50 protein-coding genes and 1 pseudogene (2 of these 51 running past the window's edge) are annotated in these 57,671 nt (G+C 70.9%); 25 read left to right on the top strand and 26 right to left on the bottom strand.

Translation table 11 applies throughout. The features are described from left to right. The 4 genes from SACTE_RS21570 to SACTE_RS21555 all read right to left on the bottom strand — a co-directional run. A protein-coding gene (locus tag SACTE_RS21570) for an ABC transporter family substrate-binding protein (protein WP_014048134.1) crosses the window boundary here: on the bottom strand, positions 1–1,065 show its 5' end (the start). The gene continues 1,281 nt to the left of window position 1, outside the view; the window shows 1,065 of its 2,346 coding nt (coding positions 1–1,065); the start codon lies at positions 1,063–1,065; its stop codon lies beyond the left edge, outside the window. A gap of 229 nt (positions 1,066–1,294) precedes the next feature. Then, positions 1,295–1,852, bottom strand: coding sequence for an isochorismatase family protein (locus SACTE_RS21565; RefSeq protein ID WP_014048133.1), 558 nt, complete (start codon positions 1,850–1,852; stop codon positions 1,295–1,297). Between the two features lie 26 nt (positions 1,853–1,878). Continuing rightward, positions 1,879–3,312 carry an MFS transporter gene (locus SACTE_RS21560; protein WP_014048132.1) on the bottom strand — a complete coding sequence of 478 codons (1,434 nt, stop codon included), beginning with the start codon at positions 3,310–3,312 and terminating at the stop codon, positions 1,879–1,881. Further along, on the bottom strand, positions 3,309–3,785 hold the full coding sequence (locus tag SACTE_RS21555) for a MarR family transcriptional regulator (protein WP_014048131.1): 477 nt from the start codon (positions 3,783–3,785) through the stop codon (positions 3,309–3,311). Before SACTE_RS21555 ends, SACTE_RS21560 begins: the two co-directional genes overlap by 4 nt. Before the next feature lie 227 nt (positions 3,786–4,012). Here SACTE_RS21555 and SACTE_RS21550 point away from each other — a divergent pair, with 227 nt between their 5' ends. After that, positions 4,013–5,068 carry a LacI family DNA-binding transcriptional regulator gene (locus SACTE_RS21550; RefSeq protein WP_019992407.1) on the top strand — a complete coding sequence of 352 codons (1,056 nt, stop codon included), beginning with the start codon at positions 4,013–4,015 and terminating at the stop codon, positions 5,066–5,068. A gap of 13 nt (positions 5,069–5,081) precedes the next feature. On the opposite strand, the gene SACTE_RS21545 is transcribed toward SACTE_RS21550, so the two are convergent. Then, entirely contained in the window at positions 5,082–6,098 is a 1,017-nt protein-coding gene (locus SACTE_RS21545; RefSeq protein ID WP_014048129.1) for an acetylxylan esterase, read from the bottom strand. A gap of 229 nt (positions 6,099–6,327) precedes the next feature. Between SACTE_RS21545 and SACTE_RS21540 the strand changes: the two genes are divergently transcribed. From SACTE_RS21540 to SACTE_RS21515, 6 genes are all read left to right on the top strand, one after another. After that, complete coding sequence (locus SACTE_RS21540) at positions 6,328–7,572, top strand: sugar ABC transporter substrate-binding protein (protein ID WP_014048128.1); 1,245 nt, start codon at positions 6,328–6,330, stop codon at positions 7,570–7,572. Between the two features lie 5 nt (positions 7,573–7,577). Next, a complete protein-coding gene (locus SACTE_RS21535; RefSeq protein ID WP_014048127.1) occupies positions 7,578–8,549 on the top strand; it encodes a sugar ABC transporter permease in 972 nt (323 codons plus the stop codon). Beyond that, the gene (locus tag SACTE_RS21530; protein ID WP_014048126.1) at positions 8,546–9,412 is read left to right on the top strand and encodes a carbohydrate ABC transporter permease; all 867 of its coding nucleotides are present in this window, start codon (positions 8,546–8,548) and stop codon (positions 9,410–9,412) included. Before SACTE_RS21535 ends, SACTE_RS21530 begins: the two co-directional genes overlap by 4 nt. Positions 9,413–9,498: 86 nt before the next feature. After that, entirely contained in the window at positions 9,499–10,701 is a 1,203-nt protein-coding gene (locus SACTE_RS21525; RefSeq protein WP_014048125.1) for a family 1 glycosylhydrolase, read from the top strand. A gap of 155 nt (positions 10,702–10,856) precedes the next feature. Beyond that, complete coding sequence (locus SACTE_RS21520) at positions 10,857–12,632, top strand: hypothetical protein (protein WP_014048124.1); 1,776 nt, start codon at positions 10,857–10,859, stop codon at positions 12,630–12,632. Between the two features lie 52 nt (positions 12,633–12,684). Beyond that, a complete protein-coding gene (locus SACTE_RS21515) occupies positions 12,685–13,398 on the top strand; it encodes a PspA/IM30 family protein (protein WP_014048123.1) in 714 nt (237 codons plus the stop codon). A 23-nt stretch (positions 13,399–13,421) separates the two neighbouring features. Here SACTE_RS21515 and SACTE_RS21510 read toward each other — a convergent pair whose 3' ends face one another. From SACTE_RS21510 to SACTE_RS21480, 7 genes are all read right to left on the bottom strand, one after another. Beyond that, a complete protein-coding gene (locus SACTE_RS21510) occupies positions 13,422–13,772 on the bottom strand; it encodes a VOC family protein (RefSeq protein ID WP_014048122.1) in 351 nt (116 codons plus the stop codon). Positions 13,773–13,820: 48 nt separating this feature from the next. After that, on the bottom strand, positions 13,821–16,382 hold the full coding sequence (locus SACTE_RS21505; RefSeq protein ID WP_037758347.1) for a SpoIIE family protein phosphatase: 2,562 nt from the start codon (positions 16,380–16,382) through the stop codon (positions 13,821–13,823). Between the two features lie 191 nt (positions 16,383–16,573). After that, entirely contained in the window at positions 16,574–17,011 is a 438-nt protein-coding gene (locus tag SACTE_RS21500; RefSeq protein WP_019992408.1) for an ATP-binding protein, read from the bottom strand. A gap of 120 nt (positions 17,012–17,131) precedes the next feature. After that, positions 17,132–17,533 carry an NUDIX domain-containing protein gene (locus SACTE_RS21495; protein ID WP_014048119.1) on the bottom strand — a complete coding sequence of 134 codons (402 nt, stop codon included), beginning with the start codon at positions 17,531–17,533 and terminating at the stop codon, positions 17,132–17,134. 203 nt (positions 17,534–17,736) lie between these two features. Then, a complete protein-coding gene (locus tag SACTE_RS21490) occupies positions 17,737–17,919 on the bottom strand; it encodes a hypothetical protein (protein WP_019992409.1) in 183 nt (60 codons plus the stop codon). Between the two features lie 204 nt (positions 17,920–18,123). Continuing rightward, a complete protein-coding gene (locus SACTE_RS21485) occupies positions 18,124–19,854 on the bottom strand; it encodes an allantoin permease (RefSeq protein ID WP_014048117.1) in 1,731 nt (576 codons plus the stop codon). A 370-nt stretch (positions 19,855–20,224) separates the two neighbouring features. Continuing rightward, on the bottom strand, positions 20,225–20,977 hold the full coding sequence (locus SACTE_RS21480; protein WP_014048116.1) for a GntR family transcriptional regulator: 753 nt from the start codon (positions 20,975–20,977) through the stop codon (positions 20,225–20,227). 491 nt (positions 20,978–21,468) lie between these two features. Here SACTE_RS21480 and SACTE_RS21475 point away from each other — a divergent pair, with 491 nt between their 5' ends. Beyond that, positions 21,469–24,060: a discoidin domain-containing protein gene (locus SACTE_RS21475; protein ID WP_014048115.1), complete on the top strand. Its 2,592-nt coding sequence runs from the start codon at positions 21,469–21,471 to the stop codon at positions 24,058–24,060. Positions 24,061–24,304: 244 nt separating this feature from the next. On the opposite strand, the gene SACTE_RS21470 is transcribed toward SACTE_RS21475, so the two are convergent. Both SACTE_RS21470 and SACTE_RS21465 read right to left on the bottom strand, forming a co-directional pair. Further along, entirely contained in the window at positions 24,305–24,961 is a 657-nt protein-coding gene (locus SACTE_RS21470) for a response regulator transcription factor (RefSeq protein WP_014048114.1), read from the bottom strand. Then, the gene (locus SACTE_RS21465; RefSeq protein WP_019992410.1) at positions 24,958–26,175 is read right to left on the bottom strand and encodes a histidine kinase; all 1,218 of its coding nucleotides are present in this window, start codon (positions 26,173–26,175) and stop codon (positions 24,958–24,960) included. The genes SACTE_RS21470 and SACTE_RS21465 overlap by 4 nt, the downstream gene beginning before the upstream one ends. 388 nt (positions 26,176–26,563) lie before the next feature. On the opposite strand from SACTE_RS21465, the gene SACTE_RS21460 reads away from it, so the two are divergent. Together SACTE_RS21460 and SACTE_RS21455 are read left to right on the top strand one after the other, a co-directional pair. Then, complete coding sequence (locus SACTE_RS21460) at positions 26,564–27,550, top strand: ABC transporter ATP-binding protein (RefSeq protein ID WP_014048112.1); 987 nt, start codon at positions 26,564–26,566, stop codon at positions 27,548–27,550. After that, a complete protein-coding gene (locus SACTE_RS21455) occupies positions 27,547–28,569 on the top strand; it encodes an ABC transporter permease subunit (RefSeq protein ID WP_014048111.1) in 1,023 nt (340 codons plus the stop codon). Before SACTE_RS21460 ends, SACTE_RS21455 begins: the two co-directional genes overlap by 4 nt. Positions 28,570–28,779: 210 nt before the next feature. Here SACTE_RS21455 and SACTE_RS21450 read toward each other — a convergent pair whose 3' ends face one another. Next, positions 28,780–29,391, bottom strand: coding sequence for a TetR/AcrR family transcriptional regulator (locus SACTE_RS21450; protein WP_014048110.1), 612 nt, complete (start codon positions 29,389–29,391; stop codon positions 28,780–28,782). A 258-nt stretch (positions 29,392–29,649) separates the two neighbouring features. On the opposite strand from SACTE_RS21450, the gene SACTE_RS21445 reads away from it, so the two are divergent. Continuing rightward, positions 29,650–30,213 carry a hypothetical protein gene (locus SACTE_RS21445; protein ID WP_014048109.1) on the top strand — a complete coding sequence of 188 codons (564 nt, stop codon included), beginning with the start codon at positions 29,650–29,652 and terminating at the stop codon, positions 30,211–30,213. 62 nt (positions 30,214–30,275) lie between these two features. Continuing rightward, positions 30,276–30,812, top strand: coding sequence for a GNAT family N-acetyltransferase (locus SACTE_RS21440; RefSeq protein WP_014048108.1), 537 nt, complete (start codon positions 30,276–30,278; stop codon positions 30,810–30,812). A gap of 158 nt (positions 30,813–30,970) precedes the next feature. On the opposite strand, the gene SACTE_RS21435 is transcribed toward SACTE_RS21440, so the two are convergent. Then, positions 30,971–31,999, bottom strand: coding sequence for a helix-turn-helix domain-containing protein (locus SACTE_RS21435; protein ID WP_014048107.1), 1,029 nt, complete (start codon positions 31,997–31,999; stop codon positions 30,971–30,973). Between the two features lie 183 nt (positions 32,000–32,182). On the opposite strand from SACTE_RS21435, the gene SACTE_RS21430 reads away from it, so the two are divergent. The 3 genes from SACTE_RS21430 (at position 32,183) to SACTE_RS21420 (ending at position 33,527) form a co-directional block, all read left to right on the top strand. After that, positions 32,183–32,539: a tyrosine-type recombinase/integrase gene (locus SACTE_RS21430; RefSeq protein WP_019992411.1), complete on the top strand. Its 357-nt coding sequence runs from the start codon at positions 32,183–32,185 to the stop codon at positions 32,537–32,539. 308 nt (positions 32,540–32,847) lie between these two features. Continuing rightward, a complete protein-coding gene (locus tag SACTE_RS21425; RefSeq protein WP_014048106.1) occupies positions 32,848–33,123 on the top strand; it encodes a hypothetical protein in 276 nt (91 codons plus the stop codon). Further along, a complete protein-coding gene (locus tag SACTE_RS21420; RefSeq protein WP_014048105.1) occupies positions 33,120–33,527 on the top strand; it encodes a PIN domain-containing protein in 408 nt (135 codons plus the stop codon). Before SACTE_RS21425 ends, SACTE_RS21420 begins: the two co-directional genes overlap by 4 nt. A gap of 13 nt (positions 33,528–33,540) precedes the next feature. Here SACTE_RS21420 and SACTE_RS21415 read toward each other — a convergent pair whose 3' ends face one another. The 4 genes from SACTE_RS21415 to ychF all read right to left on the bottom strand — a co-directional run bounded on the left by SACTE_RS21415 (position 33,541) and on the right by ychF (position 41,138). Further along, positions 33,541–36,687 carry a DEAD/DEAH box helicase family protein gene (locus SACTE_RS21415; protein WP_014048104.1) on the bottom strand — a complete coding sequence of 1,049 codons (3,147 nt, stop codon included), beginning with the start codon at positions 36,685–36,687 and terminating at the stop codon, positions 33,541–33,543. Next, positions 36,687–38,018, bottom strand: coding sequence for a restriction endonuclease subunit S (locus SACTE_RS21410; RefSeq protein WP_014048103.1), 1,332 nt, complete (start codon positions 38,016–38,018; stop codon positions 36,687–36,689). Before SACTE_RS21410 ends, SACTE_RS21415 begins: the two co-directional genes overlap by 1 nt. Next, positions 38,015–39,760 carry a class I SAM-dependent DNA methyltransferase gene (locus tag SACTE_RS21405; protein ID WP_014048102.1) on the bottom strand — a complete coding sequence of 582 codons (1,746 nt, stop codon included), beginning with the start codon at positions 39,758–39,760 and terminating at the stop codon, positions 38,015–38,017. The genes SACTE_RS21410 and SACTE_RS21405 overlap by 4 nt, the downstream gene beginning before the upstream one ends. A gap of 289 nt (positions 39,761–40,049) precedes the next feature. Then, positions 40,050–41,138, bottom strand: a complete 1,089-nt coding sequence (ychF, locus tag SACTE_RS21400; RefSeq protein ID WP_014048101.1) for a redox-regulated ATPase YchF — start codon at positions 41,136–41,138, stop codon at positions 40,050–40,052. Positions 41,139–41,403: 265 nt separating this feature from the next. Here ychF and SACTE_RS21395 point away from each other — a divergent pair, with 265 nt between their 5' ends. After that, the gene (locus tag SACTE_RS21395) at positions 41,404–42,018 is read left to right on the top strand and encodes a DUF6542 domain-containing protein (protein WP_026358945.1); all 615 of its coding nucleotides are present in this window, start codon (positions 41,404–41,406) and stop codon (positions 42,016–42,018) included. A gap of 15 nt (positions 42,019–42,033) precedes the next feature. Here SACTE_RS21395 and SACTE_RS21390 read toward each other — a convergent pair whose 3' ends face one another. Next, on the bottom strand, positions 42,034–42,771 hold the full coding sequence (locus SACTE_RS21390; protein WP_019992415.1) for an ROK family protein: 738 nt from the start codon (positions 42,769–42,771) through the stop codon (positions 42,034–42,036). 63 nt (positions 42,772–42,834) lie between these two features. Beyond that, a complete protein-coding gene (locus SACTE_RS21385) occupies positions 42,835–43,824 on the bottom strand; it encodes a 4-hydroxy-3-methylbut-2-enyl diphosphate reductase (RefSeq protein ID WP_014048098.1) in 990 nt (329 codons plus the stop codon). A gap of 79 nt (positions 43,825–43,903) precedes the next feature. On the opposite strand from SACTE_RS21385, the gene SACTE_RS21380 reads away from it, so the two are divergent. The 4 genes from SACTE_RS21380 (at position 43,904) to SACTE_RS21365 (ending at position 47,604) form a co-directional block, all read left to right on the top strand. Next, complete coding sequence (locus SACTE_RS21380; RefSeq protein ID WP_014048097.1) at positions 43,904–45,250, top strand: APC family permease; 1,347 nt, start codon at positions 43,904–43,906, stop codon at positions 45,248–45,250. A gap of 57 nt (positions 45,251–45,307) precedes the next feature. After that, the gene (gene xseA / locus SACTE_RS21375; RefSeq protein WP_026358946.1) at positions 45,308–46,519 is read left to right on the top strand and encodes an exodeoxyribonuclease VII large subunit; all 1,212 of its coding nucleotides are present in this window, start codon (positions 45,308–45,310) and stop codon (positions 46,517–46,519) included. Positions 46,520–46,588: 69 nt separating this feature from the next. Then, positions 46,589–46,846, top strand: a complete 258-nt coding sequence (locus SACTE_RS21370; protein ID WP_014048095.1) for an exodeoxyribonuclease VII small subunit — start codon at positions 46,589–46,591, stop codon at positions 46,844–46,846. A gap of 167 nt (positions 46,847–47,013) precedes the next feature. Further along, positions 47,014–47,604, top strand: a complete 591-nt coding sequence (locus tag SACTE_RS21365; RefSeq protein ID WP_014048094.1) for a malonic semialdehyde reductase — start codon at positions 47,014–47,016, stop codon at positions 47,602–47,604. 131 nt (positions 47,605–47,735) lie between these two features. Here SACTE_RS21365 and SACTE_RS21360 read toward each other — a convergent pair whose 3' ends face one another. After that, positions 47,736–48,299, bottom strand: coding sequence for a DUF4245 domain-containing protein (locus SACTE_RS21360; protein ID WP_037758235.1), 564 nt, complete (start codon positions 48,297–48,299; stop codon positions 47,736–47,738). A 144-nt stretch (positions 48,300–48,443) separates the two neighbouring features. Here SACTE_RS21360 and glpX point away from each other — a divergent pair, with 144 nt between their 5' ends. Further along, entirely contained in the window at positions 48,444–49,475 is a 1,032-nt protein-coding gene (gene glpX / locus SACTE_RS21355) for a class II fructose-bisphosphatase (protein WP_014048092.1), read from the top strand. A 123-nt stretch (positions 49,476–49,598) separates the two neighbouring features. Here glpX and SACTE_RS21350 read toward each other — a convergent pair whose 3' ends face one another. Next, positions 49,599–49,976 (bottom strand): WhiB family transcriptional regulator, encoded by a 378-nt coding sequence (locus SACTE_RS21350; protein WP_014048091.1) that lies wholly within the window; start codon positions 49,974–49,976, stop codon positions 49,599–49,601. 158 nt (positions 49,977–50,134) lie between these two features. Further along, positions 50,135–50,830: a DUF1707 domain-containing protein gene (locus SACTE_RS21345; RefSeq protein ID WP_014048090.1), complete on the bottom strand. Its 696-nt coding sequence runs from the start codon at positions 50,828–50,830 to the stop codon at positions 50,135–50,137. 211 nt (positions 50,831–51,041) lie between these two features. On the opposite strand from SACTE_RS21345, the gene SACTE_RS21340 reads away from it, so the two are divergent. The 4 genes and pseudogenes from SACTE_RS21340 (at position 51,042) to SACTE_RS21325 (ending at position 57,340) form a co-directional block, all read left to right on the top strand. After that, positions 51,042–52,709 (top strand): fumarate hydratase, encoded by a 1,668-nt coding sequence (locus SACTE_RS21340; protein WP_014048089.1) that lies wholly within the window; start codon positions 51,042–51,044, stop codon positions 52,707–52,709. A gap of 193 nt (positions 52,710–52,902) precedes the next feature. Then, positions 52,903–54,306 carry a class II fumarate hydratase gene (locus SACTE_RS21335; RefSeq protein WP_014048088.1) on the top strand — a complete coding sequence of 468 codons (1,404 nt, stop codon included), beginning with the start codon at positions 52,903–52,905 and terminating at the stop codon, positions 54,304–54,306. Between the two features lie 44 nt (positions 54,307–54,350). After that, positions 54,351–55,055 carry a DUF402 domain-containing protein gene (locus SACTE_RS21330; protein ID WP_014048087.1) on the top strand — a complete coding sequence of 235 codons (705 nt, stop codon included), beginning with the start codon at positions 54,351–54,353 and terminating at the stop codon, positions 55,053–55,055. Positions 55,056–55,434: 379 nt separating this feature from the next. Continuing rightward, positions 55,435–57,340 (top strand): annotated as a pseudogene (locus SACTE_RS21325) (ATP-binding SpoIIE family protein phosphatase). A gap of 248 nt (positions 57,341–57,588) precedes the next feature. On the opposite strand, the gene SACTE_RS21320 reads toward SACTE_RS21325, so the two are convergent. Continuing rightward, positions 57,589–57,671 carry the end of a transglycosylase domain-containing protein gene (locus SACTE_RS21320; RefSeq protein WP_014048086.1) on the bottom strand. Its footprint extends 2,131 nt past the window's final position, so only the last 83 of its 2,214 coding nucleotides appear in the window; the start codon falls outside the window, past its right edge; it ends in the stop codon at positions 57,589–57,591.

Here is a 57,671-nt window from a genome sequence, read left to right as displayed (position 1 = left end):
CTTCTGTTCGGCCGCGTAGGCGGCGACGGCCTCGCGGTTCTTCGCGCGGGCCGCCCGGGCGGCCTCGGCCGCCTCCTCGTCGGATCCGTAGGCCAGTGCCCAGGAGCGCAGCGCAGCGGCCGGGGTGATGTCGGCCCCGGGGCCGTGGGCGGGCGGCCCTCCCTTGCCGGTGCGGTAGCGGGCTGCCTGGGCGATGCTGTTCGCCGCCGCGGGGTCGATGTCGGCGACGTCCACGGTGCCCTCGGTGAGGGCGTCGGCGCGGTCCCCGGGTTTCACGGCCCGGAAGACGAGCGACTTCAGCTTCGGCCGGTCGCCCCACCAGCGCGGGTTGCGGTCGAGCGTGACGGTTCCCTCGTCCTTGTTCACGCTCCGCAGCCGGAACGGCCCCGCGGTGTTCTTGAGCGTGGTGCGCGCACCGTCGTTGAAGGCGCCGGGGGAACCGGTGACCTCCTTCGGGTACAGCGGTGAGAAGAGCGCGCGCCAGTCCGCGTACGGCTTGGCGAAGGTGACTCTGACCTGGAGGTCGTCCTTGCCGCGATCGATCTTCTCGATCCGCTCGTAGCCCGCGTTGCGCGCGGTCCAGAACGCGGAGTCCTTGCCGCTCAGCGCGCGCCACTGGGCGACGAAGTCGGGCGCCCCGATCTCCCGGCCGTCGCTCCACACGGCCCGCTGGTCGAGCTTGTAGAGCACGACCTGCTTGGGTTCCCGCTCGATGACCTTCGCCGATTCCAGGTAGTCGGGGTTGAGCCGGGGCTCCCCCCGCGCGTCCATCGGGAAGAGGGTCGGCAGGAGGGCGCCGGTGACCCGGGTGGTGGCGCCGTCGGCGTCGGCCTGGAAGGTGTTGAGGGTCGCGGGCAGCGCGTCGATCGCCCAGGTGAGGGTGGAGCCGTCGGCGACCCGGTCCCGGGCGGCCGGGGCGATGTCCTGGGACACGGCCACCGGGACGCGGTCGTCGCCGTCCGAGGTGCAGCCCGCCAGTACGGGAATCGTGAGCACCCCCGTCGCCAGGAGTGCGACCGAGCGGCGCTTTCGGGCCGTCCCGTGCGGGACGCCGAGGTGGGCCATGGCTGATACCTCCGGGGCCGGCCCGGCCCACCCGTACCGGAATGGACCGGATGACAAACGTTTTGGTGGCATTTGCAGCTGATCACACTGATGTGGTGATCCACTGAACTCACCTCCACGCGCGAGGGGGCGCAGGCACGGCCGGTGCGGCCGGGATGTCACCCGTGCGGCCCCGGAGGGGGTACCCGGATCCTGTCGGGTGCCCGGTCGCGGGCCGCCCGACAGGCTCTCAGCCGAGCAGCTTGACGATCGCCGCCGTGGTGTCGGTCTCGCCGAGCCTCGGGAAGATCTTCTCGACGCTGGTGCGGTGGGTGTCGGCGTCCAGGTCGGTGACCGCGTCCGTGGCGACGGTGACGTGGTAGCCGTGTTCGTGGGCGGCGCGGGCCGTGGACTCGACGCCGATGGCGGTGGCGATGCCGGTCAGGACGACCTGGGTGACGCCCCGGCGGCGCAGCTGGAGGTCGAGGTCGGTGCCGTGGAAGGCGCCCCACTGCTGCTTGGTGACGACGATGTCGCCCTCGCGCGGGCCGATCTCGGGCACGATGTCGGCCCAGTCGGCGGGCGGCCGCTGTCCGGACCGGGCCGCGTCGCCCTCGGTACGGCCGGGGGCGCCGCCGGTGACCCGGACGAGGACGACGGGGAGGCCCTTGGCACGGAAGGCGTCGGCGAGGGTCGCGGCGTTGGCCACGACGTCTCCGGCGGGGTGGACGGTGGAGGCGCCGACGATGCCCTTCTGCAGGTCGACGACGATCAGGGCGGTTTTGGGGTCCAGGGTGGTGGCGGTCATGTGCGTACTCCTCGGGGGTGGGTCGTTCAGGTGCGTGCGCGCAGGGCGCGGTCGGTGACGGTCAGGACGGTCAGCAGGACACCGAGGACGACGGAGACGGCGGCCATGAGGTGCAGTCCGGCGTCGCTCGCGGCGTCCGCGTAGGCGAGGGCGATCAGACCGGAGGCGGTGATCGCGCCGAGGTACTGGGCGGTGCGCTGGAGGCCGGCGGCGGATCCGATGGCCTCGGGCGGCGCGTGGGCCTGGACGGCGGCCTGGTTGCTCGTGCCGATGAGGCCCTGCGGGGCGCCGAAGCAGGCGCCGGCGAGCAGCAGCACGGCGAGCGGGGTGGAGCCGGAGAGGGTCAGCAGGATGCCCGCCCCGGCCATGAGCAGTCCGCAGGCCAGGGTCAGCGGGGCCCGCAGGGACTTCGTGCGGGCGCCCAGGAGCGAGCAGGCCAGCGCGGTGAGGGACATCGGCAGCATGAGCAGTCCGGTGTGGCCGGAGGAGTAGCCGCGTGCCTCCTCCAGCCACTGCGTGAAGCCGTACATCACGCAGTAGATGAGGAGGTAGCTCAGGCCCTGGCGGGCGTAGGTGCGCAGCAGTGCGCCGTTGCCCGCGAGCATCCGGAGGTCGATGAAGGGGCGCGGGGTGCGCAGCTGCCACCAGGCCAGCACGGCGGTCAGCACGGCGAAGGGCGCGGCCAGCCACCACAGGGGGTCGGTCAGGCGGAGCAGGAAGAAGACCAGCACGGTCAGGGCGGCGGAGAACAGGCCGATGCCGAGCGGGTCCAGCGCGAGCTTCGGGGTGTTCCCCTGCCCGTCCCGGGCGCGTGGCGGGTCGGCCGGCACCCAGACCAGCGCGGCGCCGAACGCGAGCAGCGCGACGGGGACGTTGACGGCGAAGATGCCCCGCCAGCCGACGAACGTGACGAGCAGCCCGCCGAGCGCGGGCCCGACGGCGGCGCTGCCGAGCGCGGCGAAGGAGAGCCGGGCCAGCACCGGGCGCGGGGTGACACGGCCGACGCGCCGGGACTCGTCGCGCAGGACCGCCATGGCCGCCGGGTAGGCGGCCGAGGTGCCGATGCCGAGCAGCAGCCGCGAGACGATCAGCATGCCGAAGCCGGACGCGAGGGCGCCGACCAGGCCGGACGCCATCACGACGACGAGGCCGGCCAGGAAGACCCGGCGCGGGCCGAGCACATCGGCCAGTTTGCCGAGGACGGGCTGGGCGACGGCGCTGGCAAGGTAGAGGACCGAGATCAGCCAGGCGGTGTCGGCGGCCCCGATGCCGAAGCTGTGCCCGATGGCCACCAGGGCGGTGGAGATCATGGTGGTGTTGAGCGGGTTGAGCAGCGAGCCCATCAGCAGCGGCGCGGTGAGGCGGACGCCGAATCCCTGGGCGGACCCCGGTCGCGGGGCGGCCGGCCCGACGTGTACGTCCGCCGCCGGGCCGGGCGGGGGCGTCCCCGGGCGGGTCACTTGTCGACCAGGCGGCGTATCAGCACCACGGCCTCGGCGACCGTACGGCGCTCCTCGCCGTCCAGCTCGTCGGCGATCGCGTCCGCCAGCCAGCCCCGGGTGACCGCCCGGACCCCGGCCAGCGCGGCGAGCCCCTCGTCCGTGACGGAGACGACCGACTTGCGGCCGTCCGACGGGTCGGGGGCCCGTGCCACCAGCCCCCGGGCCTCCAGCGCGGCCAGGGTCAGCCGCATCGACTGCGGGCGTACGAACTCGGCGCGGGCCAGCGCCGCCGTGGTGGCCGGGCCGCTCTCGTCCAGCCGGGCCAGCACCGAGCGCTGGGACGGCGTCAGCACACCCTCCGGCTGCATGGTCCGCATCCGCCGCAGCAGCCGGCCGACCACGGTCGCGAGGTCCGTCGCCACGTGCCCGGCGGCCGGGGCGTCCGGCTCGGGCGGCCGAGGCCCGGGAGGTTCCTGAAGTGGGGCGGTCATGTCTCCACGCTAAAGATGCGCAGTACATCTTGCAAGGTTGCCTGTCCATATCCCGGCAAAGACGCCCGGTACGCCCCACGCCCCCTCATGCCGGTACGCCGGGGACACGCCTCGCTCCGCCTTGCCCCTCCGCAACCCCGCGATCTAGGGTGAATGCGCTTTCAAAGCGGTCGGTCCGGCACGAGCCGGGCGCCTGGGTACGGACGAAGAAGCGGACGGTCTCTCGAGTGAGCGCCCCCACGGTGTACGACGTCGCCGAACGGTCGGGCGTCTCCATTGCCACGGTCTCCCGCGTGTACCGCAATCCTGGTTCCGTACGCGACCGGACGCGTGAGCGCGTCCTGGAGGCGGCCCGTGAGCTGGGCTATGTGCCGAGCGGGAACGCCCGGGGCCTGGCCAGCCGGACCACCGGAGTCCTGGGCCTCTGCTTCCCCGACTACGCCGACCCGGACGCCGAGGCCGACGCGGAGGCCGACAGCGACGCCGACGACGCCGCGATGCTCTACTCCGACCAGATCATCCGCGGCATGGAGCGGGCCGCGCGCCGGCACGGGTACGCCCTGCTGATCGCCGCCTCCCTGGAGGGCGGACCGGAGAGCCTCGTCGCCAAGGTGGCGGGCCGGGTGGACGGCTTCGCCGTGCTGGCGCAGACCGTGCCGACGGAGGACCTGGAGGTGATATCGCGCCGGCTGCCGGTGGTGATGCTCGCCGGTCCGCGCGAGATCGACCACCTCGACCACGTCGTCGTCGCGAACGCCGACGGTGAGCGCGAGCTGGCCCGCCATCTGATCGAGGACCACGGACTGCGCAGGCTCGCCTTCGTGGGCGGCGACCCCGAGTCCCCGGACGCCGAGGCGCGGTTCCGGGGTTTCCGTCAGGCCTGCGGGGACGCCGGGCTCCCGGTCCCGGAAGCGCCGGACCTGCGGACGGCGATGATGACGCGGGCCGAGGGCGCCCGGGCCGCCGAGACCCTGCTGGACCGGGGCTCCGAGCGGCCTGCCGCGATGCTCTTCGCCAACGACCAGATGGCGGTCGGAGCCCTGCGCGCCCTGGAGCGGCGCGGGGTGCGGGTGCCCGAGGACATCGCCGTGACCGGTTTCGACGGCATTCCGCTGAGCCGGATCGTGCGCCCCTCCCTGACGACCGTGCGACAGCCGATACGACAGCTGGGCGAGCAGGCCGTGGAATTGCTCGTGCAACGCCTCGCCGACGCGAACCGGCCCCCCGTCTCGCTGGAGCTCCCCGTCTCGCCGGCCCACCGGGCGAGCTGCGGCTGCGGGTGAGCGACAGGGGCGGTCACGGCCGGAGCCACTGCCCGAAGAAGCGTTCCCGCAGACTCCGCAGCTCCGCCGCCTCACGGGCCTCCTCCGCGTACCGGAAGTGGCCGGCCCGCAGCACCAGGAGCTCACGCGGTCCGGGCAGCGCGTTGTGTACGGCGAACTGCCCCGGCGGCGGCACCGCGGGGTCGAACAGGGCGGCGGCGACGAGCGTGGGCAGCTCCAGCCGGGCGGCGGCCGTGGCGGCGTCGAAGTAGCGCAGGACATCCGTCACACCCGGGTGGCCGCGGTGGTACGCCCGGACCGACTCCCCGCTGCCCGTGCAGGGCAGGGTGAGCCGCAGCGGGTGGTTGCCGAAGGTGGGGACGGTGAGCTGGGCGGCCCCGAACCGCTCGTCCCAGGGCAGGGCGAGCGCGCCGAGTCCGCCCCCGAAGCTCTCCCCCAGGTATCCGAGGCGGCCCGCCCCGCCCAGGTGCGGCAGCAGCTCCCCGAGCGCGGAGGCCGCGCACCACAGGTCGGCGGCGCAGTCCCCGATGACGTAGGTGTCGCGTGAGGCGATGCCGTGCAGGACGTGCGCGTCGGCGTCGCCCGGGATGCCGGGGAGCGAACTGCGGCTTCCCATGCCCCGTACGCACGGCAGGATCGCGGCCGCCCGGGGCAGCGGCAGGGGCAGATCGGGCTCCGCCGCCTCCCGGCCGCCGTAGCCGTGCCCGATGACGAAGCCGTGTTCGGCGGGGCCGTCCACGGGCAGCGCCAGCCAGCCGCCGAGGCGCGCTCCGCCCACGGAGGTGAAGGACACGCCGTGCAGCCGGACGCCGTCCCGCTCGCCCTCCGCCGGACCGATCTCCGGTGCGGTGTCGACCGCCCTGGCCTCGGCGTACCGCGCGGCCCAGAATTCCGCGAAGTCCCCGGGGGCGGTGGGCGCCGGTGTCCGCAGCAGCGCGTCGAGTGTCCGCCCGTGGCTCGGATCGAAGGGGAATCCGTGCGCGAGCGGGGGCGGGGAGCCGGCCGCGGCGGCATGGGCGAAGGACGTCATGGCAGGACAGTAACGGGCGCCCTCACGGCCCGAACAAGCGGAATCGGTCACATCCACTTCAGATACGCAAACGACGCGTCTACGGTGCCTCGACCGCGCCCGCAGATGACGGCCACGTTGCACGAGTGTGACCCAGCACCCCCTTGCGGATTCCGGGAGGGCTGATCCAGAGTGATGTATGCGCTTACAGGCAGCGCATACATCCGGATCGCTCAAGGAGGAGCCCTCCATGCCCCGCACCGCCAGAACCGTCTCTTCCGCCGTCGCGGTCGCGCTCGCCTTCGGCGTCTCGGCCTGTGGCAGTTCCGGGGGCGACGACGTCGCCGCGGACGCGAAGCAGACGCTCACCGTCTGGGCCATGGGAGCCGAGGGCGAGAAGCTCGCGGACGTGGCCGAGGAGTACGAGAAGGCCCACCCGAACGTCACGGTGAAGGTGACCCCGGTCGGCTGGGACGTCGCCCACCAGAAGCTGGTCTCCGCCGCGGCGGCGGGCACCATGCCGGACGTGGCGCAGATGGGCGGGAGCTACCTGGGCGAGTTCGCCGAGCTCGGTGTGCTGGAGCCGGTCGACACCGGGCGGTTCGACGAGAAGGACTTCTTCCCGGCCGGCTGGCGGCAGGGCGAGGTGGACGGCACGGCGTACGGCGTGCCGTGGTACGTCGACACCCGGGTCCTCTACTACCGCACCGACCTCGCGGAGAAGGCGGGCGTCGACAAGGCGCCCGCCGACTGGAAGCAGATGCGGGAGCTGGCCACCGCGTACCAGAAGGAGGCGGGCACCAGGTGGGGCCTGTCGATCCAGCCCAGCGGCCTGGACACGGTGCAGAACTTCTACTCCTTCCTCTACTCGGCCGGCGGCGCGATCGTCGACGACGAGGGCAAGGCGGTGATCGACAGTCCCGAGGCCGTCCGGGCGCTGGAGGAGTACGGCTCGTACTTCGACAAGGGCCTGGCCGACAAGTCCGTGCGGCCCGGCTACGACGTCGTCAAGGACTTCGGCAACGGCCGGGTCCCGATGTTCTTCGGCGGCCCCTGGCACGTCACCCTGCTGAACGAGGGCCAGCCGCAGATCAAGGGCAAGTGGGCGGTGGCCCCCGTCCCCGCGGACAAGACGTCCGGCTCCATGGCGGGCGGCTCCTCCCTGGTGGTCTCCAAGGACAGTGAGCACAAGGCCGCCGCCACGGAGTTCATCGGCTACCTCACCGGCACCGAGGCCCAGGCCGACTGGTACCGGCGCACCAAGGACCTCCCCGCGAACGCCGCGGCCTGGGAGTCCGGCAAGCTCGCCGACGACGCGGCCCTCCAGGTGTTCAAGCGGCAGATGGACACCGCCACGTCCTCGCCGTCCATGGCGAAGTGGACGGAGATCACCGACAAGGTCGACCAGGCCGTCGCGAAGGTGACGCAGGGCAAGGCCTCCGCCCAGGACGCGCTGAAGACCGCGCAGTCCGAGATCGAAGGCCTCGTGAAGTAGGAGCCATGAGCACCACGACCTCTCGGGCCGCACAGCCGGCCAAGACGCGGGGCGGCCCCGGGACTCCCGCGTCCCGGGGCGGGTCGCGCCGCGGGAAGCTGGGCGTCCAGAACGCGGCGGGGTGGTTGTTCTCCACCCCCTTCCTCGTCCTGTTCACCGTCTTCATGGCGTTCCCGATCCTCGCCACACTGCTGATGAGCTTCACGGACTTCGGGCTGCGCAACGTGACACGCCCCTGGGAAGCGCGCTTCATCGGCTTCGACAACTACGTCGAGCTGTTCGGCGACGAGAAGTTCCTGAAGTCGCTCTTCAACACCGCCTACTTCGTGGTGGTGGGGGTCCCGCTGACGATCGCCCTCGGGCTGGTGGTGGCGGTCCTGCTGAACAACGGCATCGACCGGGCCAGGACCTTCTTCCGGGTCGGGTTCTACGCCCCGGTGGTCACCACGATCGTGGCGGTCGCGGTGGTCTGGCGCTTCGTGCTGGACCCGAGCGACGGGCTCATCGCGGGCCTCTTCTCCGAAGTGGGCCTGACCGCACCGGACTTCCTCGGCTCGGAGGCGCTGGCCATGCCCTCGATGATCGCGATGGCGGTGTGGCGCAACGTCGGCACGGTCATGGTGCTCTTCATCGCCGGCCTGCAGGCCGTCCCGACCGAGGTCCGGGAGGCCGCGCGGCTCGACGGCGCCGGGGTGTGGCAGGAGTTTTGGGGGATCACGGTCCCCCTGCTGCGGCCCACGCTGCTCTACGCCACCGTCATCACCACCATCGGCTACCTCAACGTGTTCGAGGAGCCGTTCGTGATGACACAGGGCGGGCCCTCGGACTCCACCCTGACCGTCTCGCTCAACATGTACCGCGAGGGCTTCAACTTCTTCCACATGGGTTATGCGAGCGCCATGGCGTATGTCCTCTTCGTAGTGATCATGGGCATCACGGTGCTGCAGCTCCGACTGCTGAAGGACAACACCGAATGACCGCCGTCCGCGCACCCGGCGCCACACCCTCCGCGAAGTCCCGCGCCCCGAAGCGGCCCCTGGTCTACGTCCTGCTCTCGCTGGGCCTGCTGATCATGTCGGCGCCGTTCCTCTGGATGGCCCTGTCGTCGTTCAAGACGCCGAGCGAGCTCTCGGCCGGTCCCCCGGTGTGGATCCCCACCGAGTGGACCCTGGGCAACTTCCGGGAGCTGCTGGACAAGCTGGACCTGCCGCTCTACTTCATGAACTCCGTGATCGTGGCGGTGCTGGTCACCGTCTCGAACCTGGTGTTCTGCTCGATGCTCGGGTACGCCCTGGCCAAGCTGAACTTCGTCGGCCGCAGCAAGATCTTCGGCCTGGTCCTCGGCGCCCTGATGGTGCCCGGGAACCTGATGCTGCTGCCGCTGTTCGTCCTGATGAGCAAGCTGCGCCTGATCGACTCGTACGCGGGTCTGGTGCTGCCCTTCGCCGCCGGGGCCTTCGGTGTCTTCCTGATGCGGCAGTTCATGCAGTCCATCCCCGACGAACTGCTGGAAGCGGCCCGGATGGACGGCGCCGGTGAGTGGTACATCTTCTGGCGGATCGTCATGCCGCTGGTGAAGCCCGCGCTCGCGACGCTGTCGATCTTCACCTTCCTCGGTTCCTGGAACAACTTCGTCTGGCCGCTCATCGCGACCAACGACCCGGACAAGTACACGCTGCCGGTCGCCCTGGCGACCTTCGCCACCGACCCGAACAAGGCGGGCGGCTCCAACGGCATGCTGATGGCCGGGGCCTTCCTGGTGGTGCTGCCGGTGCTGATCCTCTTCATCGCCCTTCAGCGGCACTTCACCCAGGGCATCGCCACGGCGGGCATGAAGTAGCCCGCTCCGGCCGCCCTCCGCACGTCCACGGGCCGCACCCCACCTCGCGGCCGCACCCCACCCCCGCACAAGAGAGACATTCCGCGATGACGCACACCCCGGTCCCGTTCCCCGACGGCTTCCTGTGGGGGGCCTCCACGGCCGCCCACCAGATCGAGGGCAACAACACCAACTGCGACTGGTGGGTGAAGGAGCACACGGCCGGCACCCACATCCAGGAGCCCAGCCTGGACGCCTGCGACAGCTACCACCGCTGGCACGAGGACATGGACCTGCTGGCCGGTCTCGGCTTCACCGACTACCGGTTCTCCATCGAGTGGGCCCGGATCGAGCCGGTCGAGGGGCACTTCTCGCGCGCCGAGCTCGCCCACTACCGCCGCATGGTCGAGGGCGCGCTCGCCCGCGGCCTTCGCCCCATGGTCACCCTGCACCACTTCACGGTCCCGCAGTGGTTCGAGGAGCGCGGCGGCTGGACGGCCGACGGCGCCACCGAGCTGTTCGCCCGGTACGTCGCCGCCTGCGCACCCGTGATCTCCGAGGGCGTCGGCCACGTCTGCACGATCAACGAGCCGAACATGATCGCGGTCATGGCCGGCCAGGCCAAGCGGGGAGACATCGGCTTCCCGCCCGCCGGTCTGCCCACCCCGGACGACGAGACCACCCAGGCGGTGATCGCCGCCCACCACGCGGCCGTCAAGGAGGTCCGGGCCCTGGACGCCGGCATCCAGGTCGGCTGGACCATCGCCAACCAGGTCTACCAGGCACGCCCCGGTGCCGAGGACGTCACCGCCGCCTACCGCCACCCGCGCGAGGACGTCTTCATCGAGGCCGCCCGCGGCGACGACTGGATCGGCGTCCAGTCCTACACCCGTACCGAGATCGGCCCCGACGGCCCCGTCCCGGCGGCCGAAGGCGTCGAGCGGACGCTGACGCGGTGGGAGTACTACCCGGCCGCCGTCGGTCACGCCCTGCGCCACACCGCCGAGGTCGCGGGCCCGGACATGCCGCTGATCGTCACGGAGAACGGCATCGCCACCGCCGACGACACCCGTCGCGTCGCCTACTACACGGGCGCGCTGCACGAGGTGGCCTCGGCGATCGAGGACGGACTGGACGTCCGGGGTTACCTGGCCTGGAGCGCCCTGGACAACTACGAGTGGGGCTCGTTCGCGCCGACCTTCGGCCTGATCGCCGTGGACCGCGAGACGTTCGAACGGACCGCCCGGCCCTCCGCGCTCTGGCTGGGCTCCCTCGGCCGTACCCGCGAACTGCCCCGCACCGCCGGCTGACCCCCGGCCCACGCGCAGGGGACGCCTGACGGCCCCCTCCGGCACGGGGCCGCCGCCACCTGACGGGCGGCGGCTCCCGTGCCACACACACGCCACCCGACCGGGCGGTCCGCCGCCCGGTCGCGGGCCGCGCGGGGCGGACATAGCCTCCCCATGTGACACCGCCCGCGAGCCGCGTCCGGCCCCTCCGGCTCCCGACGCGCGGCAGGATCCTCCTCGCCGCGCTGGCGGCGCTGTGCTGGACGGTCCTGCCGAGTGCGTACGGCGCCCGGGCCGAGGACCCCGTCACCCTGTCCCGCCAGGGGCAGGTCACCGACCGGTCCGGGGCCGCGCACGGCGCCGCCGACGGCCACGCCGCCGTCCTCGCCGACTCCCCCGCCCACGCCCCGGACCGCCCTGGTCCCGGTTCGGACGACCGTCCGGTGAACGGCGCCGACGTGACCCTGGTCCTTCCCCTCACCGTCGCCGCCGTCGTGCTCTCGGTCGCGGGCTACGCGTGGCTCCGGCGCAGGCACCGCACCACGACCCGGACCACCCCGGCGCTGCCCGGACGGGGCGGCTCCCGCCCCGGGACCGACGGGCGGATCCCCCTGGCCGGCCTCGACGCCCGGGCCGGGGCGGACCTGGTGGACACCGACGACGCCGTGCGCACGAGCGAGGAGGAGCTCGGCGTCGCCGTCGCCCGGTACGGCGAGGAGGCGGCGGCCCCCTTCATCGAGGCCGTCGCGCATGCCGAGGCCCAGCTGACGGCGGCCTTCCGGTTGCGGCAGCGACTGGACGACGCCTCCCCCGAGGACGACGCGGAGCACCGCCGCATGCTGGAGGAGATCGTCCGCCGCTGCTCGGACGCCGACGCGCGTCTGGACGCCGTGGCCGCGGACTTCGACCGGCTGCGCGCCCTGGAGGAGACGGCCCCCGAGGCGGTGGCGGCGGCCGAGTCCACGTTCCAGGAACTCCTCGGGCGCGTCTCCACGGCCGAGGCGACGCTCGGCGGGATGCGTGAGCGGTACGCCCCCTCGGCGTACGCCCCCGTAGCCGGGGCCGTCGAGCAGGCCCAGGACCGGCTGGTCTTCGCGACGTCGTGCCTCGGCCAGGCACGCCGGGCGGTGGACGGCGGCGGCCGTGCCGAGGCCGCGGTCCGTCTGCGTGCCGTCGAGGGCGCCCTCGCCCAGGCGTCCACCCTCGTGGACGGGGTGGAGCGGCGGGCGGCGGAGCTGGCCGAGGCGGATTCGGCGCTGCCGGGCGCGCTCACCGGGGCGGACACGGACCTGGCCGACGCCAGGGGCCTGCTCGAAGGGGCCGGGCGGGATGTGCCGCAAGGCGATCCGCAGGGCCGGGTGGCACGGGCCGAGGCGGTGCTCGATGCCGTACGGGAGGGCACGCGGTCCGGTCCGTACGACCCGATCGACGCGCTCCGCCGGGTGCGGGAGGCGGACGTGGCGCCGGCCGGGGCGCGGGAGCGGGAGCACGGCGACCGGCGGGCGCGAGCGCTGCTGGAGCAGTCGCTGCTCACCGCGCGGTCGGCGATCGGCGCCGCGGCGGACTACGTCGGCACCCACCGGGGCGCGGTCGGCAGCCAGGCCCGTACCCGGCTGGCGGAGGCGCGACGCCGGTGGGAGGCGGCCCGGGAGTGGTCGGAGACGAACGAGCCTCGGGCGGCGCTGGCCGAGGCCCGGCGGGCGGACGCGCTGGCCGGGCAGGCGCTGGGCCTGGCGGAGCAGGACGTGCGCGCCTACCGGGACGCGCTCGGCCCGTCGACGGGCGGCGGGGCGGACGGCGCCGTGCTGGGCGGCATCCTCCTGGGCGGTCTCTTCGCCGGGGGCGGCGGGGACGGTGCCGGCGGGGGTCTCAACGGCCGGGGGTTCAGCGGCGGGCCGGGCAGCTTCGGCGGCGGGGCGACCCGTGGCCGTCGGGGCGGCGGCCGTTTCTGAGCACCGGCCGCACGCCGGAGGCGACAGGGTTCACGTAGCAAGGAGAGGTGCCATGACCAAGCAGACCGTCCTCGGCCGCGTCACTCAACTGGCGCGGGCCGACGTCAACGCCCTGCTCGACCTGGTCGAGGATCCGCGCGAGATGCTCGACCGGCTGATCCGCGCGTACACGGCCACCATCGCGGAGGCCGAGCAGGCGTTGGCCGTCACCATCGGCACCCTCCGGCTGACGGAGGAGGACCACCGCCAGGACGTGGAGGCGGCCCAGGAGTGGGGACGGAAGGCGCTCGCGGCCAGCCGGAAGGCCGACGAGCTGCGCGCCGGCTCGGCGGGTGAGCAGGCCGACCGGTTCGACGGCCTGGCCAAGGTGGCGCTGGGCCGGCAGCTCCACGCGGAGCGGGAGGCGAAGACCGTGGAGCCGTCCATCGCCTCCCAGACGGTCGTGGTGGAGAAGCTGCGGGCGGGACTGGACCGGATGAAGGCCACGCTGTCCGAGCTGACGTCCGAGCGCGACGAGCCGGCGGCGCGCGCCGCTTCGGCGCACGCGCGGAACCGGAGGACGGACGCGGTGGGCAGCGTCGACGTCATGGACCCGATGAGCGAACTCCACCGGTTCGACGAGAAGGTGCGGCGCGAGGAGGCGAGGGCGGTCGGCCGGCACGAGCCGGCGGCCTCCTCCCTGGACGCCCAGTTCGAGGAGCTGGACTCCCTCGGGGACTCGGCCGAGATCGAGGCCCGGCTCGCCGCCCTCAAGTCGGGCACCTGACCCTTCGGCGCCGTTCGTACGCGTCAGCGGGGGTGGGCCAGCACATTGACCACCCGCCCCTCCGGGTCACGGACGAAGAACCGCCGCACCCCCCATTCCTCGTCCTGCAGGGGGTGCACGATCTCCGCGCCGCTGTCCCGTACGGCCGCGTAGACCGCGTCCACGTCGTCCACCTCCACGCTGACGTCCGGGTCGACCGGGGCGGTGCGGTCCTCGGTCATGAAGCTGAGCTGTGCGGACGGGACGGCCGGGGAGGCGACGGTCATGATCCACCCGTGGTCCATCACCTCCTCGAAGCCCAGCAGCCCGTAGAACTCCCGCTGTTCCTCGGGGGCCTGGGTATGGAGGTTGGGAACGACTCGGCGGACGGCCATCGATGACTCCTGGGAGAGAAGGAGGCGTGCTCGTCCACCTTCGCATCCTCAGTACATGCTGAGCAGCTGTTCGACGGAGAGTTCGGGGCTCGGGGCGCCGTTCGGCAGGGCGAGTTCGAACCAGACCGTCTTGCCGCGCGGGGTGCGCCGCGAGCCCCAGGCCGCGCTGAGCAGCCCGACCAGTTGCAGTCCGCGTCCGCCCTCGTCGGTGTCGCGGGCCCGCCGCCGCCGGGGCTGGACCAGACCGGCGTCCCAGACCTCGCAGACGAGGGTGCGGTCGCGCAGCAGCCTGAGCCGGACCTCGCCCTCTCCGTAACGCAGGGCGTTGGTGACGAGTTCGCTGACGAGCAGTTCCGTGGTGTCCACCAGGTCGTCGAGGTCCCAGGCCATGAGCTGGCCCCGGGCCAACTCCCGGGCGCGGCCGACGGACCGGGGCTCCCGGGGCAGCCGCCAGTCGCCCACCGCCTCCGCCGGCAGCCCCTGGATACGGGCCATCAGCAACGCGATGTCGTCCTCGCCGTGCCGGGTGTCGAGCGTGCTCAGCACGTGGTCGCAGACGTCCTCGATCGGCCGGGACGGTTCGGTGAGGGAGCGGCGCAGGGATTCCAGTCCCTCGTCGAGCGGGTGGTCACGGGATTCGACGAGGCCGTCGGTGTACAGGGCGAGCAGGGCGCCCTCCTTGAGCTCCACCTCGACCTCCTCGAAGGGCTCCCCGCCGACGCCGAGCGGCATGCCGGGGGGCACGTCGAGCAGCAGGGCCGGTTCGCCGGGTTCGACCACGGCGGGCGGGAGGTGCCCGGCGTTGGCGAAGGTGCAGCGCCGGGTGACGGGGTCGTACACGGCGTAGACGCAGGTCGCCAGGTAGACCTCGGAGAGGTCCGCCTCGCGTGACTTGTGGGCGGCCCGGGCCGCCCACTGGACGCCGCCGCCGAATCCGTCGGTCCGGTCGCCGCCGCCCGGGGTGCCGAGGCCTCGGGCGACCTCGTCGAGGGCGGCGAGCACCTCGGCGGGTTCCAGGTCGAGCAGCGCCAGCGTGCGTACGGCGGTGCGCAGTTCGCCCATGGCGACGGCCGCCCGCAGCCCGCGGCCCATCACGTCGCCGACGACGAGGGCCGTGCGGTGGCCGGGGAGTTCGATCACGTCGAACCAGTCGCCGCCGACCTCGGTGGCGGTGTTGCCGGGGAGGTAGCGGCAGGCGATGTCGAGGCCCGCGGCCTCGGGGTCGCCGGGGGGCAGCAGGCTGCGCTGGAGGATCAACGCCCGCTCGTGCTCACGGCGGTAGAGGCGGGCGTTGTCGATACAGACGGCGGCGCGCGCCGCGAGCTCGGTGGCCAGGCCGCGGTCCCGCTCGCCGAAGGGTTCGCTGCCCTTGGTGCGGGAGAACTGCACGAGGCCGACGACGATGTCGTGGGCGACCATCGGCACGGCGAGGGTGGAGTGGACGAAGCCCCGTTCGTCGCCGGGTACGTCGGTGACGCGGCCGGTGCGCAGGGCGACGGCGCAGGGCGAGTGGAACGGATAGCGGTGGACGGAGCCGAGTGCGGGCGGCCCCGTGTCCCCGCCCTCGGTCCCGTCGCCCGGCGCGATGGCCGGCAGGGCGTCGGACACGGCGCTGGCGTGGGCCACGCGGCGCAGCTCGGCCGAACCGCTGCCGGACTCCTGGTGGCGTCGGCCCCAGCTGCCGGGTGAGGCCTCGTCGCCGGTGAGCAGGCCTTGGTAGAGGTCGACGGAGGCCAGGTCGCAGAAGCCCGGCACGGCGACGTCGAGCAGTTCGCGGGCGGTGGTCTCCAGGTCGAGGGAGTTGCCGATGCGCGCGCTGGCCTCGTTGAGCAGGGCGAGGTTGCGGCGGGCGCTGGCCGCCTCGCGGGCGGCGATGTGCCGCTGGGTGACGTCGGTGGCGAGTCCCGCGACCCCGACGGGGCGGCCGGAACCGCTGTGCACCCGGTAGAGGTTCATGGACCAGTGGCGCCGGCCGGCGAAGCCGGGCGGGGTGCCCGTGAGCTGGAGGTCGGTGACGGCGTCGCCGGTGTCCAGGACGCGCTTGAGCGTGGCCGACAGCCGGTCGGCCTCGGGGCGGGCGAGGTAGTCGTCGACCGTGCGGCCCCGGTGGTCGGCGGCCTCGCCGCCGAAGACGGTGGCGAACCGCTGGTTGGCACGTACGACGGTGAAGTCGGTGCCGAAGAGCACGAATCCGAAGGGTGATTGGCCGAATATGGCCTCTGACGCCGCGAGGTCGGTCTCGATGCGACGCAGGGCCCGCACATCCACGACGATGCAGAGCGCGGCGCGTTCGCCGGTGCCCGTCTCGCTCGGCATGACGTAGATCTCGGCCAGGCCGCCGACCCCGTTCTCACCCGGCATCCGGAACGGGACGAGGCCCGTCCACTCCTTGCCGTCGAGGATCTCGCGGACCCGCCGGTGGGCGTCGGAGCGCAGCTCGGCGGGCATGAACGCCTCGACCGGGTCTCTGCCCAGCACCTCGTGGGATTCCATGCCGAACAGACCGGCGGCCCGGCGGCTCCACTGCTCGATCAGGCCGTCGGCCCCGATCGAGAAGGAGGCGACTCTGATGTAGTCATAGATCGAGCCAGGCGGACTGCTCTGCCACATGACGTCGCCCGCCGTCCCACGTATCTCGCTCACGCGACCGTCCCCTCCAGCTCACACACCGGACCGGTCCTGCCCGCAGTATTCAGCACTACGGCCCCGAGCGGCACGGCGTTCACGATCACAGCACGGTCTCAGTCCCTTTCGGCCAGATTTGCCGACGCCGATGATCGCTGTTGCATCCCCTCCCACTCCTAACCAGGCAGAGCGAGCTCGAACCACACCGTCTTGCCGCTCTTTCCGCGCCGGGTCCCCCAGCGACGGGCGGAACAGGCCACGAGCTGGAGTCCGCGACCGCCTTCGTCGTCGGGTCCGGCCGTGCGTTCGGTGGGCGGTTCCGGAAGCGGATCGGAGACTTCCACCCGCAGGCCCTGCCCGGCTGCGGCTGTGCCCGGTCCGTCCCCGTCGGGATGCGGTCGCACGACCCGGACCCCGATGGGACCGGCGGCGTAACACAGCGCGTTGGTCACCAGCTCGCTGACGAGCAGGACGGCGAGGTCGCCCACCGCCGCGTCGAGACCCCAGCTGTGCAGTGCGTCACGGACCGCGTGCCTGGCACTGCGCACGGACCCCGGCCGCGCCGGAAAGCTCCACGCGGCGCAGTCGCCTTCGGTCTCGGTCACGCCGATCACTTCCCAGGGGCCGCAACGGGGCTCAGCCCCTCGGAAGGAGCTAATCAGCCCATACCCGGTATTTCGAGCACCCTATCGCGCGAGCCGGGCAGCGGGGCGTACGCGTGGCCGGGCGCGGGCTCAGCGCAGCTCCCCCGAGGCCTTGAGGTCGTCGAAGAGGAGTTGGTCGACCGGGGGGACGCGTGGGCGGTCCGCGTAGGAGAACCAGGCCATCTCGTCGATCTCGCTGCTGACGGCCAGCGTGCCGCGGTAGTCGCCGTAGTAGCAGCTCATGCGCACCACCACACCGTCCGGGTGGCCGTGGGCCTGCGCCTCGTAGGTGCCGGCGTGCGTCACGCTCGACGGGACGACGGCGACCGTCAGCTCCTCCTCGACCTCGCGCAGCAGCGTCTGGAGGTCGCTCTCGCCGCTCTCACGCTTGCCGCCGGGGATGTAGAAGACGTCCTTGCCCCGTGGCCGGGCACAGAGGATCCTGCCGTTCTCCACCCGCACCCACGCCACCGTGTCGATCAGGACCGACATCTCTCCGCCTTACGTTCGCCCATCCCGGTCAGCCGGACCCTACCGGCAGCGCGGGTCCGCCCTCACCCGGCCGGCCGGTCCGGGCGCGCGATGACGCGGTGGCGGGGCCCTGGTGCGGGAAGGCCCCGGCCACCGCACCGGGAGAACGGGTCGGGCGTGCGGGTGACCGTGGGGATCGTGGAGAGGCCCCGCGGCCGGACGGGTCAGGGGTGCGCGCTCTGGCCCACGCGTTCCACCCAGTAGAGCTGTTTGTGGCCGTGGCGGTCGAGGCCGTCGGCGATCTTCTCGGCCTCGTCGCGCGTCGCGTAGCGGCCCACGCGGTACCGGTTGCCGTTGTCGTCCTGCCTGATCACCAGCCAGGGGAGCACCGCGCCGCTGTCGGTCATCGTGTTCCTCCCCGGCATGTCGCCCCTCTCCCTACTGGCATGCACGTCTCTAAGGATCCCCAGGAAACCGCAGTACGCATATGCCCGAGCGTACGCCTGACCTTCACGCAGAGGATGCATGTTTACACAAAGAGGTACGCATCCGGCCATCGGAAAGGGGGCGCATTCACGTGAATGCGCCCCCGTGTGCGCCTCTTCTGCCCTTCAGCCACCGGCCGGGCGTACGGTCGGCAGAGGCATCAGCACCGGACCGGCGTGCGCCCCCTTACGGCAGACGTCCCCGCACTCCGCGTCCAGCGAACAGCAGAGCGAACAGATGGGGCCCGAGCGGACCGGGCAGTCGGCGATGTCGGGCAGCTCGTAGGCGGTCTCGCACACCGCGCACGTGTGCGTGGCGGTGATGTCGGCGACCTCGACGTGCGGGCCGTTCACCGGGTTGGGGCGGGCCAGGTAGTACCTGCCCTTCGTCGCCCACGCGATCAGCGGGCAGAGCACCAGGGAGAGTCCGGCGGCGATGAACGTGGAGAAGGCCTCGGCGTAGGTGCCGAAGAGACCGAAGAAGGCCAGGATCGAGACGGTCGACGCGATCAGCATCGCCCCGAACCCCGCCGGATTGACCGCCCGCAGGTAGGCGCGTTTGAACTCGATGTACGGCGGGCTGAGGCCGATCCGCTTGTTGATGACCAGGTCGGCCGCGACGGCCGCGATCCAGGCGATGCCGACGTTGGAGTAGAAGCCCAGCAGCTTGTTCAGGGCCGCGAACATGTTCATCTCCATCAGCGTCAGCGCGATGACGAGATTGAGGAAGATGTACCAGACCCGGCCGGGGTGGCGGTGGGTGATCCGGGAGAAGAAGTTCGACCAGGACAGCGAACCGCTGTAGGCGTTGGTCACGTTGATCTTCACCTGGGAGACGATGACGAAGACCGCGGCGGCCGGCAGCGCGAAGGAGCCGAGCCACGGCCTCAGCGCCTCGATCTGCGGTGCGATGGGCTCCAGGGCGTGCGTCTTTCCGACCGCTTCGAGGGCGACGAAGGCCAGGAAGGCGCCGCCGATCTGCTTGGCGGCGCCGATGACGACCCAGCCGGGCCCGGCGGCGAGGACGGCGAGGTTCCAGCGCCGCCGGTTGGCCTCGGTCCGCGCGGGCATGAACCGCAGGTAGTCGGCCTGTTCACCGATCTGCGCGATGAGGGAGAGCGCCACACCCGTACCCAGCCCGAAGGCGACCCAGGAGAAGCCCGGGGAGGCGCCCTCCGTGCCGGTGAAGGAGCCGAACGCGCCCCAGGCGTCGGGCGCTTCGAACGCGAGCACCACGAAGGGCAGCACCATCCCGACGATCCAGACCGGCTGGGTCCAGGCCTGCACCTTGGCCAGCGCGCCCATGCCGCGGAAGACGATCGGGATGACGATCAGGGTGGTGACCAGATAACCGGCCTCGACCGGCAGCCCGATCGCCTGATGCATGGCCTGCGCCATGATCGACCCTTCGAGGGCGAAGAAGATGAAGGTGAACGAGGCGTAGATCAGCGAGGTCAGCGTCGACCCGAAGTAGCCGAAACCGGCACCCCGGGTGACCAGGTCCATGTCCAGGCCGTACTTCGCGCAGGCGCGGGCGATCGGTATGCCGGTGAGGAAGATGATGGCCGCCGCCGCCAGGATCGAGGCGAGCCCGCTGGTGAAACCGTAGGTGAAGACGATCGAGGCGCCGATCGCGAAGTCGGCGAGGTAGGCGATCCCTCCGAGTGCCGTCCCGGCGACGGTCGACGGTGACCAGCGCCGGAAGGAGTGCGGCGCGTAGCGCAGGGAGTAGTCCTCGCGGCTCTCGTCGGCGGCGAGCTTCGCGTAGCTGCGGGCGGGGGCCGTGGGTGTTCCTGGTCCGCCCGGCGGGGCGGGCGGTGGGACCTCGTCCGTCACAGGTGTGGCGATGTCCGTCATCGGTGGCTTCCCGTTCGTCGGTCCGGTGTGCGGGTGACGAACGGGAAGCTAGGAGCAGTACATGACAACTCGTCACGGCGGGCGGTTGCCCGGCGGTTACGAGCCGCCGGTGGGTGTTAACTCGGCCTCACCGGCGGCGTCCGGTGCGTGTGATCGCAAGGCGGAGGGCCGCCCCGATCCCGATCCCCGTCACCGGGTGCATCGGGTGCATCGGGTGATCCGGACAACGCGGACGGGGGCTCCCCGGCCCTCGATGCCTCGGCGGAGTGCGTGCCGGGCGTCGCCGTGCAGGTGGACCTTCCGGAACATGCTCCGGCGGTGCGGCCACCGGCCGGACCGGCCCCTGGTGGTCGCCACGGCCGGCCCGGGTTCACCGGACCGGCAGGTGGTAGGCGATCCGGTACCGGTCGGCGGGCACCACCACGTCGGCCGTCTCCACGGCCCGGCCCGACGCGTAGTAGGTGCGTCCGATGACCATCACCACATGGCCGGGGACGCCGCCGAGCGCCAGGAGCTCCTCCGCCAGCCCCGGGCGCGCGCCGACCTCCTCGACCACGTTGTCCACCACGACGTCGATGCCCGCCATCCGGTCGACCACTCCGCAGCCGCCCAACGGCCCCTCCTCCGGCAGCATCACGGGCGAACGGCCCGTGACGGCCAGCGGCTCCCAGGAGGTGGAGAGCATCATCGGCTCGCCCGCCTCACGGAAGAGGTACCAGGTGCGCATCACCCGGTCGCCGGGCTCGATGCCGAGGCGCTCGGCGATCTCGGGGCTCGCCTCCTCCTGCTCGCTGCGTGACTCCCATGTCCCCCGCGCCCCCTCCGCGGTCTGCTCCTGCCGGAACGGGTCGACACCGCCCTCGCGGCGGTAGCCGGAACGGGCGATCCGCCGTGGGACCGGGCGCTCGCGCACATAGGTGCCCGACCCGGAACGCCCTTCGACGAGCCCTTCGGCCATCAGCACCTTCCGGGCCTCCAGGGCGACCGTGTCCGAGACCCCGTATTCCTGACGGATGCGCGCCTGCGACGGCAGACGGGTATGGGGCGGCAGCGCGCCGTTGACGATCTTCTCCCTGAGATCGCTCGCCACGCGCAGATAGGCGGGCTGCTCACCGAAAGGCACAGGCCACTCCCAACAGGTTGACGGACAGCAACAGCGTGACAACCCTCGGTTGGGCTCCGCAAGCACGGGCCATAGTTTCACCCGAAGTGATGATTTCCCGCCTACCAGCGCATACCTCGCGAACAGCGCCTGGAGCCTTGCTCCCCCGGTCCGGACCAACGGCCGTCGGGCTCCCGCGCGTACGGGCCGACAGCCGTGCGACTCCGGGCGTGTACGGACCTCGCACCCGGGCGGGACCCCACGTGGCCGTGACGCCCCGTCACCGGGCGCGTCGCCCCGTCGGCGCCCCGCGTCGCCCCGCGTCGCCCCGCCTCGCCTCGCCTCGCCGACAGGACACGCGCATGCACAGCGGCGTCACGTACCGGTCCCGGCCCCGGACAACCGGCGCCCGCACCTGACTGGGTGTCAGCCGACCGGTCGGTGGTGTACGCGAAGGGGGACGGGGCGCGGCGTAACCGCTCCGGCGCCACCGGCGTCCCTACCTTCGTACGGTGAGCCTCACGCGCATCTCCCTTCTCGCGTCCCTGGTCGCGGCGGCGCTGGTCGCGCCCCTTCCTCCGCTCTCCCACGCCTCCTCGGGCGCCCCGCCGGCCCCCGGGTGCGGCCGGTCCGGGGAGGCGGATCCGTCCTGGGCGCCGGCGTCCACCACCTTCGGGGAGGCCGAGGGCTACGACCCCTACGTCGGCAACGGCTACCTGGGCCACCGCGTCCCCGCCGCCGGTGCCGGGTACGCGGCGACCGCCCAGAAGACGGGCTGGCCCCTCTACACCCCCCGTTACGACGGCGCCTTCGTCGCCGGCCTCTTCGGCCGCGAGCAGGACCTCGCCGGGGGCCGTGAGGTGATCGCCGCCCTGCCGAGCTGGACGACCCTGGAGGTCGGCGTCGGCCCGGAGACGTACGGTTCCGGGACTCCGGCCGGCCGGGTCTCCCGCTATCGGCAGACCGTGCACCTGCGCTGCGGTGTCGTGGTGACCTCCCTGCGCTGGACCACCGCCGACGGCCGCGCCACCGACCTGACGTACGAGGTCCTCGCCGACCGCTCCGATGTACACGCCGGCGCGGTCCGCCTGCGGATGACGCCGCACTGGAGCGGTACGGCGACCGTCACGGGGCGCCTGGACAAGCGGGGCGCACGCCGGGTCACGGTCGCGGACGACGGCACGTTCCGCACCACCGGTACGGGCACGGAGGGGGCGGTCGTCCAGGCGGGCAGCGGGGAGGGCACCCACACCGTCCGGGTCACCGACGGCCGTGCGTACACCTTCGAGAAGTACGTCGGTGTCGACACCGCCCTCACCTCCCGCGATCCCCTCGCCTCGGCGCGTGCGGCCGCCCGGCGGGCGGAACGGCGCGGCTGGTCCGGTGTCCTCGCGGACAGCGCGGAGGCATGGCGGACGGACTGGGCGTCCGACATCGCCGTACCGGGCAGCGCGGACCTCACGGCCTGGCTGCGGGCCGCCCGGTACGGACTGCTCGCCAACACCCGTACCGGATCCTCGGACAGCCTCGCCCCTGCCGGTCTCACCAGCGACAACTATGCGGGCATGGTGTTCTGGGACGCCGAGACCTGGATGTACCCGGGGCTGCTCGCCACCCGTCCGGAGCTGGCGCGTTCGGTGGTCGAGTACCGCTACCGGACCCGGCACGCGGCCCGCGCCAACGCCGAACAGCTGGGCTACAAGGGCCTGTTCTTCCCGTGGACCAGCGCGAGCCGGGGCCGGCTCGACACCGAGTGCCAGAGCTGGGACCCACCGCACTGCCTGACCCAGAACCACCTCCAGGGTGATGTGTCGCTCGCCGTCTGGCAGTACTACCTGGCCACCGGCGACCGCGACTGGCTGGCGGGGCGCGGCTGGCCGCTGCTGAAGGGGATCGCCGACTTCTGGGAGTCGCGGGCCACCGCGGAGGCGGACGGCGGCTACTCGGTGCGGAACGTCGCGGGCCCCGACGAGTACAGCAACGGCGTCGACGACGGGGTGTTCACCAACGCGGTCGCCGTTCTCGCCCTGCGCAACGCCACCCGCGCCGCCCAGCTCCTCGGCGAGAGCGCCCCCGCCGGGTGGACGCGGGTCGCGGACGGGCTGCGCATCCCGTACGACGCGGAGCGCAAGCTCTTCCTCCAGTACGCCGGTTACGACGGCTCGACCATCAAACAGGCCGACACCGTGCTGCTGACGTACCCGCTGGAGTGGCCGATGGAGGAGGGCGCCGCCGCCGCGACCCTCGACTTCTACGCCGCCCGCACCGATCCGGACGGGCCCGCGATGACGGACTCGGTGCACGCGATCGACGCGGCGGCCATCGGGGAGCCGGGCTGCTCCACGTACACGTATCTCCAGAGGTCCGTACGCCCGTTCGTGCGCGGTCCCTACCACCTCTTCTCCGAGGCCCGCGGGGAGAAGTCCGGCGCGCAGGACCCGCTCTCCGGCTTCCCCGCCGAGGACTTCCTGACCGGCAAGGGCGGCTTCCTCCAGGTCTTCACGCACGGCCTGACCGGGCTGCGGCTGCGCGAGGACGGGGTCCGGCTCGATCCGTCCTTGCCTCCGCAGCTGCGGGAGGGTGTGGAGCTGACGGGGCTGCGCTACCGGGGACGGACGTACGACGTGTCCATCGGCCCCCGGACGACCACGGTACGGCTCACGGACGGCGAGCCGTTCACCGTCCACACCCCGGCCGGGCCGCGCCGGCTGGCCGGTACGCTCACCCTGCCCACCCGCCGTCCCGACCTCACCCCGACGTCGGACGCGGCGCGTTGCCGCCCGGCGGCGGCCACGTCCGAGGCGCCGGGGCTCTACGCGGCCGCCGCCGTGGACGGCAGCCCGGCCACGGCCTGGTCACCGCAGGGCGCGACGGGCACGCTCACGGTGGACCTGGGCCGGGCCGTTCGGGTCGCCTCGGTCACTCCCGCGTGGTCGGACGTCGCACCGGCCTCGTACACCGTGGAGACCTCGCCGGACGGCCGGACGTGGAGGGCCTTCCGGGCCGGGGACGTGGCCCGGAAGGTGCGGATGACGGTCACCTCGGACGATCCGGAGAAGCCGGTGGGGGTGACCGAACTGGCTGTCGGCGCGGAGAAGCCCTAGGGCTCGCGGTGTTCGGCGAGCGGCGGGGGCCTGGACATGCCCCCATCATTTCACGGCGGTGCGCGGTCCCCGCCCCGCACCGGAGCGCGCGAGGGGCCCCTTCGCGCCCCGGTCACACCTCCGTGCCAGGCGCCGCCTCCGCCTCGGCTTCCGCCTCGGGAGAGCCATTCCCCGCTTCACGACGGGTGCTTCGGAGAGCGCCTCCAGGCCGGTGGATCTCTGCCCGGCACCGCGCGAACAGGTCCTACCGCCGCCCGTCGACCAGTCCGGATTCCCAGGCCCAGGCGGCGATCTCCACGCGGTTGCGGGCGGACAGCTTCGTCTGCACGTTGCCGAGGTGGGTCTTCACCGTGCCCACGGAGATGGTCAGTTCGGTGGCGATCTCGGCGTTGGTCAACCCTCGGGCCACCAGGCGCACCAGGTCCTTCTCCCGCTCGGAGAGGGCGGTGTGCGGCTCCCGTGACGTGGGTACGGCGTTGTTGAGGCGTCGCAGCAGCCGGACCGTGATGGCCGGGCTCACCAGCGCCTCGCCGGAGGCCGCCGCCCTGATGGCCTCGACCAGCAGGGCGGGGCCGGAATCCTTGATGAGGAAGCCGGAAGCGCCTTCGCCCAGGGCGCGTTGGACGTACTCGTCGTCGTCGAACGTCGTGACCACGACGACCTTCGGCGGATACACGGTGCCGGGGCGGGTCAGTCTGCGCAGCGCCTCCAGCCCGTCCATGCGCGGCATACGGATGTCCATCAGCACGACGTCGGGCCGGTGGCGCTCGGCGAGTTCCACGGCGTGCAGGCCGTCCACGGCCTCTCCGACCACGTCGATGTCGTCCTCCGCGCCGAGGATCATCGCGAAGCCGGCCCGGACCATGGCCTGGTCGTCGGCGATCAGTACACGGATCGTCATGAGACGGCCACCCCCGCCGTGGTCGCCGGGAGCGTCGCCTCGACGCCCCAGCCTCCGGCCGCCACCGGACCCGCCTGGACGCGTCCACCGATCAGGCCCACCCGCTCGGCCAGGCCCTTGAGGCCGAAGCCGCCGTGGGAGACGTGCCGAGGCCGTCCGTCGTCGCTGACCCGTACGATGACGTGGTCTCCCGCACGGCCCACGCGCACCCGCACCTCGGTGCATCCGTGGGCGTGTTTGCGTACGTTGGTGAGGGCCTCCATCACCACCCGGTGCGCGGTGGTGGTCACCTCCACCGGGAGGTCGTCGAAGCCGCCTTCCAGGTCGAGCCGAGCCTGTGCGCCCCCGACCGCCGAGAACTCCTCGACGAGCGCGCGCACTTCGCCGATGCCCGCCAGCGGCGTCAGCGCGACCTCTCCGTCGGCGTCGCGCAGCATCCCCACCATGTGCCGCATCGAGGTCAGTGCCTCCGAGCCCGCCTGTTCGATCCGCTGGAGTGCGGGCGGCACCAGTTCGGGCCGGCGGCCGGCGATCGCCTGGGCTCCTTGTGCCTGCACGACGATGCCCGTCACGTGGTGGGCGACGAAGTCGTGCAGGTCCCGGGCGAACTCGGTCCGCTGCTCCAGCCTGAGAGCGGCCGCCTGCCGCCGCCGGTCCACCAGGAGCAGACGCGTCCCGAGACCGATGCCCAGCACCATGACCGCCACCAGGGCGTAGATCAGCGCTGCGATGGTGGTGGACTGCTTCACCGAGACCGATACCGGCCGCAGCACGATGGCCAGGAACACCACCGGGACGGCCACCGCCGCCCACAACGGCTTCCCCCGTCGGGCGACGACCAGCAGAAGCCATGCCAGAGCCCCGGGTTCGGCGAACCCCAAGGCCAGCGAGCCGACCGACAGCTCCACGTGCATCGCCACCGATAGACACAGCGACACAAACGCGAAGGCGCAGGCGGCCACCGGCAGCGCACGACTGCCGAGCTTGGGCGAAGCGACGACGAGGGCGATGCCCAACAGGGCAGCTACCGGTTTGGCGGGGCCCAGACAAGGGTGTTCATCGATCGCCCAGTACAAGCCGCCCACCCAGTCCAGCACGCAGAGGGTGGCCATGGCACCGAACAGCAGCAGCCACGCCGTGACGGGCAGGAACCGCGCACGCGCCGCCCCCCTGGTGGCCATGGGTGCGGCCGCCCCGCTCCCCGACTCGACCATCTCTCTCACCGTTCTTCCCGCGACCGGCCGAAAGTCGGAGTCGGCCGCGCATGATCTGTCTTTCGCCCGATCCGCCGCGGGGCGCGGCGGAGAAGAGTGGTGTCCACCGGGCGGTGATCGCCTTCCACCACTTCCATCACACCGAGGAGCATGGCATGGCCACGGCCCCCCTCATCTCGGCGGGGAACCCCCGCAGGTGCTGGAGCCCGCGCCCGGGCCATCCCGCTTCCCGCCCGATGGGGGACACGCACGGGCCGCCCGTCACCGCACGCCGCACGGACCGCCCGTCACCGCAAGCCGCGCGGCCCGCACGCGTCGCAGCCGGCCCCCTCCCCACGTACACGGCATGTACACGGCCGCCCCTCCCCCACTCGCACAGGAGCCACGCATGGACCACGCAGGAACGCAGCACGGAGACGGAACGGGGTTCGCGTATCCCGCCCGTGAGGCGGCGATCGAGGCTCGAGGGCTCGGCAAGAGGTACCGGCGCGGCTGGGCCCTGCGGGACGTCTCCTTCCGGCTGCCGGCCGGGCGGGTGTGCGGGCTCGTCGGCCCCAACGGCGCCGGCAAGAGCACGCTGATGGGCCTGGCCACGCACATGATCCGGCCGACGACCGGGGCCCTGCGGGTGTTCGGCGCGGCACCGGGGTCGACGGACGCCGTCCTGCGTACCTCGTTCCTGACCCAGGAGAAGCCGCTGTTCCGGCGCTTCACCGTGGCCGAGACCCTGCGGCTGGGCCACGAGTTCAACCCCCGATGGGACCAGGAGGTCGCCGAAGGCATCGTCCGCGCGGGCCAGGTACCGATGAACGCGAAGGTCGGCACCCTGTCCGGCGGGCAGCGCACCCGCGTCGCCTTCGCCCTGGCTTTCGGGAAGCGTCCTGACCTGCTCATCCTCGATGAACCGATGGCCGATCTGGACCCGCTGGTCCGCCGCGAGCTCATGACCACGCTGACCGCGGAGGCCGCCCAGCACGGCACGACGGTGCTGGTCTCCTCACACATGCTCGCCGAGCTGGAGTACATCTGCGACTACCTCCTCGTCATCGCGAACGGCGGTCTGCGCCTCGCGGGTGAGGTGGACGAACTGCGCGCCGCGCACGCCCTGCTCGACGTCCCGGGGGCCGGACCGTCCCCCGCGCTCCCCCCGCACCGGGTCATCGAGTCCCGCCGCGGTGAGGGCCGCCCGGGCGTCCTGGTACGCCTCGACGGACCGATGGGGTACGGCGGTCCGGCGGCCGAGCCGCCCACCCTGGAAGAGCTGCTGCTCGGCTATCTGCGCGCACCCGACGCGCCTCCGCTGATCGCGCCCAGCGCCCGGGTCGGCGACATCCACGACATCATCACCGGCGACCGGAAGGCCGTGACCGCATGACCACGCTCACTCGTGACCCGGCGCACCCGACGCGGCACGGACAAGGCTCCCGGCAGGTCCGCCTCCGGCTCGGCGGTCCGGCCTGGCTCGTCTGGCGCCAGCACCGCGCAGCGTTCTGGACGCTCATCGGCCTCACCCTCCTCGCCGTGGTCGCCATGGTCTTCCTGCGCGGGCAGATGATGGACTACCTGTCCGACCAGGGGGCGACCTCGCGGAAGTCCGGTGGTTTGCCGGCCGACTTCGAGAAGCACTTCGACCGGATGTTCGGCGTCGGGAGCTACCTGGCCTACATCCCCGTCCTGGCGGGTGTCTTCGTCGGCGCTCCGCTCTTCGCCGGCGATCTGGAGTCCGGCACCGCCAAGCTGGTGACCTCGCAGTCCGTCAGCCGACTGCGATGGCTCACCATGAAGCTGGCCATGCCCACCGCGCTGCTCGCTCTGTGCACCGCCGTGCTCAGTGCCGTGTTCACCTGGTGGTGGAGTCCGGTCAAGAGCCTTTCCGACGGCCTGTCCTGGGTCTCCTTCTTCGACGTCACGGGTGTCGTGCCGGTGGCCTTCACCCTGCTCACGTTCGCCGTGGGCGCGGCGGTCGGCATGCTGCTGCGACGCACACTGGTGTCGACGGTGGTCACGCTCGGCATCGTGGTGGCGATCGAGGTCGTCTGGAACCGGTTCTGGCGGAACCTCGGGCACGTGATGTCGGTCAGTACCGACCAGGGCATCGGTCCCGGTGCCACGCAGCCGGACCTGCCCGCCCAGGCGGAACAGCAGGGCCAGGGCACCTACTTCCTCACCGACTCCGGAGCCCGCCTGGACTGGACCACCTGCCTCGACCGGTCGGAGGACGAACGGGCGTACACCGCATGCCTGGAGTCCAAGCACGTCGTCGGCTGGTCCATCGACTACCTCCCCGTCTCCCAGATGCACACGATGCAGTGGCTCGGAGCCGGCATCATGCTCACCGCGACCGCCGCCGTCGTCGCCTTCGTCATCACGTGGGGGCGCAAGCGGCTCCTGTGACGGGGCGGGGACGTTGGACGGGAGACAGGGCGGGGGACGGGTGATCCGGCGAACCCGAGTCACCGGGGAGGCCGCCGCCGCCCAGGTCCCCAGCACCCCCGGAACGGCCGCACCCCACGCACGGCAAGACCGAGGGCCCGACTCCGAGCAGGGGGAGTCGGGCCCTTCCGGCCGTGGAACCCGGCGGGCTCCCCGCGAACGGCCTGCGCTTCAGGTGGTCGCGGCAGGAGTGGCCGCCGAGGCGGTACGCGTCTGCAGGATTCCCTCGACGCCCTGGAGGAAGGTCTCGGACACCAGTTCCGGGTCGAAGAGGCAGCCGGCCGCCATGGCACCGTCCCGCAGCATGACGAAATGCCGGCCGGCCGCGTCGGCGGGCTCGTGGCCGGCCTCCGCGAGCAACTCCGTGACGGTGTCCAGGAACCATTGCCGGTGGGCCAGCACGGCTCGGTGGATCGGGTGGGCCGGGTCGGCGTACTCGGCCACCGCGTTGAGGAAGGCGCACCCACGGAACCCGGGTGACCGGATCCCTTCGGCAATGGACCGGCCGACGGCCCGAAGCCTGTCCGCCGCGGGCTCACCGCTCGCCTCGGCGACCGCGACCTGCGCCCGGATTCCCCTGTCGGCCCGGTCGAGATAGGCGAGGACGAGCTCTTCCTTGCCCGAGAAGTGCCGGTACAGCGTCGCCCGGGTCACCTGCGCCTCCGCGATGATCCGGTCGACGCCGACGGAGTGGATCCCCTCCGCGTAGAAGATCCTCGTCGCCGTACTGAGCAGCCTGGCCCGCGCTTCGGACGTGCTGCCGCCTTCTGTGCCCCGACTCATGGACCCGAGACTACCAAATCGGTGAGGGAGAACGTTCGGTCTTGACAGTCGCCGCGAGGTCCCTTTAGATGCTCACAAGACCGAACGTTCTCCCTCTCTCGTGTCCGGCTCTTCAAGGGCCGGGCGACGGGCCGGGCGACGGACCGGGCGAGGGACCGAGCGGCCAGTGCCGCATGACATCACCGTCGCCGTCGCCGCGTCACCGTCACCGTCACCGTCACCGTCACCGTCACCGTCACCGTCACCGGAAGGCATCCCATGGACACCCTCGTCGCCACCACACCCGCCGACGCTTCCACCGCCACCCTGCGGAAGCTGTACCTCCTGCGCTTCGGGTTCGCCGCCGTATGGGCCGCCCTGCTGTTCGCGACCGCCGACACACTGGGCCCGCTGAGCGCGACGCTGCTGGTGGTCTATCCCTTGTTCGACGTGGCGTGCGCTGTCGTCGACGTCCGGTCCGCCCGTGCGAACGGCGGCCCGGCACGCGGCCTGTACGTGAACATCGCGCTGAGCACCCTCACCGGCATCGGTCTCGCCGTCGCCGCCACATCCGGCATCCCGGCGGTCCTGCGCGTCTGGGGCGTCTGGGCCGTGACCGCGGGCCTCGTCCAGCTCATTGTCGGCGCCGCCCGCCGCAGGCTGGGCGGCCAGTGGGCGATGATCGCCAGCGGCGCCATCTCCACCGTCGCCGGGGCGTCCTTCTTCGCACAGGCGGGCAAGGACGACGCCGCCCTGGGCAGCCTGGCCGGCTACGCGTTCCTCGGAGGCGTCTTCTTCCTCGTCTCCGCCCTCCGCCTGAGGCGCGCCGACAAGGACGCCTGAACCCGACCGTTCGGCTTCTCTGGACAATGAACCCAGGATCACACCGGCGGGGAGGCACAGCCATGCACGGCAAGCCGGCAGACGGCGCGATCGCGGGCGACCTGACCCGCCTCACCCCGGCGAGCGAAGCGCATCTACCCCTGCTCGCCCGCTGGTTCGCCGATCCCGAGTTCGTGCGGAACTGGGGCGGGCAGCCCTTCACCCGGGAGGAAGTGGCCGCGAAGTACACAGGAAGGCGGCGCCCCGACGTGGAGTCCTTCCTGATCCTCGCCCAGAACGTCCCTGTCGGCTATGTCCAGTACGTGCCCTCCGGCACCGGCCAGGGCGGTATCGACATGGTCCTCGTACCCCACGCCCAAGGCAGAGGCCTCGGCCCCGACGCCGCCCGCGCACTCGTCCGGCACCTCCATACCGTGCTGGGCTGGAACCGGGTGACCGTCGACCCGGAAGCGTCCAACATCCACGCCGTCCGGGCGTGGGCGAAGGCAGGCTTCCAGCCGGTGAGCAGACAGGGGAGCCAGCTGCTCATGGCATGCCTCCCCGCCCCCGGCGCCTCACCGGCCCAGGTCCACGACGGGGGCTTCCCGTCCGAGACCTGAACGGGGACGGGCACCCGGCCGCCGAGGACCGGGCGGGCGGCGCCCTCCCCCGCCGGGCGCCGACCGCGCGTACCCAAGAGTGCCGGACCTCAACCCGGTGATGTTGTCCCTCCGTCCACGCTTCTTGCCACCGCGTCCACCGGTCCCGCCCCACCCCGTCAGACGCCCCCGCCCCCTTCCCCGCGTACCTGCTCCCTCCCCAACCCCAATTCCTCCAGGGCGCGCAGCCGGTGTTCCCTGGGCGAGAGCCCGTAGGCGGCCCGGAAGGCGCGGCTGAAGCCGCAGGCCCGGGGAAAGCCCCAGCGCGCGGCGATTCCGTAGACCGGGTCGTCCCGGAGCGCGGGGTCCTCCAGGTCGCGCCGGGCGTTCTCCAGGCGCAGGCGCCGTATCCTCGCGGCCACCGTCTCCCCTTGCGCCTGTTCCTCGAAGACGCGGTGCAGGTGGCTGACGGAGATGTGCTGCGCCGCGGCGACGGCGCGTGGTGACAGTTCCGGGTCGTGCAGGTTCTCCCGGATGAACGCGTCGATCTGCCGCAGCAGGACCTGCCGGCGGCTCTCGGGCGTCAGCGCGGATTCGGCGTCCAGCGCCTGGGCCAGCAAGGCCGACACCAGATCGAGGACGACCGCGCCCAGTCGGGGGGCGTCCGCCGGCCGCAGGACCGCCGCCTGCTGTTCCAGACCGGTGAGGAACCCGACGAGGAGGGCGCCCAGGCCCTCGCCCCCGGGGAGACCGCGGCCCAGTACCTGCCGCAGCCGGTGCGGGGCCAGCGGCAGCATGGCCTTGGGAAAGTCGACGCCCACCCCTCGGACGGGACCGCTCGCCCGGCCGTCGGACGGCCGGAGGTCGTACGGCAGGGAGTCGTCCACCACGTGGAGGTCACAGGGACCGAAGGTGTCCGTGCCTCCGGAGTGCTCCAGGGTCAGTTCGCCCTCCAGCAGCAGCGTCAGGTGGTACAGCCCGTCGTCGGTCCGGTGCGCCCGCCGAGGGCTCAGCCGGTAACGCGCGGGCAGGACCGACGTCGGCCACACCGTCACCGGCCCCAGCTGCATCAGCCGCATCGACGCGTGGAAGTCGCGGGCGTACGGACTGCTCATCTCGCTCGCCCGGGTACGGCCGACGAGTTCCCGCCAGTAGTCGAACCTGTCGGCGGCCGCCACCTCGCTGGTGTGGAAAACGGTCCCGATCACGCGCCCACCTCGGCCTTCTTACGGAGTCTCAGCTTCCGGCAGCCTGAATCAGCAGCCGCCCGGAACGGCGCGACCGCGATCCAGGCTCCCCCTTGGTCCGGGCGGCGCCCCGAAGTTCCGTACGCCCACACCAGGCTCGGGCATTCCTGTGCCCGAACCCGGCCGATCAGAGACGGAGACACGGTGACCACCATCGACACCACGGCCCCCGAGGGCTGGATCTTCACGGCGCCGCAGGGCGGACCCGTGGTCTACACGCACTTCATGGACGGGTCCTGGCGGCCCGCCTGCGCGAAGGCCGGCATACCGAAGGGCACCGGGCCCCACGCCCTCCGGCACCACTACGCCAGCCTGCTGATCAAGCACGGCGAGTCCGTGAAGACGGTCTCCGAGCGCCTCGGTCACACCAACGCGGCCATGACGCTGAACATCTACACCCACCTGTGGCCCGACTCCGAGGAGCGGACCCGGGTTGCCGTCGACAAGGCGTACGCGGACCGGTCCGCCGATGTCCAGCCACAGGTCGACGAAGCGGCGTAGCCGCTCCCCCGCGCGCTGACCGAAGTCAGCACGCTGCGGACTCCGTGCGGACCGCAAAGGCCGCCCAACCCGCTCCATCGCAGGTCAAACGGCCTTTCGCCGAACGTACTAGACGTTGAAGCGGAACTCCACCACAACCGCCCTGACCTGCGGTTATGTGAGCGCATCCCAGCACCATCCCAGCACGGGATTCACTGCAAAGTACAAAAAGATCCGGAAGCGCCAAGACTACGCATCACCGCCCACCCTGGATACAGGCCGCGCAGCACTCCAGACGCTGTAATAGTTTCTGTACTAGACTTGCAGCCATGAAGTCACCCCGCCCCGGCGGCACGGAGAACATCTCCGTCTCGATGCCCTCGGAACTCCTCGGTGCTCTGCGCACACGTACCGGCAAGCGCGGCGTGTCCGCATATGTGACGGCAGCGGTCCGGCACCAGCTTGCGATGGACGGCCTCGCCGAGATCGTGGCCGCCTACGAAGCCGAGCACGAGCCGCTGAGCGAGGCTGAAGTCCAGGCCGCGCAGAGCGAACTGTTCGGTGACGCACCGGCACCCTACGCGTCGAACGACAGCGCCGCATGAAGGGGCCCGCAGCCAGGTCTCTGGTTCTGGACTCCCAGGCGTTGTCACTGCTACTGCGCAACGACCGCCAGATGATCACCCGAATCGAAGCCGCTCGACGCGTGGGCGTGCCTGTCCTTGTGTCGGCCCTGACAGTGGTGGAGGCCGTCTACGGGAAGACGGACACCGCCCGGCTGCACTGGCTGCTGTCCCGCCTGCAGGTCCAGGACGTTACCCAGGCGGACAGCCTCACCGCGGTGCGGCTGTTGAGCGACGCCGGTGGTCTGCACGGCCACAAGTACGCCATCGACGCCCTCGTCGCCGCGATGGCGCTCCGCTCCCCGGCACCCGTACTCGTACTGACGTCGGACCGCGACGACTGGTCGAAACTGTGCGGCGACCGCGTACAGATCAAGGACGTCTGACCTCGGCGTCTACTCAGGTGTCCACCTGCTGATCGACTGCTGCTTCGTAGAAGGCATCCGCAAGGGCAACGATGATCGCGTTGATGGCCGGTCCATCGGTGAAGAAGTAGTCAGCCATCGTGTTGTGGGCGTACTGATTCTCTGCGACTGCCTCCGTGACGGCGGCTTGGAAATCCTGTGACTCCAGGAACTGCTTCTTGGAATTCACCTTGGTTTGCCGGACCAGGTTCGAGTCGGCGAGAAGCAGCTGCACGAGGCCCTGCACGAACTCCCTGACCTGGGAGGCAGCGAACGTTTCGGCACCGAAGAGGTCGTTCATCTTGTCTATGACGACCTGAAGCGCGACGTACTTCGGATCCTTCTTCGCGCCCGTACCGGCGCCGCTGATGCCCTTCAGTTGTCCGTCACCCACGAGCGAGATGTCGACCGGGATCGCCTTGTTGTGCTTGACCCCGACCAGCACAACATCGGAGAGATCCACGTCGGCCGCCCAAGCAGACTCGGCAATCACCTTTTCCAGCAGGCGCAGGAAGATCGAAAGCATCTCCATGTAGGGATCGCCGTAGTCGACGATCTGGGACATGAAGTCATAGAGTCGTACGTAGGTGGAGACGTCCTTGCGGAAGAGGTCGAGCTCCTGGAGCTTTACCTTGTCTTCCTCCTCGATCGCCCGCGCGTAGCGGCGCCGGAAGTCGTGCTGCGCCGGGCTGATCGCCGCCGAGAGAGCGTTGTTGCCTTTCCGCGTCACCCACAGTTCGGCGACCTTGCGGACATCGTCCTCGGTGTAGATCCCGGCCTGGGCGAGCTTGTTGGCCAGGTGGACGACGACATACGGGTCCGTCTCGGTCTCCAGAGTCGCGTTCTTGAAGTACGGCTCGAAGGCCGTCCTGATGTCCTCGGGCTTGTTGGCGAAGTCGATAACGAACGTCTTGCGCTTCTGCTCCCCACCAGCGGTGCGGTGGGTACGGTTGAGGCGCGAGAGCGTCTGCACGGCGGTGACGCCCGCCAGCTTCTTGTCGACGTACATCGCCGTGAGTAAGGGCTGGTCGAACCCGGTTTGGAACTTGTTGGCGACCAGCATGATCTTGTACGTGTCACCCTTGAACGCGGCCGCCAGATCAGCCCCGGCGCCAGGGTTCATATTGGCCTCGGTGAACTCGTCGTCCTTCGACGGCTGCGGGCCCCAGTCGCTGTGCCAGGTCTCGTCGTCAGGCATCGTCACCCCGCCCGAAAAAGCGACCAGGGTGCGGTAGTTGTACGAGGCGTCCTCGGCGCGGCGCTTGGCGATGTAGGCGTCTATCGCCAGCTTGTACTTCACCGCGGACTTGCGGGAGTCGGTCACCACCATGGCCTTCGCCTTGCCTTCGAGGAGGTAGGCGACGTTGGCGTGGAAGTGCTCGACGATGATCTGGACCTTCTGGCTGACGTTCGTCGGGTGGAGCTGGACCCACCTCATCAGCCCCTTGCGGGCGGCGGCCTCCTCGACCTCGCCTCCGTCGCTGCTCTCGGCCTTGCCGGCGATCTTCAGCGCGGTGTCATAGGACTGGTAGCCCTTGAGGACGTCGAGGATGTAGCCCTCCTCGATCGCCTGCTTCATCGAGTACAGGTGGAACTCGCGCGGCTTCCCCTCGGGGCCCTTGCGGCCGAACAGTTCGAGGGTCTTGTTCTTCGGCGTCGCGGTGAACGCGAAGTACGAGATGTTCTCCGATTCGGCCCGCTCGGTCATCTCCGAAGCCAGCACCGACTCCACATCGACCTCGCCGCCCTCCTCGATCTCCTTGACCTCCTCGGCTGTCAGCACCTGCTTCAGCTTCGAGGAGATCTGCCCCGACTGGGACGAGTGCGCCTCATCAGCGATCACAGCGAACCGCTTGCCCTTCAGGCCGGCGTCGGTCCGGATCTCTTCCAACGCATGCGGGAAGGTCTGCACCGTCACCGCGATGATGAGCTCGCCGTTCTTCAACGCCTGCGCCAGCAGACCCGACTTCGACTTCGCGCCAGCCTTGCGAACGTCCTCGGGGCTGATCGTCGCGACAATCTTCTTGTTCCCGTCGATCTGCCGAATCGCATCCTGCAGCTGGGAGTCGAGCACGGTACGGTCCACGACCACGATGACGGAGTCGAAGACCTTCTTGTCGTCGGCATCATGCAGTCGGGCCAGACCGTGGGAGGTCCAGGCAATGGTGTTCGTCTTTCCTGACCCGGCCGAGTGCTCGATCAAGTACCGGTGCCCGACGCCCTCCTCCTTCACTGCGGCGACGATGCTTGTGACGGCCTCCCACTGGTGGAAGCGCGGGAAGAGCATGCTCGTACGCCGCACGGAGGTGCCGGTGGTGACGTCCCACTCCTCCTTGGTCTGCACGATCATCAGCCGCCCGATGACGTTCAGCCAAGCGTGCTTCTCCCAGACGCGTTCCCATAGGTACGCCGTCGCCGACTCATCGTCCGCGCCAGGCGGGTTGCCAGCACCACTGTCGAAGCCGATGTTGAACGGAAGGAAGTAAGTCTTGTCCCCCTCCAGCTTCGTGGTCATGGCCGCGAGGCCGTTGGAGACCGCGAAGTGCACCAGCGCCCGGTGACCGAACGACAGCAGCGGCTCCGGGCGCCCGTTCGTCAGCGGGTTGCGGTCGTGCTTGTACTGGTTGATCGCCTCGTCCAGCGACTGGGTGAAGTCGGTCTTCAGCTCCACCGTGGCCACCGGAAGCCCGTTGACGAAGAACACCAGATCGATGGTGCGCTGGTCGGCAGTCGAGAAGTGCACCTGCCGCACCACCCGCACCCGCATCGACTCGTAATGCGACACGGTGGTCGCGTTGAGAGAGGTTTCGGGGCGGAACTGCGCCATCTTCAACCGGCCGCCACCGATGTACTGAACCCCGTTGCGCAGGATGTTCAACGTCCCGCCGCCATGCTCAAGCGGCTTGTCCAACGCTGCGGTCAGCACGTCAAGGAACTTCGCCTGCGACCCCGCCGCCTTCAGCGCCTTCTCGTACGCCGGCTTCTGTGTCGCCTCCAGCCACGCGAACAGATCCGCTGGGAAGAGCGCCCGCTCGCGGTCGTACTCGCCGCCGTCGTGGTCGTTCACCGAGTACAGCCAGCCGCGTGCCTTGAGGTACTCGCAGATCTCCTTTTCGAAGACGGCCTCGTTGTGGTCGGCCATCACGCCGCCTCTCCTACGTCGATCTGTCCCGTTACGGCCGCGGTGATCAGTGCCGATCGGCGCTCGCGGGCGAGCTCGATGAACCGCTCCGACTCCGCGATGAGTGTGTCGATCTTTGCGGTCTCAGCATCCAGGTGCCTGGCCATGCATCGCTGCTCATCGAGCGGCGGGAACGGCATCTTGAACTTGCGCACCTGCCACTCGCTCACATGCGGCACGCTGACACCCGTGAACAGCGGCTCCAGATAGTCGTAGAAGGCGTCCGTCGAGATCACGTACCGGAAGTAGCCAGCGTCCCCCTCGGTCCCCGGGCGGATACGCATGACGCGCTGGAGCAACAAAGCCGGGAGGTCGTCTTCGGAGATCGCAGCGATGCGAACGCCACCACCAACGAATGGTCGATCCATGCCGAAGACGAGATCGCCAGCCTGAAGGTCGAATTCGGCAGGGACGGGGGTATCGTGAGTATTCCAGTAGACGACATCTGCCCAATCGACTCTGCCTGGCTTCACATTGACACCTCGCAACAGGCGCACGTGGTCTCGATCGACACTGAATCCATCGCTGGGGAAGGCGTAGCCTGCCAGTGTGTCACTCATGAACCCGAGCTGCGTGACTCGCCAGTGCGAAGGCGTTGCGGGTAGCCACGACTCAAGATTTTCACTTTTTACCGAAGAGCCGAGACCACGAAGCACGATCTCCTCGATAAGGGCCTTTCGACGTTCGCGGAGCATCTCGATCAGTCGCCGCTGCTCTTCGATGAGCGTGTCCGTCTTCGCGGTCTGCTCGTTCAGATTCAACGCAATCCGCCGCTGTTCGTCAATCGGCGGGACGAGGACACGCAGCTGTTTGAGCGCCTCGCACGTCAACCCGCCCTTGGTGCTTCCATTCTCCTCACTGATTCTCCGGAGATCGTCGTATGCAGCCGTGAGAAACCACAGAAGAAAGTCCGGACACCATCTAGCTCGATCCGGAGCCACGTATGCAAGGTGCTGATTTACTGTTGCCTCGATGTCAAGGATCGTCGCCATTCCGCGGGTCCGCCCCTGACCAGTTAGACCTACTAGCACCGAGCCGGGGGAGACAATCGGAAGGTGACATTCCGCGAGCGCAATATCAGTGACTGACTCTGGTGAGGAAACAACGCGCGCCTGGTTGACTGCGGAGCTATTGAGCCATGGAACAACACCACGATCCCAGTACTCTCTTTTCTCGCGTCGGGGCGTTGCCCCGTTGCCGATCCGTGCGGTGCGGCCGAGCTTGGTGATCGACCAACCAGTCGGAATCGCGTCCAGCCGGGTATTAGCTACTGCCGTTGGTCCGACGCTCACTGCTCCACCTCTCGCAGGAGATCCAGGATTTTGGCGACCTGCTTCTCCAGGTCAGCGTCGATCTCAGCGAGTGGGCGGGGCGGAACGTACTTGTAGAAGTGCCGCGTGAAGGGGACCTCGTAGCCTGTCTTGGTTTTGGCCCAGTCGATCCAGGCGTCGGGAACGTGCGGCTTCACCTCCGCGTCGAAGTACGCCTGGATGACTTCGCGCTCCGCCGCCGCGCCGGCGGTCGAGCCGCCGTAGGTGAAGGGCACGTTCTCGGTGTCACGCTTCTTCGAATCGGGCTTCGGGTCACCCTTGCGGCTGACGACAGGGTTCCCGCCCTCGCCCAGCAGGGGGCGCTCGACGGTGACCATCCAATACCCGAACTCGTCGTTGCGCAGCACCTTCGAGAGCTCGGGGTCGGCGTCCTCGTAGTCGGCGTACAGCCGCACGACCTCGGCACGGTCAGCGTCGCTGATCTCGCGTCCCTTGGCACCGAGGTTCTTGCGCATCTTGGTCCAGAACGACGTGCCGTCAATCAGTTGCACCTTGCCCTGACGGTCGGGGTGCTTGGTGTTGTCCAGGATCCAGATGTAGGTGGCGATGCCGGTGTTGAAGAACATGTTGGTCGGCAGGGCGACGATCGCCTCGACGAGGTCGCTCTCCAGCAGCCACCGGCGGATGTTGGAAGGGCCGGACTCGGCGGCGCCACTGAAGAGCGGAGAGCCGTTCATGACGATGCCGACGCGGCCGCCGCCGTCCTCGGGAGCGCGCATCTTGTGGACCAGGTGGAGAAGGAAGAGCATTTGCCCGTCGGACGTCGCGGGGAGGCCCGGTGCGAAGCGGCCGTAGGGGCCCGCGGAGTCTCGCTCTTCCTTGACCGCCTTGGCGTGCTGCTTCCAGTCCACCCCATAGGGCGGGTTGGACATGCAGTAGTCGAACTGGCGGCCTTTGAAGGCGTCGTCGGTGAGCGTGTTACCGAAGGCGATGTTGGTCGCGTCGTGGCCCTTGGCGAGCAGGTCGGACTTGCAGATGGCATACGACTGCGGGTTGTACTCCTGACCGTACAAGCCCAGCTTCGCGCCGGGATTCTCGGCGAGCAGGTGCTCCTCGGCCAAGGAGAGCATGCCGCCGGTGCCAGCGGTGGGGTCGTATAGCGATCGGATGATGCCGCCCTCGGTGAGGTCGACGTCCTTCTCTGCGAAGAGCAGGTCGACCAGCAGTCGGATCGCATCGCGCGGCGTGTAGTGGTCGCCAGAGGTCTCGTTCGCTGCTTCGTTGAACTTGCGGATGATGTATTCGAAGGCATCGCCCATGTCGGAGTTCGACACCACATCGGGGTGGAGGTCGATCTTGCCGAAGGACTTGACGATCTCACGCAGAAGCCCGGCCTTCTCCAGGGCCAGGATCTCCTTCTTGAAGTCGAAGTACTCGAACACGTCCACGTCGGCGGAGAACCGGTCGATGTAGTCGGCCAGGTTGTCCGCCAGCCCGTCCGCGTCGGCCAGCAGGTTCGCAAACGAGTAGTTGGAGGTATTGTAGAAGGTCCGGCCTGTGGCCTTCTTAACCTCGACCTTGAGCCGGTTCGGGTTCTCGAACTTCGCTGCCAGCTCTCGCACCGTCGCCTGATCGGGCTCAAGGATGCAGTCGAGCCGCCGCAGGATCGTGAACGGGAGGACCACGGTCCCGTACTGGTTGGGGCGATAGGGGCCCCGAAGTTGGTCAGCGATAGACCAGATGAAGCTACCGAGCGCGCTCACAAGTTCCTCACGAGAATCGTCTTGCAGTGCCGATCACTTTGCCAGAGCCAGCAGTCGCCGTCCCACGGTTCGGCCACTCACCAGAGCAGAACCCAGCACCGGCGCCGCATCCACGTCCCAGCACAATCCCAGCACGGTACGGATGACCAGGGGTGACGACAGGTGACGAGGGGTCAGCTATCCCAGCACCATCCCAGCACGGGAAAAAACCAAGGGCCCGACCCCGAAGAGTCGGGCCCTCTCTGACCTGCATGTTTGCAAGATCAGCGACGTGGTGATATGTCACCCGCTACACGTTGAAGCGGAACTCCACCACATCCCCGTCCTGCATCACGTACTCCTTGCCCTCCATGCGCGCCTTGCCCTTGGCGCGGGCTTCGGCGACCGAGCCCGTCTCGACCAGGTCCTCGAAGGAGATGATCTCCGCCTTGATGAAGCCCTTCTGGAAGTCGGTGTGGATCACACCGGCCGCCTCCGGGGCCGTGGCGCCCTTCTTGATCGTCCAGGCGCGGGCTTCCTTCGGGCCTGCCGTGAGGTAGGTCTGCAGGCCCAGGGTGTCGAAGCCGACCCGGCCGAGAGTGGCGAGACCCGGCTCTTCCTGGCCCATGGACTGGAGGAGTTCCAGGGCCTCGTCGTCGTCCAGCTCGATCAGCTCGGACTCGATCTTGGCGTTGAGGAAGATGGCCTCGGCCGGGGCGACCAGGGCGCGCTGCTCGTTCTTGAAGTCCTCGTCGACCAGCTCGTCCTCGTCCACGTTGAAGACGTACAGGAACGGCTTCGTGGTGAGCAGGTGCAGCTCGTGCAGGAGGCGGCCCGTCTCGGTGCCGGCGGTGATGCCGCGCGAGAAGAGGGTGTCGCCCGCCTCGAGGATCTTCTGGGCCTCCTCGACGGCGGCGAGCACCGCGACCTTGTCCTTCTGGAGGCGAGCCTCCTTCGTCAGGCGCGGGACGGCCTTCTCGACGGACTGGAGGTCGGCGAGGATCAGCTCGGTGTTGATCGTCTCGATGTCGTCCTTGGGCGAGACCTTGCCGTCGACGTGGACGACGTTCTCGTCCTTGAAGGCGCGGATGACCTGGCAGATCGCGTCGGACTCGCGGATGTTCGCGAGGAACTTGTTGCCCAGGCCCTCACCCTCGCTCGCGCCGCGCACGATGCCCGCGATGTCGACGAAGTCGACCGTGGCGGGGAGGATCCGCTGCGAGCCGAAGATCGCGGCGAGCTTGTCCAGGCGCGGGTCCGGGACGCCGACCACGCCGACGTTCGGCTCGATCGTGGCGAACGGGTAGTTGGCCGCCAGCACGTCGTTCTTGGTCAGGGCGTTGAACAGGGTCGACTTGCCGACATTCGGCAGGCCGACGATTCCGATCGTGAGCGACACTTTGGCGACTTCCTGAAGTTCGGAGGGGGCCCTGAGGAGGCGGGCCTGGAGGGGACCGATTCTCCAGTTTACGGGCGGGGCGGCGCGCCCGGTCACGGGTCCGGAGGCGGGCACCTGAGGCCGATCGAACAGGTATGCGAAAAGCGTGTCTCGGGCCTCCCGAACGGTCCCTTTTCGGCCGAGCGGTATCGAACGCAGTGCCAAGGTCGGCCAAAGGGCGTGTCCAACGCCCGGAAGCGCATGCCGGTCGACCTAGGTTGTCACGGTGGAGCAGCACAGGACACGTACCCCGCAGCGCAGGCAGCCCTCGCCGCCCGAGCAGGCCCCGGCCGTGGCCGCGGGCGGTATCGGTGAGAGCGCCGCCGCCTATCCGGTGGCGGTCGCGGTCGCCCCTGCGGTCTCCCGCCCGCGTCCCCGGACCGGCCAGGTCGCGCCGTTCGTCCTCGCGCTGCGCAGATTCCCCAACCCCCGGCTGACCGGCATCGGGGCGGGCCTGTTCGCCGCGGCCACGATGTTCCTGCTGGGCTGCCTGGACCAGCTGCTGCTGGACGGTTCCGAGATCGCCTACGGGGTGCTGTTCCTGCCGGTGAGCGCGCTGACCGCGTTCTGGGTGCGGCCCGCCGACCTGGTCACCGCGCCGATCGGTGTGCCCATCGCCTTCGCCGTCGGCGTGATCCCGATCGCCGGGGGTTCCGGCGGCTTCGGCGGGCAGACCATGGCGGTGGTCACCGCGCTCGCCGTCCAGGCCGGCTGGCTGTACGGCGGCACGCTCGTCGCCGGGCTCATCGCCACCGTGCGCAAGATCCGTCAGATGCGGGAGCGGCGGCGGCACCCGGCCAGGCCGTCCGCCAATCAGGGCACGCGCCGCCCCCGCCCGTAAGACCGTAGGAAGGCGTCAGTTGCCGGCCGCCGCCATGGCGGCGCCGACGATGCCCGCGTTGTTCTGCAGCTCGGCCGGGACCATCTCGGCCCGTACGTGTTCGATGAGCGGCAGGAACTTCTCCGCCTTGCGGCTGACTCCCCCGCCGATGATGAACAGCGAGGGCGAGAAGAGCATCTCGACGTGGACGAGGTACTTCTGCACCCGGTGCGCCCAGTGGCTCCAGCTGAGGTCCTCGTCCTCCTTGGCCTTCGTGGACGCCCGCTTCTCCGCGTCGTGCCCGTGCAGTTCCAGGTGGCCGAGCTCGGTGTTGGGGACGAGCTGCCCGTCCGTGAAGACGGCGCTGCCGATGCCCGTACCGAGGGTCAGCACGATCACCGTGCCCTTGCGGCCGCGTCCCGCGCCGAAGGTCATCTCGGCGACACCGGCCGCGTCGGCGTCGTTGAGGATCGTGACCGGGTGCCCGATGCGGTCGCTGAGCAGCGCGCGGGCGTCCGTGTCAATCCACGCCTTGTCGACGTTGGCCGCGGTCCGGGTGATCCCCCCGGTGACCACTCCGGGGAAGGTGATGCCCACCGGGCCCTTCCAGTCGAAGTGGCCGACGACCTCGGCCACGCCGTCGGCCACGCCGTCGGGCGTGGCCGGACGCGGTGTCAGTACCTTGTGGCGCTCCTGCGCCAGCTCTCCGCGGTCCAGGTCCACGGGAGCGCCCTTGATCCCTGACCCGCCGATGTCCACACCGAAGATCTCCATGGATCCACGGTACGGGTAGCGCGCCGCGCACACTCCCCGGAAGCCCTGGGAGCCCCCGGGTCGTTACTTCGCCGAGAGTTCGGCGGCCTCGGCGCGCAGGTCGCGGCGGAGCTCCTTGGGCAGCGAGAAGGTGATCGACTCGTCCGCGGTCTTGACCGTCTCCACGTCCGCGTACCCGCGCTCGGCGAGCCACTCGATCACGCCGTCCACCAGGACGTCCGGGACCGAGGCGCCGGAGGTGAGACCGACGGTGGTGACGCCCTCCAGCCAGGCCTCGTCGATCTCGTCGGCGAAGTCCACCAGGTGCGCGGCGGGGGCGCCGGCGTCCAGGGCGACCTCGACCATGCGGATCGAGTTCGAGGAGTTCTTGGAGCCGACGACGATGACGAGCTCGGCTTCCTCGCTGAGCTTCTTGACCGCGATCTGGCGGTTCTGGGTGGCGTAGCAGATGTCGTCGCTGGGCGGCGAGAGGAGGTTCGGGAACTTCTGCTTGAGGGCACCCACCGTCTCCATCGTCTCGTCGACGGAGAGCGTGGTCTGGGAGAGCCAGACGACCTTCGACTCGTCGCGGACCTCGACGTTCGCGACGTCCTCGGGTCCGTCGACGAGCGTGATGTGGTCGGGCGCCTCGCCGCTGGTGCCGATGACCTCCTCGTGGCCGTCGTGGCCGATCAGGAGGATGTCGTAGTCCTCCTTGGCGTAGCGGACGGCTTCCTTGTGGACCTTGGTGACCAGCGGGCAGGTCGCGTCGATCGTGGCGAGCTTGCGCTCGGCGGCCTCCGCGTGGACGGTGGGCGCGACTCCGTGCGCGGAGAACATCACGATGGAGCCCTCGGGCACCTCCGCCGTCTGCTCGACGAAGATCGCGCCCTTCTTCTCCAGGGTCTGCACGACGTACTTGTTGTGCACGATCTCGTGGCGGACGTAGATGGGGGCCCCGTACTGCTCCAGGGCCTTCTCGACGGCGATCACGGCACGGTCCACGCCCGCGCAGTAGCCACGGGGTGCGGCGAGCAGGACACGGCGGGCAGGGGTAGCAGTCATGCGTCCCATCGTAAGGCCGTGTCGGAGAGGCGCGGGGCGGCCGGGGGTCGGGACACTGAGGCTTACGCGATCGAGCGACGGAGGGTTCATGGCCGGCAGCAGCAAGGAGCAGGCGGGACTGCGCAGGACGCTCGGGTTCAGAGACCTGGTGGTCTACGGGCTGCTGTTCATCGCCCCGATGGCCCCGGTGGGCGTGTTCGGCACGCTGGACGCGAAGTCGGACGGCGCGGTCGCGCTCGTGTATCTCGTGGCGACCGTCGTCATGGCCTTCACCGCCTTCAGTTACGCGCAGATGGTGCGGGTCGCGCCGATGGCCGGTTCGGTGTTCGCCTACGCGCGCAAGGGGCTCGGTGAGGGGCCGGGGTTCATCGCCGGGTGGATGGCGATGCTCGACTACCTGCTCATCCCCGCCGTGGCCTACCTGTTCTCCGGGATCGCGATGAACGCGCTGGTCCCGGAGGTCTCCCGGTGGGTGTGGACGGCGATCGCGGTCGTCCTGACCACGCTGCTCAACCTCTGGGGCGTACGGACGGCGGCCCGGGTGGGCTTCGCGGTGCTCGCCATGGAGATCGTGGTGCTGCTGGTGTTCGTGGTGTCGGCGGTGGTGGTGCTCGTCAGGGACGGGGCGCAGCGCGGCTGGCTGACGCCGCTGACCGGGGACACGGCCTTCTCGATGACGGCGGTGCTGGGCGCGGTGTCGGTCGCGGTGCTGTCGTATCTGGGCTTCGACGCGATCGCCTCGTTCGCCGAGGAGGTGACGGGGGGCTCGGCGAAGGTGGCGCGGGCGGTGCTGTTCTGCCTGGTGCTGGCGGGCGCGCTGTTCGTGGTGCAGTCGTATCTGGCGGCACTGCTGGAGCCGGTGTCCTCGGCCCAGCTGGCGGCGGACCCGGTGAAGCAGGGGTCGGCGTTCTACGACGCGGTGGATGCCTCGGTCGGGACCTGGCTGCACGACCTGGTGGCCGTCAGCAAGGCGATCGGGGCGGCCTTCGCGGCGCTGGCCGGGCAGGCCGCCGCGGGGCGGCTGGTCTTCGCGATGGCCCGGGAGCGGCGGCTTCCCTCGGTGCTGTCCCGGGTGGACCCGAAGTCCGGGGTGCCCCGGGTGGCGATCCTGGGGGCGGCGGTCGTGACGCTGGTGGCGGCCGTGTGGGCGGCCCGGCGGGACGACGGGCTCGACCACCTGGTGTCGGTGGTCGACGTCGGGGCGCTGACCGCGTTCGTGCTGTTGCACGCGTCGGTGGTGGGCTGGTTCGCCGTACGCCGGATGGAGGGGCCGCCGAGCTGGTGGCGGCACGTGCTGGTGCCGGTGGTGGGCGCCGGGGTGCTGGTCGCGGTGATCTGGGAGGCGACCACGAGCGCCCAGGTGGTCGGGGTGTGCTGGCTGGCGGTCGGCCTGGTGGTGCTGGCGCTCCAGTGGGGGCGCCGGACGACGGCCTGACGGTCCGCGCGCCGGGGTGGGCCCTGGATGTCGGTACCGGCCGTTACGCTCGCCCGTATGGCTCTCACTACGTCACCGGAAGCCCCGCTGCCCGTCGGCGACGTGTCGCGGCTGATCGGCGGGTGGATCGACCGGCTCGGCGCGGTCTGGGTCGAGGGGCAGATCACCCAGCTGTCACGGCGGCCGGGCGCCGGTGTCGTCTTCCTGACGCTGCGTGACCCGTCGCACGACATCTCGGTGAGCGTGACCTGTTTCAGGCAGGTGTTCGACCGGATCGCCGATGTGGTGACCGAGGGCGCCCGGGTCGTCGTCCTCGCCAAGCCCGAGTGGTACGCGCCCCGGGGGCAGCTGTCCCTGCGGGCCACCGAGATACGCCCGGTGGGGATCGGCGAGCTGCTCGTCCGGCTGGAGCAGCTGAAGAAGTCGCTGGCCGCCGAGGGGCTGTTCGCCCTGGACCGCAAGCGGCCGCTGCCGTTCCTGCCGCAGCTGATCGGCCTGGTCTGCGGGCGGGCGTCGGCCGCCGAGCGCGATGTCCTGGAGAACGCCCGGCGGCGCTGGCCCGCGGTGCGTTTCGAGGTGCGCAACACCGCGGTGCAGGGTGTGCACGCGGTGAATCAGGTGGTCCAGGCCGTGCGGGAGCTCGACGGGCTGCCCGAGGTCGACGTGATCGTGGTCGCGCGGGGCGGCGGCAGCGTGGAGGACCTGCTGCCGTTCTCCGACGAGCAGCTGATCCGGGCGGTCGCCGCGTGCCGTACACCGGTGGTCTCGGCGATCGGCCACGAGCCCGACTCGCCGCTGCTCGACCTGGTGGCGGACCTGCGGGCGTCGACGCCGACGGACGCGGCGAAGAAGATCGTGCCGGACGTGGGTGAGGAGCTGGACCGGGTGCAGCAGCTGAGGGACCGGGCGCTGCGGACGGTACGGGGGCTGATCGACCGGGAGGAGCGGGGGCTGGCGCACGCGCTGGGCCGGTCCTCGATGGAGCGGCCCCAGCGGATGGTGGACGAGCGCGAGGCGGAGGTCGACGCGCTGGTCGGGCGGAGCCGGCGGGTGCTGGGGCATCTGCTGGACCGCGCCGACTCGGAGCTCGCGCACACCAGGGCCCGGGTGGTGGCGCTGTCGCCGGCGGCGACCCTGGAGCGGGGCTACGCGGTGCTCCAGCGGCCGGACGGCCATGTGGTGCGCTCCCCCGCTGACGCCGGGGCGCCGGGCGGGGAGCTGCGGGCACGGGTCTCGGAGGGCGAGTTCACGGTCCGGGTGGAGGGGTGAGCCCCGTACGAACCCCGTACGAGCCCCGTACGGCCTTCGTTGTCCGAGGGCGCCCGTAGGCTGGGGCCCATGACGGACGACGGGACGGCGGCAGTGGCCGAGACGGGCACGCTCGGCTACGAGCAGGCGCGCGACGAGCTGATCGAGGTCGTGCGCCGCCTGGAGGCGGGGGGCACGACGCTGGAGGAGTCCCTGGCGCTCTGGGAGCGGGGCGAGGAGCTCGCGAAGGTGTGCAGGCACTGGCTGGAAGGGGCGCGCGCCCGGCTGGACGCGGCGCTGGCCCGCCCGCAGGAGGAGTCCGCGGACGGCGGCGAGGGGTCGGACTGAGCGGACTCCGACAGGCGCCGGGGTGAGCGGGCTCCGGCGGAGCCGGGGCGACCGGCGGGCTTGTGCGGTGGGTCACTCCGCGGAGATTTAGTTGAAGTTTAATCTACCTCTCCGTTACGGTGATTTCGTTGCTCAACCCCGTTTTCACCCGGAAGGCAGTTCCACAGATGTCCCTCGTTCTTGACCCCACCGCCCAGGACCTTCTCTTCCGTGAGGCCCGCACCGCCAACACGTTCTCGGACGAGCCGGTGACCGACGAGCAGGTCCAGGCGATCTACGACCTGGTCAAGTACGGCCCCACCGCCTTCAACCAGTCGCCGCTGCGCGTCGTCCTGGTCCGCTCGGCCGAGAGCCGCGAGCGCCTGGTCGCGCACATGGCCGAGGGCAACCGCCCCAAGACCTCCACCGCCCCGCTGGTCGCCCTGCTCGTCGCGGACAACGAGTTCCACGACGAGCTGCCCGCGCTGCTGCCGCACTTCCCGCAGGCCAAGGACGCGTTCTTCTCCGAGCGCCCGGTCCGCGAGCAGTCCGCCGCGCTGAACGCCTCGCTCCAGGCCGCCTACTTCATCATCGGCGTCCGCGCCGCCGGCCTGGCCGCCGGCCCGATGACCGGCTACGACGCCGCGGGCATCGAGAAGGAGTTCCTGGACAGCGACCACAAGCTCCTCATGGTCGTCAACATCGGCAAGCCCGGCGAGGACGCCTGGTTCCCCCGCCTGCCGCGCCTGTCCTACGACGAGGTCGTCACGACCGTCTGATCCCCGGACGGCGGCCCCGCACGGAGAAGGCCCCGCGAAGCGTCGCGGGGCCTTCTGCGTGCGGGTGCCGGGGCGGACGTACGGCCTTCAGGTGTAACGGCCTTCAGAACAGGCCGGTACGGGCACGGGCCTCAGGAGGCCGCGGAGGACGCCGTGGACGGGTCGGGGGACGCCTCGGGGGCCGTCTCCAGCGCGGCGGCCATCTCCACCAGCCGCTCCGTGGGCGCCGAGCCGGTGACCACGGTCGTCACACCCTCGGCGTGCAGCACGAGCGCGTCGTACTTGGGGCCCTTCCAGACCTCCCACGCCTGCCCGGAGACGTCACGCGTACGTCCGGTGTTCTTGGCGTCCTGGCTGACGGCGGGCACGTACTTCTTCGCCGGGGTCGTCGACTGCTCCACCGCGACGTAGCGGTCCTCCGGATCGAGGTAGCCGAGGTGCCAGCCGGCGCCGTTGTGCCCCTCGTACGAGACGGAGGTCGGCTTCCAGCCCTCGGGCAGCCCCGCCGGAGCGGCGACCGGGTACGGGGCGGCACGCCTCGCGGTCGCGAGCTCGACCCGGTAGTCGACCGCCTTGATGGGATCGGCCTTGTCGTCGTGCGGGATGAAGATGTAGACGACGCCCGCCACTGCGGTGATCACGAGCATCGACAGGAACATGTCCCGGACGGTCTGCTTGCCTCGCTTGCTAGCCACGGGGTCAATGGTGGCATGGGCCCTCGCACGCCCCACCGGCGGGCGTGCGCTCATACGTGACCCGCTCTGCTCATTTTATCGGAGTGCAGATAGAGTCACAGCACCCTCTTTTCCGGTCGTCGTCGTACAGAAAGGTGCGCTCCGATGTCCGAGCATCATCTGCCGTCCCAGCTCGAGGTCTCCCCGGAAGCCCCGGACCGCAACCTGGCCCTCGAACTGGTCCGGGTCACCGAGGCCGCCGCCATGGCCGCCGGGCGCTGGGTCGGCCGCGGCGACAAGATCGGCGCCGACGGCGCCGCCGTCAAGGCCATGCGCACCCTCGTCTCCACCGTCTCGATGAACGGCGTCGTCGTCATCGGTGAGGGCGAGAAGGACGAGGCCCCCATGCTGTTCAACGGCGAGCGGGTCGGCGACGGGACCGGTGCCGAGGTCGACATCGCCGTCGACCCGATCGACGGCACGACTCTCAACGCCAAGGGCATGCCGAACGCGATCGCCGTGCTCGCGGCGGCCGACCGGGGCGCGATGTTCGACCCGTCCGCGGTCTTCTACATGGACAAGCTGGTCACCGGCCCCGAGGCCGCCGACTTCGTCGACATCGACGCGCCCGTGTCGGTCAACATCCGCCGGGTGGCGAAGGCCAAGAACTCGGCCCCCGAGGACGTCACCGTCGTCGTCCTGGACCGGCCCCGGCACGACGGCATCGTCAAGGAGATCCGCGAGACGGGCGCCCGGATCAAGTTCATCTCCGACGGCGACGTCGCCGGCTCGATCATGGCGGCCCGCGAGGGCACCGGCGTCGACCTGCTCATGGGGATCGGCGGCACGCCCGAGGGGATCATCTCGGCGTGCGCCATAAAGTGCCTCGGCGGTGTCATCCAGGGCAAGCTCTGGCCGAAGGACGAGGCCGAACGCCGCAAGGCCCTCGACGCCGGGCACGACCTGGACCGGGTGCTCTCGACGGACGACCTCGTCAGTGGTGACAACGTGTTCTTCGTGGCCACCGGCATCACCGACGGCGAGCTGCTGCGCGGGGTGCGGTACCGCGGGGAGACCGCGACCACGGAGTCCCTGGTGATGCGGTCCAAGTCGGGCACCATCCGCCGGATCGACTCCACCCACCGGCTGTCGAAGCTGCGCGCCTACAGCGCGATCGACTTCGACCGCGCCAAGTAGGAGCCGGTCCCGGCCCGTTCCGTCCGGTTCGCCGCCCGCCGTGCGGGGCGGGTGCGGCCCGGGCGGTACGGCCGGCACGCGGGGAGAAGCCGACTCCGGCCGCTCCCCCGCCGCCCGGCCGCGTCAGCCCGCGGCGGCGATGCGTTCCGTCTCCGTCGAGGACGCCGCCGTGAGTTCGATGTCGCGCCGACGCCGCCGGGCGAGCACGACGCGGCGCTCGGCTGCGGTCAGGCCGCCCCAGACGCCGTACGGCTCGGGTTGTATGAGCGCGTGCTCCCGGCACTCCACCATGACCGGACAGCGCGCGCAGACCTGCTTCGCGGCTTCCTCACGGGACAGCCGGGCGGCGGTCGGCTCCTTCGACGGGGCGAAGAACAGCCCGGCCTCGTCCCGGCGGCACACCGCCTCCGAGTGCCAGGGGCCCGCCTGGTCCTCCCGCGCGGGAATGCGCTGGGACGGCACAGCGGCGACCTGCAGGGGCTGATGCGGCGGTTGCAGCACGGTCCACTCCTGACGACGGCTTCGCGAGCGAAAGACGATGCAGCAGTCCCTACCCGCTGTACGCACGCCTATGCACTGCGTGGCCCCGCCTCCCGGCCGTCACAATGCGTTCCGCCCGCCTTCTGGCCGGAATGCGATCGGAATCGGCCGGGGTCGGCTCAGCCGCCGAGATGCTTGCGCATCTGCTTGTGGAGATTGGCAATCAGCTTGCCACGCTTGGGCTTTGCCTCGACATTCCCGAGGACGGAAAAGCCGTTCACCACGACCACCGGGGCTTCCGGGTCGGCCGATTCCAGTGTGTCGACCTCGAAATTGCCGAAAACACCCGTGCCGCTGCCACGCAGCGAGATGTTCTCCGGCACCTTGATCTCGACACTGCCGAAGATGGACGTCGCGTTGATGACGGTCAGACGCTGACCGAAAAGGGCCTCGGTCAGGTCGATCTCGACACTGCCGAAGAGCGCGAACGCGTTCGTGCGACCGCCGACCCGCCAACGCCCCCTGCGCGTCGAGCTGCTGAAGACCGCCACCAGGTTCTCGGCGGGGCCGGCCGGGGCCTCGGGGCCGTAACCGTAGGGCGATGCCGCCGGGCGGCCGGCGGCGCCCGCGGCTCCGCTCGCCGGCAGGTCCCGCACCAGCGGCTCCAGTTCGCCCATGGTCTTCGCCCGGTAGACCAGGTCGACCCGCTCGGCGTGCTCGTCGGCGGTCAGCCGGCCCTCCGCCATGGCCTCCCGCAGGATGTCCGCGATCCGGTCACGGTCCGCGTCGGAGGCACGGATGCCCACGGGTGCGGGCCCGGCGGGCGCGGGACCGGCCGGAGCGACGGGCTGCTGGGGCTGCTTTTCGAGGTCCACCGCCCCAGCGTACCCAAACGCGATAGATCGCGACCAGTACCCGGACGGTCGTGGTTCGGAATCCGGCCGGGCGTCCGGACCCGGCCCGACGCGCCCCGCCCGCTCCCGGTGAGCCTTACCTCACAAGCCCGGTCCGTCCGGGGCGTTCTACCCTGGTGGATGCGCTGCCCAAGGGTGGTCAGCCGCTGTCGCCGAGTGAGGAATGGCCGTAATGCCAGAGTTTGCGTACTCCGATCTGCTGCCCCTGGGCGAGGACACCACTCCGTACCGGCTGGTGACCTCCGAGGGCGTCTCGACCTTCGAGGCCGACGGCCGTACGTTCCTCAAGGTGTCGCCGGAAGCCCTGCGCACGCTGGCCGCCGAGGCCATGCACGACATCTCGCACTACCTGCGCCCGGCCCACCTGGCGCAGCTGCGGCGCATCGTGGACGACCCGGAGGCCTCCTCCAACGACAAGTTCGTGGCGCTCGACCTCCTGAAGAACGCCAACATCGCCGCCGCGGGCGTGCTGCCGATGTGCCAGGACACCGGTACGGCGATCGTCATGGGCAAGCGCGGGCAGAACGTCCTCACCGAGGGCGGCGACGAGGAGGCCCTGTCGCGGGGCATCTTCGACGCGTACACCGAGCTCAACCTGCGGTACTCGCAGATGGCGCCGCTGACCATGTGGGACGAGAAGAACACCGGGTCGAACCTGCCGGCACAGATCGAGCTGTACGCCACCGACGGCGGCGCGTACAAGTTCCTCTTCATGGCCAAGGGCGGCGGCTCGGCCAACAAGTCGTTCCTCTACCAGGAGACGAAGGCGGTCCTCAACGAGGCCTCCATGATGACGTTCCTGGAGCAGAAGATCCGTTCGCTGGGGACGGCCGCCTGCCCGCCGTACCACCTGGCGATCGTCGTCGGCGGTACGTCGGCCGAGTTCGCGCTCAAGACCGCCAAGTACGCCTCCGCGCACTACCTGGACGAGCTGCCGGCCGAGGGCTCCCCGACCGGCCACGGCTTCCGCGACAAGGAGCTGGAGCAGAAGGTCTTCGAGCTGACGCAGAAGATCGGCATCGGCGCGCAGTTCGGCGGCAAGTACTTCTGCCACGACGTGCGCGTGGTCCGTCTGCCCCGGCACGGCGCCTCGCTGCCCGTCGCCATCGCCGTGTCCTGCTCGGCCGATCGCCAGGCCACCGCGAAGATCACCGCCGAGGGCGTCTTCCTGGAGCAGCTGGAGAAGGACCCGGCGCGCTTCCTGCCGGACACCACCGACGAGCAGCTCGATGCCGACGGGGACGTCGTGCGCATCGACCTGAACCGGCCGATGGACGAGATCCTCGCCGAGCTCACCAAGTACCCGGTCAAGACCCGGCTCTCGCTGACCGGTCCGCTGGTCGTGGCCCGCGACATCGCGCACGCCAAGATCAAGGAGCGGCTGGACGCGGGCGAGGAGATGCCGCAGTACCTGAAGGACCACCCGGTGTACTACGCGGGTCCCGCGAAGACCCCCGAGGGGTACGCGTCGGGTTCCTTCGGCCCGACGACGGCCGGCCGCATGGACAGTTACGTCGCGCAGTTCCAGGCGGCGGGCGGCTCCAAGGTGATGCTCGCCAAGGGCAACCGGTCCAAGCAGGTCACGGACGCCTGTGACGCGCACGGCGGCTTCTACCTCGGCTCGATCGGCGGTCCGGCGGCCCGGCTGGCGCAGGACTGCATCAAGAAGGTCGAGGTCGTCGAGTACGAGGAGCTCGGCATGGAGGCGGTCTGGCGCATCGAGGTGGAGGACTTCCCGGCGTTCGTCGTCGTCGACGACAAGGGCAACGACTTCTTCACCGAGCCCGCTCCCGCCCCGACCTTCACCAGCATTCCGGTGCGGGGTCCTGGTCTGGGCTGACCGCCGGGGGTCCCGGTGACCGCGGGGGTGTCCCGGCCACGGCCGGGGCGCCCCCGCGGCGTCCGTCCGCCCTGCGCCACCGGGCGCGGCTCACGGCTCGCCGTTGCCGCCCCGGTGTGTACTGGCGGCGGTGGCACCGGGGAATACGCGGCGCACACCGCACGCTCATCTCCAGCAGGAGGGTTGATACACCATGGACGGATCGGCCGAGGACACGAAGTACCGCATCGAGCACGACTCGATGGGCGAGGTGAAGGTACCGGCGCACGCCAAGTGGCGGGCGCAGACCCAGCGGGCCGTGGAGAATTTCCCCATCTCCGGTCAGCGTCTGGAGCGGGCCCATATCGAGGCCCTGGGACGGATCAAGGCGGCCGCCGCCAAGGTCAACGCCGAACTGGGTGTGGTCGACCCGGACATCGCGGACGCGATCCGGCAGGCAGCGGCCGAGGTCGTCGCGGGCCGGTGGGACGAGCACTTCCCGGTCGACGTGTTCCAGACGGGTTCGGGCACCTCGTCCAACATGAACACCAACGAGGTGCTGGCCACGCTGGCGACCGAGCGGCTGGGGCGTGAGGTCCACCCCAACGACCACGTCAACGCCTCGCAGTCGTCCAACGACGTCTTCCCCTCCTCGATCCACATCGCGGCGACCGCCGCCGTGACCGCGGACCTGATCCCGGCGCTGGAGCGTCTGGCGTCCTCCCTGGAGCGGAAATCAGCCGAATTCGCGGAGGTCGTGAAGTCGGGCCGTACGCATCTGATGGACGCCACCCCGGTCACCCTGGGCCAGGAGTTCGGCGGTTACGCGGCGCAGGTCCGGCACGGCGTGGAGCGGCTCACCGCCTCACTGCCCCGGCTCGCGGAACTGCCCCTGGGCGGTACGGCGGTGGGCACCGGCATCAACACCCCGCCCGGTTTCTCCGCCGCGGTGATCGCCGAGGTCGCCCGCACCACCGGGCTGCCGCTCACCGAGGCCCGCGACCACTTCGAGGCGCAGGGGGCCCGGGACGGGCTCGTCGAGGCGTCGGGTCAGCTGCGTACCGTCGCCGTCTCCCTGACCAAGATCTCCAACGACCTGCGGTGGATGGCGTCGGGCCCGCGCACCGGGCTGGCGGAGATCAGTCTGCCCGACCTCCAGCCCGGTTCGTCGATCATGCCCGGCAAGGTCAACCCGGTGATCCCGGAGGCCGTGCTGATGGTCGCCGCCCAGGTCACGGGGAACGACGCCACCGTCGCCGCGGCCGGCGCGGCCGGCAACTTCGAGCTCAACGTGATGCTCCCGGTGATGGCGAAGAACCTGCTGGAGTCGGTGCGGCTGCTGGCCAACGCCTCCCGGCTGCTCGCCGACCGTACGGTCGACGGCATCACGGCCGACGTCGAGCGGGCCCGCCGGTACGCGGAGTCCTCGCCGTCGGTCGTGACGCCGCTGAACAAGTACATCGGCTACGAGGAGGCGGCGAAGGTCGCCAAGAAGTCGCTGGCCGAGGGCACCACGATCCGGGAGACGGTGCTGGCCGAAGGCTACGTGGAGCGGGGCGACCTGACGATGGAACAGCTCGACGCCGCCCTGGACGTGTTGCGCATGACCCGTCCGTGACCGTTCCAGCGGCGCCCGGGCGCCCGCGTCTCTAAGATCTTTTCATGACAGCCACGGAAGCGGGTACGGGAGCGGGCGCCGGGCCGGGTGCGGGGGACGGTGCCAACTGGGCGCCGGGAGACCACATCCTCTGGCGCTACCGGGGCAACGGCGACGGCCGCCAGGTGCACATCTGCCGGCCGGTCACCGTCGTCCAGGACACCGGCGAACTGCTCGCCGTATGGATGGCGTCCGGTACGGAATGCGTCAAACCCGTGCTCGCCGACGGCACCCAGGTGCACGCCGAGCCGCTCGCCACCCGCTACACCCGGCCGCGTACCACGGTGCGTTCGCGGTGGTTCGGCTCGGGTGTGCTCAAGCTCGCCCGGCCGGGGGACCCCTGGTCGGTGTGGCTCTTCTGGGACCGCGGCTGGGTCTTCCGCAACTGGTACGTCAACCTGGAGGAGCCGCGCACGCGCTGGGCCGGTGGGGTGGATTCGCAGGATCATTTCCTGGACATCTCGGTGCATCCCGACCGCAGCTGGGAGTGGCTCGACGAGGACGAGTTCGCCGAGGCGCAGCGGGTCGGGCTGATGGACACGGCCACCGCCGGGCGGGTGCGCAAGGCCGGGCTGGCGGCGGTCGAGGTGATCCGGGCCTGGGGCGCGCCGTTCCGGGACGGCTGGGAGCACTGGCGGCCGGACCCGCGGTGGACGGTCCCGGTGCTCCCGGATGACTGGGACCGCACCCCTGCCCGCACCCCGTCGTGAGACCCTTGTGGCACCCCAGGGGGGCAATCGTAGGATCGCCCCTCGAACCGCTCCGCCGCACCGGCACACACCAACGGCCGGTGGGTGCGCGGGGGCTGACCACAAGTCACCGCACGATGCGTGCCACGCGCCCGGTCCACGGAGCCGGACGCGCGGCACGGTCGCACGAACCACTACGAGGGGGTGGAGACGTGCTCGCTGTCCGCTGCCCGGCCACCGGGTCGGGCTGCCCCGTACCGGTGCGCGGCCGTACGGTTTCGGCCCCGTTCACCGGGGCATCCGGTGACAGCCGTTGTTCTCACCGCACTCGCCGGGGCACAGTGGCGCCCCACGAGGTGATTGCCTCATACAACCGGCCCGGACGGACGGAATCCCACGCGTGACGGAGCATCCCACCTCCCACGAAGGCCGGCAGCCGCTCGCGGCCCGGCCGCAGGAACGCGCCCGGCCCCGGCAGCAGGAGGCCGTACCGGGCGCCGCTGCCACCGCCGCCGTCCCGGCCCCCGCCTCCGCGCCCGGCGCGGGACCGGGCGCCTCGGAGCAGGCCGACGGCCAGGCGGCGGTCATCCGCCGCGAAGGGGACCGGCTGCGCTTCGTCGGCGCGGCGACCCGCCGGATCGCCCGGGGCATAGACCTGGACGAGATCGTCCTGGGGCTCTGCCGAGCCTCGGTGCCGACCTTCTCCGACGCCATACTCGTCTATCTGCGCGACCCGCTTCCGGTGGGCGACGAGCGGCCGGTCAACCCGTTCGTGCTGCGGCTGCGCCGCACCGACCGGCTGCGGCTCACCGACGAGGAGACCGAGGTCTCTCCGGAGGGCGAGCGGCTGCGGCCGCCCGTCACCGACCCGCAGGCGGGGCTGCTGCCCGCCGCCGATCTGTGCGAGGTCCGGCCGGGCGGCGCGCTCGCCGAGGTCCTGCGGGGGGGTGCGCCCTGTCTTCGGGGACTCCGCCGCGGCCCGGGTCGCCGTGCCCGAGCTGCTGGGGGCGGGCCGGACCGTACCCACCGGACACCGGGCGATCCTCGCGCCGCTACGCGGCCGGCGCCGGGTGATCGGCGCCGCCGTGTTCCTGCGCGGCCCGGATCGCCCGCCCTTCGAGGCGGGCGATCTGCTGGTTGCGGCCCAGCTGGCCACGCACACCGCGCTCGGCATCGACAAGGCGGTGCTGTACGGGCGTGAGGCGTACATCGCGGACGAGCTGCAGCGCACGATGCTGCCCGACTCGCTGCCCCAGCCCACCGGCGTACGCCTGGCCTCGCGGTATCTCCCGGCGGCCGAGACGGCCAGGGTCGGTGGTGACTGGTACGACGCGATCCCGCTGCCCGGCAGCCGGGTCGCGTTGGTCGTCGGTGACGTCATGGGCCACTCGATGACGTCCGCGGCGATCATGGGGCAGCTGCGCACCACCGCGCAGACCCTGGCGGGCCTGGACCTGCCGCCGCAGGAGGTGCTGCACCACCTGGACGAGCAGGCGCAGCGGCTCGGCAGCGACCGCATGGCGACCTGCCTGTACGCGGTGTACGACCCGGTCGCGCACCGGATCACCGTCGCCAACGCCGGTCACCCGCCGCCCGTGCTGCTGCACCTGGGCGGCCGGGCGGAGGTGCTGCGGGTGCCCCCGGGGGCACCGATCGGGGTCGGCGGGGTCGACTTCGAGGCGGTCGAGCTGGACGCGCCGGCCGGTGCCACGCTGCTGCTCTACACGGACGGCCTGGTGGAGTCCCGGCTGCGGGACGTGTGGACGGGGATCGAGCAGCTGCGGGAGCGGCTGGCGGCGACCGCCCGGCTGACCGGGCCGGACCACTCGCCGCCGCTGGAGGCGCTCTGCGACGACGTGCTGGACATGCTGGGGCCGGGTGACCGGGACGACGACATCGCCTTGCTGGCGGCCCGTTTCGACGGGATCGCGCCGAGCGACGTCGCGTACTGGTTCCTGGACCCGGAGGACGCGGCGCCGGGCCGGGCCCGTCGGCTGGCCCGCAGGGCGCTCGGCCGGTGGGGGCTCGACGCGGTCGCGGACGAGGTGGAGCTGCTCGTCAGCGAGGTCGTCACCAACGCCGTGCGGTACGCGGAGCGCCCGGTGACGCTGCGGCTGCTGCGGACCGACGTGCTGCGGTGCGAGGTGGGTGACGACGCGCCGCAGCTGCCCCGGCAGCGCCGGGCCCGCGAGACGGACGAGGGCGGCCGCGGGCTGTTCCTGGTCAACCGGATGGCGAGGCGGTGGGGGGCGACCCGTCTGTCCACCGGCAAGGTGGTCTGGTTCGAGATGGCCACGCCCTCCTAGGGCTTGTTGCGAAAGTAGCGCCGTCCGCCCGGAGGGCGGGGCCGGCGGCGTCTGGTGCGTGCGATCGCAAGGCGGAGGGTCGCCCCGATACTGGATGTATCGGGGCGATACCGACAACGCAGCGAGCGTGCGTGCCAGACGCCGCCGGACAGGCGGGACTTTCGAAACAAGCCCTAGGTCGGGGTGGACACATGAGGAGGGGCGGGTGCCGTCGGCACCCGCCCCTCCTCATGTGTCCACCGGACCTGTCACTGCCCGAGCAGGCCGTTCTCGGGCCGCTCCCCCGGCGGCCGGTCGTCACCGCCGGGCCACTCGGGGGCGCTCGGGGACC

Source organism: Streptomyces sp. SirexAA-E, assembly GCF_000177195.2.
Classification (GTDB): domain Bacteria; phylum Actinomycetota; class Actinomycetes; order Streptomycetales; family Streptomycetaceae; genus Streptomyces; species Streptomyces flavovirens.
The sequence above is the reverse complement of the archived record's forward strand: the minus strand, read 5'-3'. Positions and strand labels throughout refer to the sequence as shown.

Coding starts and splice junctions, on each gene's coding strand:
- SACTE_RS21565 (WP_014048133.1), bottom strand. CDS start 1,852: ATGACCGCCACCACCCTGGACCCCAAAACCGCCCTGATCGTCGTCGAC.
- SACTE_RS21555 (WP_014048131.1), bottom strand. CDS start 3,785: ATGACCGCCCCACTTCAGGAACCTCCCGGGCCTCGGCCGCCCGAGCCG.
- SACTE_RS21545 (WP_014048129.1), bottom strand. CDS start 6,098: ATGACGTCCTTCGCCCATGCCGCCGCGGCCGGCTCCCCGCCCCCGCTC.
- SACTE_RS21540 (WP_014048128.1), top strand. CDS start 6,328: ATGCCCCGCACCGCCAGAACCGTCTCTTCCGCCGTCGCGGTCGCGCTC.
- SACTE_RS21535 (WP_014048127.1), top strand. CDS start 7,578: ATGAGCACCACGACCTCTCGGGCCGCACAGCCGGCCAAGACGCGGGGC.
- SACTE_RS21530 (WP_014048126.1), top strand. CDS start 8,546: ATGACCGCCGTCCGCGCACCCGGCGCCACACCCTCCGCGAAGTCCCGC.
- SACTE_RS21525 (WP_014048125.1), top strand. CDS start 9,499: ATGACGCACACCCCGGTCCCGTTCCCCGACGGCTTCCTGTGGGGGGCC.
- SACTE_RS21515 (WP_014048123.1), top strand. CDS start 12,685: ATGACCAAGCAGACCGTCCTCGGCCGCGTCACTCAACTGGCGCGGGCC.
- SACTE_RS21510 (WP_014048122.1), bottom strand. CDS start 13,772: ATGGCCGTCCGCCGAGTCGTTCCCAACCTCCATACCCAGGCCCCCGAG.
- SACTE_RS21505 (WP_037758347.1), bottom strand. CDS start 16,382: ATGTGGCAGAGCAGTCCGCCTGGCTCGATCTATGACTACATCAGAGTC.
- SACTE_RS21495 (WP_014048119.1), bottom strand. CDS start 17,533: ATGTCGGTCCTGATCGACACGGTGGCGTGGGTGCGGGTGGAGAACGGC.
- SACTE_RS21490 (WP_019992409.1), bottom strand. CDS start 17,919: ATGACCGACAGCGGCGCGGTGCTCCCCTGGCTGGTGATCAGGCAGGAC.
- SACTE_RS21485 (WP_014048117.1), bottom strand. CDS start 19,854: ATGACGGACATCGCCACACCTGTGACGGACGAGGTCCCACCGCCCGCC.
- SACTE_RS21470 (WP_014048114.1), bottom strand. CDS start 24,961: ATGACGATCCGTGTACTGATCGCCGACGACCAGGCCATGGTCCGGGCC.
- SACTE_RS21465 (WP_019992410.1), bottom strand. CDS start 26,175: ATGGTCGAGTCGGGGAGCGGGGCGGCCGCACCCATGGCCACCAGGGGG.
- SACTE_RS21460 (WP_014048112.1), top strand. CDS start 26,564: ATGGACCACGCAGGAACGCAGCACGGAGACGGAACGGGGTTCGCGTAT.
- SACTE_RS21455 (WP_014048111.1), top strand. CDS start 27,547: ATGACCACGCTCACTCGTGACCCGGCGCACCCGACGCGGCACGGACAA.
- SACTE_RS21450 (WP_014048110.1), bottom strand. CDS start 29,391: ATGAGTCGGGGCACAGAAGGCGGCAGCACGTCCGAAGCGCGGGCCAGG.
- SACTE_RS21445 (WP_014048109.1), top strand. CDS start 29,650: ATGGACACCCTCGTCGCCACCACACCCGCCGACGCTTCCACCGCCACC.
- SACTE_RS21440 (WP_014048108.1), top strand. CDS start 30,276: ATGCACGGCAAGCCGGCAGACGGCGCGATCGCGGGCGACCTGACCCGC.
- SACTE_RS21425 (WP_014048106.1), top strand. CDS start 32,848: ATGAAGTCACCCCGCCCCGGCGGCACGGAGAACATCTCCGTCTCGATG.
- SACTE_RS21420 (WP_014048105.1), top strand. CDS start 33,120: ATGAAGGGGCCCGCAGCCAGGTCTCTGGTTCTGGACTCCCAGGCGTTG.
- SACTE_RS21415 (WP_014048104.1), bottom strand. CDS start 36,687: ATGGCCGACCACAACGAGGCCGTCTTCGAAAAGGAGATCTGCGAGTAC.
- SACTE_RS21390 (WP_019992415.1), bottom strand. CDS start 42,771: ATGGAGATCTTCGGTGTGGACATCGGCGGGTCAGGGATCAAGGGCGCT.
- SACTE_RS21385 (WP_014048098.1), bottom strand. CDS start 43,824: ATGGGACGCATGACTGCTACCCCTGCCCGCCGTGTCCTGCTCGCCGCA.
- SACTE_RS21380 (WP_014048097.1), top strand. CDS start 43,904: ATGGCCGGCAGCAGCAAGGAGCAGGCGGGACTGCGCAGGACGCTCGGG.
- xseA (WP_026358946.1), top strand. CDS start 45,308: ATGGCTCTCACTACGTCACCGGAAGCCCCGCTGCCCGTCGGCGACGTG.
- SACTE_RS21370 (WP_014048095.1), top strand. CDS start 46,589: ATGACGGACGACGGGACGGCGGCAGTGGCCGAGACGGGCACGCTCGGC.
- SACTE_RS21365 (WP_014048094.1), top strand. CDS start 47,014: ATGTCCCTCGTTCTTGACCCCACCGCCCAGGACCTTCTCTTCCGTGAG.
- glpX (WP_014048092.1), top strand. CDS start 48,444: ATGTCCGAGCATCATCTGCCGTCCCAGCTCGAGGTCTCCCCGGAAGCC.
- SACTE_RS21340 (WP_014048089.1), top strand. CDS start 51,042: ATGCCAGAGTTTGCGTACTCCGATCTGCTGCCCCTGGGCGAGGACACC.
- SACTE_RS21335 (WP_014048088.1), top strand. CDS start 52,903: ATGGACGGATCGGCCGAGGACACGAAGTACCGCATCGAGCACGACTCG.
- SACTE_RS21330 (WP_014048087.1), top strand. CDS start 54,351: ATGACAGCCACGGAAGCGGGTACGGGAGCGGGCGCCGGGCCGGGTGCG.